At 49.0% G+C, this 57,671-nt stretch carries 54 protein-coding genes, 1 tRNA gene and 1 pseudogene (2 of these 56 running past the window's edge); 26 read left to right on the forward strand and 30 right to left on the reverse strand.

Annotated elements, in window-relative coordinates:
* A protein-coding gene (locus L3556_RS06655) for a serine protease (protein ID WP_277866521.1) crosses the window boundary here: on the forward strand, nucleotides 1-1,127 show its 3' portion. The gene continues 496 nt to the left of window position 1, outside the view; 1,127 of the gene's 1,623 nt are visible here — the last part of the coding sequence; its start codon lies beyond the left edge, outside the window; it ends in the stop codon at nucleotides 1,125-1,127.
* Nucleotides 1,128-1,152: 25 nt separating this feature from the next.
* Nucleotides 1,153-1,710, forward strand: a complete 558-nt coding sequence (locus tag L3556_RS06660; protein WP_277866522.1) for a Uma2 family endonuclease — start codon at nucleotides 1,153-1,155, stop codon at nucleotides 1,708-1,710.
* Nucleotides 1,711-1,732: 22 nt separating this feature from the next.
* On the opposite strand, the gene L3556_RS06665 is transcribed toward L3556_RS06660, so the two are convergent.
* The 8 genes from L3556_RS06665 to L3556_RS06700 all read right to left on the reverse strand — a co-directional run bounded on the left by L3556_RS06665 (nucleotide 1,733) and on the right by L3556_RS06700 (nucleotide 12,924).
* Entirely contained in the window at nucleotides 1,733-3,040 is a 1,308-nt protein-coding gene (locus L3556_RS06665) for an efflux RND transporter periplasmic adaptor subunit (RefSeq protein ID WP_277866523.1), read from the reverse strand.
* A gap of 86 nt (nucleotides 3,041-3,126) precedes the next feature.
* On the reverse strand, nucleotides 3,127-4,332 hold the full coding sequence (locus L3556_RS06670; protein WP_277866524.1) for a DNA double-strand break repair nuclease NurA: 1,206 nt from the start codon (nucleotides 4,330-4,332) through the stop codon (nucleotides 3,127-3,129).
* 3 nt (nucleotides 4,333-4,335) lie between these two features.
* Nucleotides 4,336-5,808, reverse strand: coding sequence for a phosphoglucomutase/phosphomannomutase family protein (locus tag L3556_RS06675; protein ID WP_277866525.1), 1,473 nt, complete (start codon nucleotides 5,806-5,808; stop codon nucleotides 4,336-4,338).
* A 104-nt stretch (nucleotides 5,809-5,912) separates the two neighbouring features.
* Nucleotides 5,913-6,731, reverse strand: a complete 819-nt coding sequence (locus tag L3556_RS06680; RefSeq protein ID WP_338405730.1) for an ABC transporter permease — start codon at nucleotides 6,729-6,731, stop codon at nucleotides 5,913-5,915.
* A 66-nt stretch (nucleotides 6,732-6,797) separates the two neighbouring features.
* Nucleotides 6,798-7,289 carry a hypothetical protein gene (locus tag L3556_RS06685; protein WP_277866527.1) on the reverse strand — a complete coding sequence of 164 codons (492 nt, stop codon included), beginning with the start codon at nucleotides 7,287-7,289 and terminating at the stop codon, nucleotides 6,798-6,800.
* A gap of 6 nt (nucleotides 7,290-7,295) precedes the next feature.
* Complete coding sequence (locus tag L3556_RS06690; protein WP_277866528.1) at nucleotides 7,296-8,183, reverse strand: alpha/beta fold hydrolase; 888 nt, start codon at nucleotides 8,181-8,183, stop codon at nucleotides 7,296-7,298.
* Between the two features lie 108 nt (nucleotides 8,184-8,291).
* Entirely contained in the window at nucleotides 8,292-10,355 is a 2,064-nt protein-coding gene (locus tag L3556_RS06695; RefSeq protein WP_277866529.1) for a cation:proton antiporter domain-containing protein, read from the reverse strand.
* Between the two features lie 178 nt (nucleotides 10,356-10,533).
* On the reverse strand, nucleotides 10,534-12,924 hold the full coding sequence (locus L3556_RS06700) for a heavy metal translocating P-type ATPase (RefSeq protein WP_277866530.1): 2,391 nt from the start codon (nucleotides 12,922-12,924) through the stop codon (nucleotides 10,534-10,536).
* Between the two features lie 166 nt (nucleotides 12,925-13,090).
* Between L3556_RS06700 and L3556_RS06705 the strand changes: the two genes are divergently transcribed.
* Together L3556_RS06705 and ispE are read left to right on the forward strand one after the other, a co-directional pair.
* Nucleotides 13,091-13,351, forward strand: coding sequence for a hypothetical protein (locus L3556_RS06705; RefSeq protein ID WP_277866531.1), 261 nt, complete (start codon nucleotides 13,091-13,093; stop codon nucleotides 13,349-13,351).
* Nucleotides 13,352-13,472: 121 nt separating this feature from the next.
* The gene (ispE, locus tag L3556_RS06710; protein ID WP_277866532.1) at nucleotides 13,473-14,423 is read left to right on the forward strand and encodes a 4-(cytidine 5'-diphospho)-2-C-methyl-D-erythritol kinase; all 951 of its coding nucleotides are present in this window, start codon (nucleotides 13,473-13,475) and stop codon (nucleotides 14,421-14,423) included.
* Between the two features lie 4 nt (nucleotides 14,424-14,427).
* On the opposite strand, the gene ytaF (L3556_RS06715) is transcribed toward ispE, so the two are convergent.
* Nucleotides 14,428-15,114 carry a sporulation membrane protein YtaF gene (gene ytaF / locus L3556_RS06715; protein ID WP_277866533.1) on the reverse strand — a complete coding sequence of 229 codons (687 nt, stop codon included), beginning with the start codon at nucleotides 15,112-15,114 and terminating at the stop codon, nucleotides 14,428-14,430.
* Between the two features lie 274 nt (nucleotides 15,115-15,388).
* On the opposite strand from ytaF (L3556_RS06715), the gene L3556_RS06720 reads away from it, so the two are divergent.
* From L3556_RS06720 to L3556_RS06740, 5 genes are all read left to right on the forward strand, one after another.
* Nucleotides 15,389-15,901, forward strand: coding sequence for a pentapeptide repeat-containing protein (locus L3556_RS06720; RefSeq protein WP_277866534.1), 513 nt, complete (start codon nucleotides 15,389-15,391; stop codon nucleotides 15,899-15,901).
* A gap of 78 nt (nucleotides 15,902-15,979) precedes the next feature.
* Nucleotides 15,980-16,402, forward strand: coding sequence for a hypothetical protein (locus L3556_RS06725; protein WP_277866535.1), 423 nt, complete (start codon nucleotides 15,980-15,982; stop codon nucleotides 16,400-16,402).
* A gap of 298 nt (nucleotides 16,403-16,700) precedes the next feature.
* Nucleotides 16,701-17,537 (forward strand): acyl-CoA desaturase, encoded by an 837-nt coding sequence (locus tag L3556_RS06730; RefSeq protein ID WP_277866536.1) that lies wholly within the window; start codon nucleotides 16,701-16,703, stop codon nucleotides 17,535-17,537.
* 34 nt (nucleotides 17,538-17,571) lie between these two features.
* Nucleotides 17,572-18,471 (forward strand): SDR family oxidoreductase, encoded by a 900-nt coding sequence (locus tag L3556_RS06735; protein WP_277866537.1) that lies wholly within the window; start codon nucleotides 17,572-17,574, stop codon nucleotides 18,469-18,471.
* Complete coding sequence (locus tag L3556_RS06740) at nucleotides 18,468-19,214, forward strand: C40 family peptidase (protein ID WP_277866538.1); 747 nt, start codon at nucleotides 18,468-18,470, stop codon at nucleotides 19,212-19,214. Before L3556_RS06735 ends, L3556_RS06740 begins: the two co-directional genes overlap by 4 nt.
* 35 nt (nucleotides 19,215-19,249) lie before the next feature.
* On the opposite strand, the gene L3556_RS06745 is transcribed toward L3556_RS06740, so the two are convergent.
* A complete protein-coding gene (locus tag L3556_RS06745; RefSeq protein ID WP_277866539.1) occupies nucleotides 19,250-19,915 on the reverse strand; it encodes a riboflavin synthase in 666 nt (221 codons plus the stop codon).
* Between the two features lie 1,128 nt (nucleotides 19,916-21,043).
* On the opposite strand from L3556_RS06745, the gene L3556_RS06750 reads away from it, so the two are divergent.
* Both L3556_RS06750 and L3556_RS06755 read left to right on the forward strand, forming a co-directional pair.
* A complete protein-coding gene (locus L3556_RS06750) occupies nucleotides 21,044-22,522 on the forward strand; it encodes a serine/threonine-protein kinase (RefSeq protein WP_277866540.1) in 1,479 nt (492 codons plus the stop codon).
* Between the two features lie 113 nt (nucleotides 22,523-22,635).
* Complete coding sequence (locus tag L3556_RS06755; protein ID WP_277866541.1) at nucleotides 22,636-23,541, forward strand: polysaccharide deacetylase family protein; 906 nt, start codon at nucleotides 22,636-22,638, stop codon at nucleotides 23,539-23,541.
* Nucleotides 23,542-23,590: 49 nt separating this feature from the next.
* Here L3556_RS06755 and L3556_RS06760 read toward each other — a convergent pair.
* Nucleotides 23,591-23,663, reverse strand: a tRNA-Arg gene (locus L3556_RS06760).
* A gap of 59 nt (nucleotides 23,664-23,722) precedes the next feature.
* Here L3556_RS06760 and L3556_RS06765 point away from each other — a divergent pair.
* The gene (locus L3556_RS06765) at nucleotides 23,723-24,238 is read left to right on the forward strand and encodes a Csu type fimbrial protein (RefSeq protein WP_277866542.1); all 516 of its coding nucleotides are present in this window, start codon (nucleotides 23,723-23,725) and stop codon (nucleotides 24,236-24,238) included.
* Nucleotides 24,239-24,254: 16 nt separating this feature from the next.
* On the opposite strand, the gene L3556_RS06770 is transcribed toward L3556_RS06765, so the two are convergent.
* The 6 genes from L3556_RS06770 to L3556_RS06795 all read right to left on the reverse strand — a co-directional run bounded on the left by L3556_RS06770 (nucleotide 24,255) and on the right by L3556_RS06795 (nucleotide 28,497).
* On the reverse strand, nucleotides 24,255-25,229 hold the full coding sequence (locus tag L3556_RS06770; protein WP_277866543.1) for a trypsin-like serine protease: 975 nt from the start codon (nucleotides 25,227-25,229) through the stop codon (nucleotides 24,255-24,257).
* A gap of 36 nt (nucleotides 25,230-25,265) precedes the next feature.
* Nucleotides 25,266-26,129, reverse strand: a complete 864-nt coding sequence (locus tag L3556_RS06775) for an aminotransferase class IV (RefSeq protein WP_277866544.1) — start codon at nucleotides 26,127-26,129, stop codon at nucleotides 25,266-25,268.
* A 9-nt stretch (nucleotides 26,130-26,138) separates the two neighbouring features.
* A complete protein-coding gene (locus L3556_RS06780) occupies nucleotides 26,139-26,462 on the reverse strand; it encodes a DUF1825 family protein (RefSeq protein ID WP_277866545.1) in 324 nt (107 codons plus the stop codon).
* A 92-nt stretch (nucleotides 26,463-26,554) separates the two neighbouring features.
* Nucleotides 26,555-27,715, reverse strand: coding sequence for a cyclophane-forming radical SAM/SPASM peptide maturase GrrM/OscB (gene grrM / locus L3556_RS06785; protein WP_277866546.1), 1,161 nt, complete (start codon nucleotides 27,713-27,715; stop codon nucleotides 26,555-26,557).
* Between the two features lie 126 nt (nucleotides 27,716-27,841).
* Nucleotides 27,842-28,165: a hypothetical protein gene (locus L3556_RS06790; RefSeq protein ID WP_277866547.1), complete on the reverse strand. Its 324-nt coding sequence runs from the start codon at nucleotides 28,163-28,165 to the stop codon at nucleotides 27,842-27,844.
* Between the two features lie 212 nt (nucleotides 28,166-28,377).
* Nucleotides 28,378-28,497, reverse strand: a complete 120-nt coding sequence (locus L3556_RS06795; protein ID WP_277866548.1) for a nicotinate phosphoribosyltransferase — start codon at nucleotides 28,495-28,497, stop codon at nucleotides 28,378-28,380.
* Nucleotides 28,498-28,669: 172 nt separating this feature from the next.
* Between L3556_RS06795 and L3556_RS06800 the strand changes: the two genes are divergently transcribed.
* From L3556_RS06800 to L3556_RS06810, 3 genes are all read left to right on the forward strand, one after another.
* Complete coding sequence (locus tag L3556_RS06800; protein WP_277866549.1) at nucleotides 28,670-29,584, forward strand: bile acid:sodium symporter family protein; 915 nt, start codon at nucleotides 28,670-28,672, stop codon at nucleotides 29,582-29,584.
* A gap of 67 nt (nucleotides 29,585-29,651) precedes the next feature.
* A complete protein-coding gene (locus L3556_RS06805) occupies nucleotides 29,652-30,362 on the forward strand; it encodes a Coq4 family protein (RefSeq protein ID WP_277866550.1) in 711 nt (236 codons plus the stop codon).
* Between the two features lie 227 nt (nucleotides 30,363-30,589).
* On the forward strand, nucleotides 30,590-31,843 hold the full coding sequence (locus L3556_RS06810) for a hypothetical protein (RefSeq protein ID WP_277866551.1): 1,254 nt from the start codon (nucleotides 30,590-30,592) through the stop codon (nucleotides 31,841-31,843).
* 35 nt (nucleotides 31,844-31,878) lie between these two features.
* Here L3556_RS06810 and bchD read toward each other — a convergent pair whose 3' ends face one another.
* Nucleotides 31,879-33,885, reverse strand: a complete 2,007-nt coding sequence (gene bchD, locus L3556_RS06815; RefSeq protein WP_277866552.1) for a magnesium chelatase ATPase subunit D — start codon at nucleotides 33,883-33,885, stop codon at nucleotides 31,879-31,881.
* Between the two features lie 231 nt (nucleotides 33,886-34,116).
* On the opposite strand from bchD, the gene ytaF (L3556_RS06820) reads away from it, so the two are divergent.
* Nucleotides 34,117-34,776, forward strand: coding sequence for a sporulation membrane protein YtaF (gene ytaF / locus L3556_RS06820; protein ID WP_277866553.1), 660 nt, complete (start codon nucleotides 34,117-34,119; stop codon nucleotides 34,774-34,776).
* On the opposite strand, the gene fni is transcribed toward ytaF (L3556_RS06820), so the two are convergent.
* On the reverse strand, nucleotides 34,773-35,816 hold the full coding sequence (gene fni, locus L3556_RS06825) for a type 2 isopentenyl-diphosphate Delta-isomerase (protein WP_277866554.1): 1,044 nt from the start codon (nucleotides 35,814-35,816) through the stop codon (nucleotides 34,773-34,775). The genes ytaF (L3556_RS06820) and fni overlap by 4 nt on opposite strands.
* 7 nt (nucleotides 35,817-35,823) lie before the next feature.
* Nucleotides 35,824-36,504 carry a response regulator transcription factor gene (locus tag L3556_RS06830; RefSeq protein WP_277866555.1) on the reverse strand — a complete coding sequence of 227 codons (681 nt, stop codon included), beginning with the start codon at nucleotides 36,502-36,504 and terminating at the stop codon, nucleotides 35,824-35,826.
* Nucleotides 36,505-36,625: 121 nt separating this feature from the next.
* Between L3556_RS06830 and larE the strand changes: the two genes are divergently transcribed.
* Both larE and L3556_RS06840 read left to right on the forward strand, forming a co-directional pair.
* On the forward strand, nucleotides 36,626-37,486 hold the full coding sequence (larE, locus tag L3556_RS06835; RefSeq protein ID WP_277866556.1) for an ATP-dependent sacrificial sulfur transferase LarE: 861 nt from the start codon (nucleotides 36,626-36,628) through the stop codon (nucleotides 37,484-37,486).
* Between the two features lie 111 nt (nucleotides 37,487-37,597).
* A pseudogene (locus L3556_RS06840) lies at nucleotides 37,598-37,672 on the forward strand (hypothetical protein); the annotation flags it as partial.
* A gap of 443 nt (nucleotides 37,673-38,115) precedes the next feature.
* Here L3556_RS06840 and L3556_RS06845 read toward each other — a convergent pair.
* Nucleotides 38,116-38,742 carry a Uma2 family endonuclease gene (locus L3556_RS06845; protein ID WP_277866557.1) on the reverse strand — a complete coding sequence of 209 codons (627 nt, stop codon included), beginning with the start codon at nucleotides 38,740-38,742 and terminating at the stop codon, nucleotides 38,116-38,118.
* Between the two features lie 412 nt (nucleotides 38,743-39,154).
* Here L3556_RS06845 and L3556_RS06850 point away from each other — a divergent pair, with 412 nt between their 5' ends.
* Nucleotides 39,155-39,412: a type II toxin-antitoxin system RelB/DinJ family antitoxin gene (locus tag L3556_RS06850; RefSeq protein WP_277866558.1), complete on the forward strand. Its 258-nt coding sequence runs from the start codon at nucleotides 39,155-39,157 to the stop codon at nucleotides 39,410-39,412.
* Nucleotides 39,413-39,432: 20 nt separating this feature from the next.
* The gene (locus tag L3556_RS06855) at nucleotides 39,433-39,726 is read left to right on the forward strand and encodes a type II toxin-antitoxin system RelE/ParE family toxin (RefSeq protein ID WP_277866559.1); all 294 of its coding nucleotides are present in this window, start codon (nucleotides 39,433-39,435) and stop codon (nucleotides 39,724-39,726) included.
* 524 nt (nucleotides 39,727-40,250) lie between these two features.
* On the opposite strand, the gene L3556_RS06860 is transcribed toward L3556_RS06855, so the two are convergent.
* From L3556_RS06860 to L3556_RS06870, 3 genes are read right to left on the reverse strand one after another with little or no spacing between them, the layout of a single operon-like run.
* Nucleotides 40,251-44,513, reverse strand: a complete 4,263-nt coding sequence (locus L3556_RS06860; RefSeq protein ID WP_277866560.1) for an NACHT domain-containing protein — start codon at nucleotides 44,511-44,513, stop codon at nucleotides 40,251-40,253.
* A gap of 17 nt (nucleotides 44,514-44,530) precedes the next feature.
* Entirely contained in the window at nucleotides 44,531-44,926 is a 396-nt protein-coding gene (locus L3556_RS06865) for a DUF6375 family protein (RefSeq protein ID WP_277866561.1), read from the reverse strand.
* A complete protein-coding gene (locus L3556_RS06870; RefSeq protein WP_277866562.1) occupies nucleotides 44,923-45,873 on the reverse strand; it encodes a radical SAM protein in 951 nt (316 codons plus the stop codon). The genes L3556_RS06865 and L3556_RS06870 overlap by 4 nt, the downstream gene beginning before the upstream one ends.
* A 643-nt stretch (nucleotides 45,874-46,516) precedes the next feature.
* Between L3556_RS06870 and recJ the strand changes: the two genes are divergently transcribed.
* Complete coding sequence (recJ, locus tag L3556_RS06875) at nucleotides 46,517-48,862, forward strand: single-stranded-DNA-specific exonuclease RecJ (protein WP_277866563.1); 2,346 nt, start codon at nucleotides 46,517-46,519, stop codon at nucleotides 48,860-48,862.
* 16 nt (nucleotides 48,863-48,878) lie between these two features.
* Here recJ and L3556_RS06880 read toward each other — a convergent pair whose 3' ends face one another.
* Together L3556_RS06880 and L3556_RS06885 are read right to left on the reverse strand one after the other, a co-directional pair.
* Nucleotides 48,879-49,199: a DUF5615 family PIN-like protein gene (locus L3556_RS06880; protein ID WP_277866564.1), complete on the reverse strand. Its 321-nt coding sequence runs from the start codon at nucleotides 49,197-49,199 to the stop codon at nucleotides 48,879-48,881.
* A 1-nt stretch (nucleotide 49,200) separates the two neighbouring features.
* Nucleotides 49,201-49,419: a DUF433 domain-containing protein gene (locus tag L3556_RS06885; RefSeq protein WP_277866565.1), complete on the reverse strand. Its 219-nt coding sequence runs from the start codon at nucleotides 49,417-49,419 to the stop codon at nucleotides 49,201-49,203.
* 191 nt (nucleotides 49,420-49,610) lie between these two features.
* Between L3556_RS06885 and L3556_RS06890 the strand changes: the two genes are divergently transcribed.
* Nucleotides 49,611-49,772 (forward strand): hypothetical protein, encoded by a 162-nt coding sequence (locus L3556_RS06890; RefSeq protein WP_277866566.1) that lies wholly within the window; start codon nucleotides 49,611-49,613, stop codon nucleotides 49,770-49,772.
* A gap of 130 nt (nucleotides 49,773-49,902) precedes the next feature.
* Here L3556_RS06890 and L3556_RS06895 read toward each other — a convergent pair whose 3' ends face one another.
* The 3 genes from L3556_RS06895 to L3556_RS06905 all read right to left on the reverse strand — a co-directional run bounded on the left by L3556_RS06895 (nucleotide 49,903) and on the right by L3556_RS06905 (nucleotide 51,757).
* A complete protein-coding gene (locus L3556_RS06895; RefSeq protein WP_277866567.1) occupies nucleotides 49,903-50,259 on the reverse strand; it encodes an ArsR/SmtB family transcription factor in 357 nt (118 codons plus the stop codon).
* A gap of 87 nt (nucleotides 50,260-50,346) precedes the next feature.
* On the reverse strand, nucleotides 50,347-51,480 hold the full coding sequence (locus L3556_RS06900; protein ID WP_277866568.1) for a LamG domain-containing protein: 1,134 nt from the start codon (nucleotides 51,478-51,480) through the stop codon (nucleotides 50,347-50,349).
* 91 nt (nucleotides 51,481-51,571) lie between these two features.
* Nucleotides 51,572-51,757: a CbtB domain-containing protein gene (locus L3556_RS06905; protein WP_277866569.1), complete on the reverse strand. Its 186-nt coding sequence runs from the start codon at nucleotides 51,755-51,757 to the stop codon at nucleotides 51,572-51,574.
* 264 nt (nucleotides 51,758-52,021) lie between these two features.
* On the opposite strand from L3556_RS06905, the gene fabG reads away from it, so the two are divergent.
* A complete protein-coding gene (gene fabG, locus L3556_RS06910) occupies nucleotides 52,022-52,756 on the forward strand; it encodes a 3-oxoacyl-[acyl-carrier-protein] reductase (protein WP_277866570.1) in 735 nt (244 codons plus the stop codon).
* Here the strand turns inward: fabG and L3556_RS06915 are convergent.
* Nucleotides 52,753-53,730, reverse strand: coding sequence for an SWIM zinc finger family protein (locus tag L3556_RS06915; RefSeq protein ID WP_277866571.1), 978 nt, complete (start codon nucleotides 53,728-53,730; stop codon nucleotides 52,753-52,755). The genes fabG and L3556_RS06915 overlap by 4 nt on opposite strands.
* 101 nt (nucleotides 53,731-53,831) lie before the next feature.
* Here L3556_RS06915 and L3556_RS06920 point away from each other — a divergent pair, with 101 nt between their 5' ends.
* From L3556_RS06920 to psbD, 3 genes are all read left to right on the forward strand, one after another.
* Entirely contained in the window at nucleotides 53,832-54,530 is a 699-nt protein-coding gene (locus tag L3556_RS06920; protein ID WP_277866572.1) for a class I SAM-dependent methyltransferase, read from the forward strand.
* Between the two features lie 134 nt (nucleotides 54,531-54,664).
* Nucleotides 54,665-56,818, forward strand: a complete 2,154-nt coding sequence (locus L3556_RS06925) for a lytic transglycosylase domain-containing protein (protein ID WP_277866573.1) — start codon at nucleotides 54,665-54,667, stop codon at nucleotides 56,816-56,818.
* A 216-nt stretch (nucleotides 56,819-57,034) separates the two neighbouring features.
* Nucleotides 57,035-57,671, forward strand: partial view of a photosystem II D2 protein (photosystem q(a) protein) gene (gene psbD / locus L3556_RS06930; RefSeq protein ID WP_277866574.1) — the 5' portion only. The gene runs 422 nt beyond the window's last position; the window shows 637 of its 1,059 coding nt (coding positions 1-637); its start codon is at nucleotides 57,035-57,037; its stop codon lies beyond the right edge, outside the window.

A 57,671-nucleotide genomic window follows, 5' to 3' on the forward strand; every position in this document is an offset into this window, starting at 1 on the left:
ACGCCTCCCGCCCCATAGAAGATGGCTATGCTCTGGTTTATACCAATGCCACGTTGCCCGGAATGAGTGGGGGCCCGGTGCTGGATGAAAAGGGTCAGTTGGTGGGGGTGCATGGCAGCGCGGATGTGGCCTCTACCCTGATGCAGGAGGGGAGTAGCTCCAGTAATGTCTTTGTGAAGCGGGGCTTTAATTTAGGCATTCCCATCAATACCTACCTAAGTTTAGCTCCCCAAGACCCAGGGTTGCCCGTTGTTCACCAACTCCGTATTGACCCTGCTGATGCACCCATCACCCTCAAGCCTGCGGACTACTTCCTCGAGGCGGAAGGTAAATTTCAGAAACAGGACTACGCCGGGGCGATCTCCGCCTACGGTAAAGCCATTGAACTCAATCCCAACTATTCTGAGGCCTATCTGGGCCGGGCCGTTGCCCAACTTTTCCAACTGGTACCCGATGAAAACTTTTCCGCCCTAGGGGAAGAATTAGGGGTCAAACATCTACACCGTCTCACCCAGGGGAATCCACTCCTCAAGGATGCCTTTCCCGCCAATCCCCCCTCCCCCTTACTCAATCATTTCCTGACTGCCTTCCGTGCCAATCCAGGAACCTTGCAAAGTGATCTAGCCCAGGCGATCGCCCTGAATCCAAGCTATGCAGAAGCCTACGGCGTGAGTAGTTTCTTTAACTTAATTTTGGGGAACTTTGGCTCAGCGGTGAGTGATATTGATTCCGGGTTAGCCCTGGATCCAAATAATATGGATTTGCACGTCATTCGGGGTTTGGCTCTATTTTTGGGGGGTGAGTTCCGCCAGAGTCTTTCGGCCTTTGATCGCTTAAGCCAAGATGATCCCAATAATACCGATTACCACTTGCTGCGGGGACTAGCGGCCTTTTTAATTGCCGATTATGATGCCAGCCGCAGCAGTTGGGGAGAATTAATTCGGATTAATCCCCAAGAGGCCCTGCCCTATTCCGTTCGGGCGATTACCTATATTTTGGAAGAGAATTTTAATGCGGCCATTCCCGATCTGCAAACCGCCGCCCAAATTTTCCGCAGTGAAGGGGATATAGCATCCTATCAAGATATTGCCGATATTCTCAGGGAACTAGGAGTCAACACTCCCTAGAGCAGCTTCCCTTCAAGGAAACGCCATGATTGCCATCCCCCATTACATCAGCCCCCAAGATTACCTTGCGATCGAACGCAATAACCCCATTCGCCACGAATATCGCCGGGGTCTGGTCTACGCCATGGCATACGATACCGACAATCATAATCGCATCGCATTAAATCTGCTGAAATTGATTGATGATCACTTTGGTGATCCGTCAACCTGTCGCTTCTACTCCGGGAACGTCAAAATCAACTACCAAGATGAGTTTTATTACTACCCCGATGCCTTTGTCACCTGTGACCCCCGCGATCGCCATGACCGCTACATCAAGCGATATCCCAAGCTCATTGTAGAGGTACTCTCAACCAGTACCCAAGTCTTTGATTCAGGGGAAAAATTTACAGATTACCAACAACTCACTTCCCTAGAGGAATATGTTCTCATCTCCCAGGATCGTCAGTGGGTGGAATGTCGCCGCCGCAGTGCTCCAGATACCTGGGAGATAACCGTCTATAACATGGGCGATCGAGTCACACTCCACAACATTGACCTGGAATTTGCCATAAGTGAACTCTATCGCGGTCTTGACGGCTGAGGCCGATGCTCTTTAGAGTAGATTAACTTTCCGAGAGAATACTGGGGCGAATGGTATCACCGTCTTTTAGGGGGCGACTGGTGCGTACCACATACCGCTCTCCTGGATTCAAACCAGAAATAATTTCAATGCGACCACTGCGGCGATCGCCCAATTCCACGGCCCGCTCTTCCACCTGATCACCTGAGACAACAAAGACGGTACCTTGGCGGGTAGACAGACGACCTTCATCCTCTCCCCCTAGGGCAGATTGGGGAATAACCAAGCGATCGCTGGCGGGACGCTGAAATTTTACCCGGGCCAGCAACCCACTCCCCAACTGACCATTGGGATTGGCCATGACCAGTTCCACCGGGACGAGGCGGGCATCGGCGGCGGCGGGAGAAATGCGGCTCACTTGGGCGGTTAAGCTACGGCCAGGACTGGCATCGAACTGGATACTGGCGGTCTGTCCGGGTTCAATACCCCCTAAGTCTTTTTCCGATAGTTCAACGATGATTTTGAGTTGGCTTAAATCCCCGAGGCGCAACACATCATCACCGGTTTGGACTAAATTGCCGGTTTCCGTGAATCGCTCTAGTACCACGCCCGTTAGGGGGGCACGAATCACCGCATACTCTAGGCGGGCCCGAGCCTGCTGAACCAAGGCAGCTTGGGCTTGAACTCGACCTTGGGCCACGGCAACCCCCTGCTGGGCCGTACTCACTTGGGCCTGGGTGGACTGGAGAACTTGGCGAGCGGTGCGGGCTGCGGTGCGGGCCTGTTCTGCTGCTTGGGCCGCGATCGCCCCATCGGCAAGCAAGGATTCTAGGCGTTGGGCATCACTTTCCGCCTGCTGAAGATTCAAACGAGCTTCTTCCACGGCAGTACGGGCCGTATTTACTTGGCTTTGGGCCTGGACGACTTCACTGCGGCGGGCGGCCAATTCGGATTCCGCTTGGATTAGATCTGTTCGCAATACCACGGGATCCACCTGGCCCAAAATTTGCCCTTGGGCGATCTCATCTCCTACATCTACCCCAAGGCTGAGGATCTGCCCCTCTACTTGGGAACGGATCACCACATCCCGTCCGGGCCGAGTCGTGCCGGTATAGGTGGTCGCCGTATCCAATGGACTTAGTTCAGCGATGGCCACATCCACGGCAACGCCCTCTGTCCCACGGGCAACAGCCATGGTATTGGGATTCATCGAATTATTGGAGGATTGGCAACTACTGATCAGGGTTGATGTCCCTAAGAGCAGAGCTAAAACCAGAAAACTGCCGCCGGAGCGAACCCTGTTTTGTCTTGAATTTTGTAGACTTAAGTTTCTCTGTATCAAATGGAGCATATCTCCCCCTAAATTGCGTCATCGTCAAACCAAATCTTCAGAGGTTTCCTCTCTATTACTCCCCTTGTATCATTTCCTTCTCTCCCTTAGCGGCGGCGTTGCTTACTCACCCATTTGCGGCTAAAGTTCACCTGGAGTTGGTTTTGTCCGGCCCAATCCTGAAAGAGTTTGAGGAAGGCCTGGCGATCGCCCCCTTGGAGAACGGCGGTTTGATCGGCGGCCTCAATGGCATAGGGATAGCCCTGGCCGATCATAATCTCTGCCCGAATCCAATCAATCACCCGCTCCAACCAACCCATTTCGTAGATCCACACGGGAATTTCGAGGCGGACAGGGTAGCCTTGATGGGCCTTCAGGTAACAAAATCCAATCTGCCGGCCCCAATCGCCGTAGTCGGCCAAGATGCCTGGAGAACCCTCCTTGCCGCCGCGATCGCAGTAGAACAGGGGGGTGCGATCGCCCCATTCTTTTAATCCTGCCAATAGGTGAATATCAAAAATTTGGTTGGTGGCGGGAAGCTCCCCTAGGTGATGTAAAAGGGTAACTAAATCCCGAGCTTGGGACTGATCAATGTAGGACACCAAGGGAACCTGGCTTTGGCGGCTGGTGGTGAGGGTATGGCACAGGGCATGAATATACTGACTCTGAAAGGGGCGATCGTAGGATTCGGCAAAGGTGGCCACTAAGGAGCCATCAAAAAATACACAGCAATCAGAGCAATGGTGATACTGCTGCAAATGGTCGCGAATACAACTGAGTTCCAGTTGAAACCGGCGCAGGTGAATCCATCGTTCCTTAAAGCGGGCGGGCTGATCTTTACCGTACTGTTGGCGGGCTGCCTGGAGTTCGGCGGGGGTAATCAGTTCCAGCTTTACATCTTTAACGTAGGGCCGCTCAGGATTGTGGGGATTGGTAAACCAGCCCACCTGCACCACACCCACGGGAATTGAAATATCATCGGAGGGAACAATTTGAGAACCGTCCACGGCAATGGTGGTCACATTAGCGAGGCGATCTCGGCTCCAGGTCTTACTCGCTTCTCGATTCTGCCACTGCTGGCTAAAGGGGATAGTCCAGCCCTGACTGGGTTGCCATGGTTCTAGAGGTCGCGCTCCTAGCCATGCCGGGCCGGAGGGTAAGCGTTCTGTTAGCTCCGCCGGACTTAAACTGGATTGGCTCTCTAAGGCGTGAAGATAACCTTGGCGAAGCCGAAAAACTGCCTGATCGTACTGGCGAAAATCATCTCGCTTCGCCTGCAATTGCTCCATGACCTGTTGGGGCTTAAAGGGCATGTCTTAAATTGCCTCGGCCCAATTTTTCCCCCAGGTGAGGGTTTGGTCAACCAGTTCCGCAGTGGGGGCTTCACAGTATATCCGCAATAACGGCTCGGTGCCACTAAAGCGAATGAGTAACCAGCCGCGATCGCCGAGGTAAAATTTATACCCGTCAAAGGTCTGACAATCCTGGACAGTCGTGCCGAGAATAGCGTCCGGGGGTTCCGTTGCTAGCGATCGCTCTAACCGGCCCTTCACCTCTAGGCTGGCCAGGGGCAAATCCACCCGGCCATAATGGGCCGTAAACTTAGTTTTTTCCTGGATCATTTGATAATACTCAGACAAACTATGGCCAGATTTAACTAGGGCCTCTAAAAGGTATAGACCGGATAGAAGAGCATCCCGTTCCGGAATATGATTGCCGTAGCCAATGCCACCAGATTCCTCGCCCCCCAATAAGACCGGATCCCCCACCATCATGCGATCGCCAATGTGCTTAAAGCCAATGGGGGTTTCAATGACCGGTAAGTGGTGTAGGGCCGCGATTTTGCCAATCAAACTGGAGGCACTCAGGGATTTAATCACCATGCCCCGTTGATTGTGTTCCTGGACTAAATGATCAATGAGGATTGGAATCAATTCCTGGGCCGTAAATAGCTGCCCCTGGCCGTCAATGGCAGAAATGCGATCGCCATCCCCATCAAAAACCAGGCAAATGGTCTGGCCCGCAAAGCCCTGGCCCGCCGTCCGCAGAATGTCTTGGCTTTTAGCTAAATAGCGGCCAATGGGTTCGGGCGCACCCCCAGCAAATAGGGGATCCCGGTTGGCATTCAATTCCTGGATGGGACAGTCTAATAATCGCCCTAAGCCACTCTGGGCAGCCCCATGCATTACGTCTGCGTAAACCTGTAACTGGCCGCTGGCGATCGCCCCTTGAATTGCTCCTAAATCCACCTTTTGCTTGAGGGCCTTGCAGTAGCCGCGCCAGGGATCAAAGGTTTCACAGAAACCAGAGGTTTGTCTGGATGTGCCCCGTTCCAGTTGCTCTAAGGGGCCATTGGCTAGGGCCTCAATGTCTTGAGTCACGGCCGCGCCAACGGACCCACCAAAGGCTCCCTTCACCTTCAAGCCAGAATAGATACCGGGGTTATGACTGGCGGTGATCACGAGGGATCCTAGGGCCTGGTATTCCGTTGCTGCCCAACTCAGGGCAGGGGTGGGGGCCGGCCCTTGGGCTAAAAAAACATCAAACCCTTGGGCCTCCAACGTATGGGCGACGGCCTGGGCAAATTCTTCGGCTAAAAACCGGAGATCGAAGCCCACCATGATCCGGCGTGGCTGACCCGGTATCCCATAGGTGGCCTCAAGAACCTGGGCCGCCGCTTGGGCCCCACGAATCAATCTTGGAAAGGTAAACTCGGCCCCAATCACGCCCCGCCAGCCATCGGTGCCAAAGCGAATGGGGCTGTTTTCATGAATTCCCTGCCAGAACATTTACTGCCTCCTGACGGCCCATAGCTCTCCCCGATCAGCGTATCAGAAAACTATGGAACTGCTTTGATGATCAACCGCCTTAATAACATGGTGACTAACTTTACTCAGTCTTGCCCCGGATTAAACCATTCCCCCAAGCCTTCACCTAGGAGAGACAGACCCACCACCAGTAAGGTCATGGCCAGACCCGGAAAAAGGGTCGTCCACCAAATACCCACGGAGAGACCATCGAGGGCTTGGCGCAAATCATAGCCCCATTCCGGCACCTCCGGCGGCAGGCCCAAACCCAGGAAGCCTAACCCTGCTAGGGTCAAAATGGCATCGGCGGCATTGAGGGTAAAGAGAACCGGAATACTGGGCAGCACATTCACAAATAAATACCGACTGAGAATTCGCGGAGTCGAGGCCCCCATTGCCCGGGCCGCTTCAATAAACACCTCGGTTTTAAGGCTAACGGTATGGTTCCGCACCACCCGATAGTATTGGGGAATGTAGGCCACACTCAGGGCGATCGCCGCATTCACAACGCCCTTCCCCACCACAAAGGCCACCGTCACCGCCAACAGCAATCCAGGCAGGGTATAGATGGTATCCATTAAAAATAGCAGGGACTTATCGGTACGCCCCCCTAAATAACCACTTATTAATCCCAAGGGAACCCCGATCACCAAGCTAAACAGGGTGGCCAAAATAACCACTTGCAGAGCCACCTGACTACCAAACAAGGTACGGGAGAAGACATCATAGCCCTGGCGATTGGTACCAAACCAGTGTTGGGGGGAGGGAGGGGCATGAATGGGAAAATCAAGAAATTCTTCAGGATTGGCAACCCAGCCCCAGGCCTGGAACAGAGGGGCAAAAAGGGCCACCAATATATAGACGAGTGTAATTCCCACGCCAATGAACAGGAGTATTTCATTCATACTCAGGGGGCGGCGATCGCCCGTTTTCCCTAGCCTCAAGGGGGCCATCAGACTAAACCCACCAGATCAACCATCCGATCTAGGCTCCATTGATGGGGGTAAGTCCGCAAATAGATCCTTGACAATCCGTTCCGTTTTCCCATCCAAACGATTCCAATCCACCTCACCACTGGTATCAAATAAACTGGCATCCACTTCCACCTCCCCCACCTGAAAATCACGAATATCGGCTCGCTGCCAATCCGGCTCGTAATCCCTAAAGCAAATTTGATAGCACAGTTCCCACAGGTTAATTTTAAGTTCATCGGGCGATCGCTTCAGATGTAACCAATAGAGAATTTGGGGTTGTTCCCCAGAATCTGTGCTAGATATATCCGTACCATGACCATCCCCATTTTCTGGCCAAACTTCAACGGTTTCATAGCTGCCTTGCCAGGGGGAGGACTCTAGGGCCTTACGCAGCTGATCCAGTAGACGAATTAATGCCGGTTGCATCAGTTGGGCCGCTTGATACCAAGGGTTTTGGGTTTCAGGGTGGGGGACGGGCTGATCACTCACGCCGACTTAATGCTCCAGGATTCGGCCCAGCCAGTCTATCACGATAGGATTCACCTGATCAGGGCGATCGTCGTGGGGACAGTGGCCCGTATTTGCCAGCGGAACAAATTCAATGGGCATGGATTGGCGGTAATCCTCAAATACCTTGGCTCCGGCGACGGGAGTCCAGGGGTCTGCCTCTCCCCAAAGCACGAGAATGGGGGTATTTACCCTCGGCATTAAATCCGCAATTCTCGGCCCCGGCGGTGCTGTTACCACCCGCGCAAAGACCTGTTGTGCGCCGCGATCGCAGGCAGGACGATAAAGAAGTTCCACTAGTTCATCCGTAATGGCTTCCGGGTTGGCATAGACTTGGGTCAAGGTTTTGCGGATGCGGGCCGGCTGACGAATTTGATTAAAAATTAAAGCACCAATGACAGGACTGGTCAGCAAGGCCGTAAAACTTTTCATTAAAAGCCTTTGGGGCCAGCCTAATTCCTGGGGACGGTGGCTTAGCCCCCCGGCGCAATTGAGAACCACAAGGCCGGCACAGGTATGACTATAGTTGGCGGCCATACTGACACAGAGCAGACCACCAATGGAGTTGCCAATCCAAACCGCCGGTTGCCCCACCTGGGACTGCCAAAAGTCCGCCAGCATTTCTGCCCATAATTCCATGCTGTAGACTAGATTCGGCTTGGCAGAAGCACCAAACCCCAATAGATCCACTGCATAAACTTGATAATGACGGGCCCACTCTGGAATATTTTTGCGCCAATGGCCAATGGATGCGCCAAATCCATGGACAAGCACCAAGGGTTGGCCACTGCCACTAACGCTATAGCAAATGTTATGGCCACGCCACTGCCAATACTGCTGGGGAGACTGGGCAGAAGCGGATAGGGTGGTGGTCATAGAACGTTAAGCTACCAAAATCAAAATACACATCAAAAATTCACACAAAGCCGATGGAAAAACTCTATTCACCATCCTAAACAGATCCAGAGGCATCAGGGCCAGGGCCTAATGGTGCGGTTCCCCGAATAAAATCACCGAGGATTTTAAGTGTTGGACAACATGGGTGGTAATATCACTCACCGCCAGACCCCCCGATGTTCGCCGCCGGATCGATCGCATGAGTACCAGATCTGTGGCCTCAGCTTCGCGGAGAATCGTTTGGGCGATATTATGACTTTTAACGGTTTTAATATCCACCGTGATCGTGGGTTCAGGATGCTCAGAGCAAAAAATGACCTGATTTAGGTTTTCTTCAAAGCGATGAATTTGCCCATGGGGTGTTTCCGGCAGGGAAATGTGGAGGAGAATCACCTTTGCTTGACTGACGGCGGCCAAGGACTGGGCAAAGCCAACAATTCGCAGAGTTGTGCTGGAGAGATCCCGGATCGGTACCAAAATTGACTTAATGCGTTGAGGCTCCTCTAGCAAGCGGGTAATCACCACAGGGCAATGGGCTGACCAGAGAACGCTATCAATAATCGTGCCAAATAGACGCGCCCGAATGCTGGTATTTTCTGACCAACCCAGAACAATCAAATTGGCATTATGCTCTCGACTTAAACGAGTAATCCCTAAGGCAATGTCATTATCAATGCGTACCGCCGGTTCAATCGTGACCTCATAGTCTTGACCAATTTCCAGGGCCCGTTTCACCAGTTTTCGACTTCGCTCTAGGGATTTCTCCAGCCGAGGATCATCCATGTGGGTGTGACCACGGGTAATGGCAATGGGAATCACCCGACCCCGCTCATAACGAGCCAAAAGGGCCGCCAACTCAATGAGTAATCGCTGGGTTTGGGGATTATAAACCGGCACAACCACGGTAAAGGGAGAGGTATCCTCCAGTTCTGGCCCATCATTACCGGAAGCATCCCACCACAGGGCGGGTTCTTCAGCTTCGGCCTCTGGCTCAGGGACAGGTAAGCGGCTAGCTACTCGCGAGGTGATCAAGGGGCCCAAAATGGACGTCACCAACATCAGCACAATCACGCTGTTAAATACATCTGAGGTGAGAATGCGCTGCTGAAACCCCACCAAAGTTGCTGCCAATGTTGCCGCCACCTGGGGCAAGGATAGGGACCACATACTCAGCATTTCAGTCCGGCTATAGCGATACCAAAGGGATGCTAACCAGGCGGCAATGAACTTGCTACCCACTAAGCCAAGGACAATCGCAACGGTAATACCGACAGACCCCAGGGTACGGGCAAAGGCAGGAATATCAATGAGAAGCCCCATATCCACAAAAAAGAAGGGAATGAAGAGAACCCCACCGACAAATTCCACCTTTTCTTTGACCGGGCTATCACCCAAAACATCATTGACCGCCAAACCAGCCAAAAATGCCCCGACAATTTGCTCCACCCCAATCACCTGGGCACCAATGGAGGAGATAAATAGGGCCAGCAGCACAAACAGAAATTGACTGCCTTCATCATCCTTAGAGCGACGGAAATATTCTTTACCCGCCCAATCAAACCCCCAAAGAACTGCTACGGAATACACCGCCAAGGATGACAGAATCCAAATCAGACTGACTGGGGTAAATTCCCCTTTGTTAATGGCCACACAAATAGCCAGAACCAGCAGGGCGGCGGTATCCGTAAAAATTGTCGCCCCAATGGTGACTGTAATCGCCTCATTACGAACGACCCCCAACCGGCTTACAATCGGGTAGGCCAAAAGGGTATGGGAAGCCAAAAGAGAACCAATCAGCAGAGACGCATTCCAGCCAAACCCAAACCAGCGGCCAATCACAATACCGGTAATGATCGGCATGATAAATGTGAGGAAACCAAAGCCCATGGAGCGATTGCGGGTGCGACGAAACTGGGTCAGATCAATTTCTAGGCCCGCCACAAACATCAGGTAGACTTTACCGATGTTGGAGAGCAACTCCATGGTTTCCATGTCATGGTTAAGGAAATCGAAACCATTGGGCCCAAGGATGACACCGGCCAAGAGAAGTCCAACTAAGCCAGGTAAGCTTAGGCGTTCAAAAATGGGGGGAATAGCTAAGATCACTGCCAGTAGGACAGTAAAGATAAAAATTGGACTGTCAATCATCATGGCTTGCCGCTCCCCAATCAGGCCCGAAGGTCAGCATAACGAATTTTCCGTGGTTGCGTCTTGAACAATTCTCAAGACAACGCCAGCGAACAGAAAAAATCCCCTCCAAAAATGGAGAGGATCGTGAAGCTATTGCAACTTATGAACGATTAGCGGGATTAAGGGAATACCTAGTTGGCTAACTCTGAGAAGCCCCTACCGGATGGAAGGGTTCCCCTGCTGGAGCGATCGCCCCCGATTCCCGTTCCCATTCATGTTCCCCATGGGTTGGTGGCACATGCTGCACCGGATTGCTGGGGTGGGTAGATTCCCAGTCCGCTAGAAAATCCTGGGTATCTTTTACCGGCGGTAAGGGCAAGGGACCACCGGGGCCCACTAAGGGGCGTAAACCATTGAGTTCCGCCAGAATGGCTGTACCGTTGTTGATCACCACCGCCAAGATTGGGTCTAGGGCAAAGAAGATACCGGACAATAGGGCACCCACATTGGGCAGGGCCACGATCGCCGTATTTTGCCAGACAATTTCCATGGCTTGTTTTGCAATGCGAATAGCAAGGGTCAGTCCGCGCAGATCATCCTCCATCAGCACCACATCGGCGGTTTCCCGGGCAATATCCGTCGCCCCGGCAAAGGAAATGGAGACATCCGCATAGGCCAGAGCCGCAGAGTCATTGATGCCATCGCCACAGAAGGCCACGACCTTGCCGCTATCGTGGAGGGATTTCACCACTTCTACTTTCCGCTCAGGGAAGGCTTCAGCGTAGATATTTTTAGGAGCAATGCCGAGGTCTTTGGCAACGGCCCGGGCAACCCGGCCCACATCCCCAGTGAGCATATGGGGGGTAATGCCGGCCCCTGTCAATTCACTGATGACATCGCGGCTTTCATCCCGAATCGGATCGCTGTAGAGAAGAACACCAATTAAACGGCCATCGCCACCAATATAAACCACGGAACAGCTACCGGAATTTAGATCGGGGAAGCGTTGATTGAGGTCTTCAAGACAGATATTTTCCGTATCCATCAACCGACGGCTGCCCACTCGCAGATCCACGCCACAGACCTTGGTTGCCACCCCTAAACCGACACGATACTCCCAGTCTTCACAGTCATGGAGGGGCATATTCAATTCCCGGGCATGGCGCACGATCGCTTCTGCTACTGGGTGGGTCAATCCCTGCTCGGCACTGGCGGCCATACTGAGAATCTCATCGGCGGTAAACCGTTCGTCCATCACCTTGATGTCCGTGAGACCGGCATGGCCTTTCGTGAGGGTTCCGGTTTTATCAAAGACGATGGTATCTAGACGGGCAAGGTATTCAATGGCGCGTCCACTACGAATTAATACCCCATGCTGGGCGGCATAGGTGAGGGCAGACAGAATTGTCGTTGGCACTGAAACCCGAATCCCCGTTCCCAGGTCTAGGGTCAACAGGGCGATCGCCCGGCCAATGTCCCCACTCATTAAACCCACCCCAGCGGCAATCCCCAGGGTAGGAACCACCATCTGGTTAGCCACCGTACCAGCGTAGTTTTCAATGCGGGTATCGTGCACAGGGGCCGCCTGCATCAGGCCGACAATCACCCCAGCCCGAGTATTATTACCGACCCGTTCCGTGAGGATCACCAACTGACCATCCACCAGCAGCGTAGAGGCAAACACTTCCATGCCCTCGCTACGCTCGACGGGAACGGATTCGCCGGTGAGCTTACATTGATCCACTAGGCCCGTTCCCCGCAGGACAATGCCATCTACGGGTACCTGATCCCCAGGGTAAAGAACGACGCGATCGCCCTCGACAATATCTTTAACAGGAACTTCAACCTCAATGCCATCCCGCTCAATGAAGGCGGTTTTCCCTAGGCAATCCAGCAAGTCTAAGGAGGCCCGCTCCGAACCACGGGCGGTCATGTCCCGAATGACTTCTCCCCCTTCAATGAGTCCCAACATGAAAGCTGGGGCAAAATAGTTGCCGTGACCCGCATGGAGGGCGATCGCCAGACCATCTAGGAAATCAATAGTTAACTGACGTTCTTCGACAATGGAGTCCCAGGCCCGCTTGAACACCGGCAGCGCACCGGCAATCACCACGCTGGCCAAGACATAGCCAGGAATGGGCACACCCATCAAGGCCCCTAGGCTCAAGCCCAAACCCACGGCAGGCATTCCCAGACGTTCCCAGAGACTAATGCTGTGCTCGTTTGCCCCATCTTCGCTGGACTCATCTTTTTCCGCTTCCAGGAGAGGAACTTCAGGTAGGGTAGCCGCACTCTGAATGGATTGGAAAATCTCTGCCTGCACCACGGCAAGGGTGTTGCCAAATAGCTTGGGATTATACTCCACCACCAAGGAGCGGGCGGGGGGATTAATCCGGGTCGTCGTCACTGCCGTAATTTTACTGACAACGTATAATAACTTGGCAGCGTATTCAGCATCATAGCCAAGGCGGGGAATCCGAATCCGAAAACGGCCAGTAATCCAGTGAACTACTTGATAATGGACATCTTCAGGGGAAACCACACTGACTGCCTCTTGGGCAACGGGGTTACTCCTGGTCAATACAGTCATGAATTTCTCCTGGGGTGGAACAGCGATGGGGGATAGATTGAGGTGGAACATCCTCTAGTTGTCACTATAGGCCGATGACTATGTACACCATTTGGCACAATTGTGACGAAGAGATGTCAATATTTGATTCAGATTAAACCAGTATCCCATTCATAAATCAATTACTATGGCACGATTTACCCCCTTTAGTTTGCAAATGCAAATTAGCCAAATGTTTCAGCAAGGCCAATCTTTTTTCGCTGTCAACAAAGTTCAGGATTGGTTACGAGAGCGACAGCAAAACCCAGGAGACTATGAAATTTCCTTTGAGCAACAACCCGCACCTCCAGGCTCCGGTTTGGTCTATGCCATCACGATCCAGTTACGGCGCAAAGATGGCCAGCCCGTTGATTCTTGGTTATTGGAGCAACTGGCATCCCAGGAATAACAGCCATAAAAATATCAATAAAAATATCAATGAATGATCAATAAATAATGTTTTCTGAGGACGACCGTAAGGGAGAGTGATTCCAGCATGGGAAAATAAATAAACTCACCCATGGGAGACATTGACCGTGTATCGTCTGGCGGCTCCAGCTAAAATTAACTTGTTTTTACAAATCATTGGCGATCGCCTTGAGGGCAATGGTTTTCATGAATTAGTCATGGTGATGCAAGCCGTTACCCTAGCGGATCATATTGAACTGGTGCCCCGCCTCGATGATGACATCTATATTGACTGTGCCCACCCCCTCGTTCCCTGCGATCCCAGCAATTTAGCCTATCGGGCAGCAAAACTCCTCCAAAAACAGGTGGGCGATCGCGGCGGTGTTGATATTTATATTGAGAAGCGAATTCCTGTGGGAGCCGGATTGGCGGGGGGATCCACCAATGCGGCGGCGGTACTGGTGGGTCTGGATCTGCTCTGGGATTTGGGATTGACCCAGGCAGAACTGCAATCCCTGGCCGCCCAATTGGGTTCCGATGTACCTTTTTGCCTCAGTGGGGGCACGGCCCTAGCCTTGGGCCGGGGGGATGAACTCACTCCCCTCATAAGCCTAGAGGGCATCAGTGTGGTTTTAGCAAAATATCGATCCCTGGCCGTTTCCACTCCTTGGGCCTACCAAACCTATCGTCAACAGTTCCAAGCCAACTATGCCCAGACCCCTGGGGAGCAAGAACAAAAACGGCTTCAAGGGGGATCGCCAGAACTCTTGCGGACGATCGCCCAACATGATGTTAAAAACCTAAGTCAATACCTAAAAAATGATTTGGAAAACGTTGTTTTACGCGCCTACCCCCAGGTCCAAAACCTACGGCAGACCTTTACAGAGCTTGGGGCCCTAGGAACAATGATGTCCGGGTCTGGGCCCACCGTATTTGCCTTGGTGGAAAATGACCTAAAGGCGGAAGAACTCTGCCAGGCAATGGCTGAGAAATTCCAGGATACTGACTTGGAACTATGGCCCTGCAAATTTTGTAGTCAGGGAATCCATCTGGTTGATTTTCCCTCAAGATAAAAATCTAGAACAGTTTATGGAGACCAATGACAATCAGCATGGTGCTAGGAAAATAGGGCAGTTGCCGAAACCAGCGATGACCGGCAATTAAAATGCCCGTTTGAATGCCCAGGAAAAGAAAAATACTACTCATCATGGCAATGGTTAAAATAATCAACCAGGGGGAATAGCCCAAGAGGCGAATACTAATGCCGGCCACAAAGGAATCCATGGAGAGGGCCAACCCTAAAAAAACTGCCTCGCTCAGGGAGATGGAATTAGAATGGTCAAAGTCCGCCGCCATGGGATCATTTAGAATTTCTGGAATCACACTCAGGGATTCATGTTCAGATTCAGATTCAGGGCTATCGCCGGCGGTATCAGACTTGACACTTTCCTCTAGCATCTCCAAGTCAAAGGATCGCGATCGGGATGAGCGATTCAGTTGGGACTTGACATGGTTGAGAACCGCAAAGACCCCAATGCCAATGAGCATAATGCCCCCGATCACTTCCGTCAGGCGGGGAGACAGGAGGGCCACAATGATCTCCCCCACCCAAACCGAAAAAATCAATGTCGTTCCCGTGCATAGGGTAATTATGGCTAAGGAACTGAGGGGAACCCGTAAACGACGAGCGCCATAGGTAACACCGACACCAAAACTATCAAGACTCACAGCAATGGCAATGGGTAGCAAGGTCAGGAAATTCATAGATCAATCAGAGAATTCGGTACTATATGCTTGATGTTTGCAAGTATTTCCGCAAATATGCCGAGTAACAAGTAACGAGGGTAGATTTAGTAATATTTACTTTTATTGAAAAAAGTCGCAAACGACCTCATGCTACACCACTCTCGCAAATAATGAAAGTAATTTAATGAACATTGGGTTCATGTTATAAACGTAGTAATGGATACAGACAAATACTTAAAATTCATACTGTTTTTAGGGACTACGGCATAGATTAGAATGGGAGTACAGAAACGTGAGTATTGCCTTGAAAACGCTTCTCAAAAATCTAAAGTACCTGCTGGCCCTTGTCCTTGCGATCTCCTTGGTGCTATGGGCTGCTGCCCCCGCTTGGGCAGAGAACTATACCAAAGAAGCCCTTGTGAATATGGACTTTTCGGGTCGGGACCTACGGGATTCCCAATTTACCAAAGCCAATCTCCTCCACAGCGATCTCAGCCATACGGATCTGCGGGGGGTGAGTTTTTTTGGGGCCAATCTGGAAACCGCTAATCTGGAAGGGGCTGATCTACGCCTAGCCACCTTGGATACAGCCCGCTTTACGAAGGCTAATTTAACCAATGCCAACTTAGAGGGGGCCTTTGCCTTTAATACCAAGTTTAACCAGGCAACCATTGATGGCGCAGATTTTACCGATGTGGATCTGCGGGAAGATGCCCAATTTGACCTGTGTCAGGTGGCCAAGGGCGTGAATCCAGTCACGGGCCGGAAAACCTGGGATACCCTCAATTGCGCTGACTTTCAGTAAATTCGATAGAATAAATATAAGGATATTGCTAGCTTTATCTACCCTATATACCTAGCCAATATTGGCAAAGGAGGGGGTATGAAGCCCTTACAATTTATTGGCAAAAGCCTTGTTGGTGGTTTACTTTTAGCCACAACATTTTCCCTTCCAGCAATGGCTCAAACCTTGGTTTCCGATAGTGGACTCACTCGCATTCATGATTATCCATTTCCTGAGAGACTACTAAATCAGGGAGATCAGTTGAGCTATACCACTCAAGTGGGCGGACGCACCTATCGGGGTGTCATCACCGTGACCCACATTGGTCGAGGTGGAGTTTTGGGTTGGTTTTCCGATCGCAGTACAGACTATGCCTATGGTTGTAGCGGCGATGTAACCATCATTATGCTGGGGAACAATCGCTATCGGGCCACCTGGAAAGTGGGGGGCAGTTATTCGCCCCGTGTGACGTGTCTGGATACCGGGCAAACCTTTGAATTTAATTTGCGAAGAGCACCTTAACCTATAGCAACCCCAAACCTGATGGCTTCCATGCAAAGCCATTTTTCCCCATGGTGCGATCGCCCGGAACCTAGGGGCATTGTTTTCAACGATACAGGGGACGTGGAGCACAATTTAATACCCCAAAAGCATTAGGCTTTCTTGACTTAAGGGTTCCACTTCGTTAATGATTAGGAGCAGTGGCTAATTTTGAGTATTCATACCTATTCGTTCATAGCATCAACGTCTGCTTGCAGGCGATATATAAGGTAAAGAATACTAGGTTCACTGGCTACAGATGTTGTGACGAGAGTTTTTCATGACCCAAGCGACTTATACCAAACCGCCAATTTCTTGGCATACGGTTTTTTTTATTGCCCTAGTCCATGTGGGCGCCCTATTTGCCTTCCTCCCAGAAATGTTTAGTTGGTCAGCGGTGCTGCTGGCCTTTGTACTCCATTGGGTTACTGCGGGTTTAGGCATTACCCTGGGTTGGCATCGCTTAGTCACCCACCGCAGTTTTCAAGTCCCCAAGTGGTTAGAGTATATTTTGGTTTTCTTTGGAACCTTAACCATGCAAGGGGGCCCGATTTGGTGGGTGGGCCTCCATCGTCACCACCATCTCTACTCAGACCAGTCGGTGGATCACCATGATTCTCGCAAAGGGTTTATGTGGAGCCACTTGGAATGGATGCTTCGGGATGTACCGGCTACCAAGGAAATTCCTCGCTTCACCAAGGATATTGGGGATGATCCGGTCTATAAATTTCTAGATGAAAATTTTGTCTGGATTCAACTTGCCTTTGGCGTTGTCCTTTACCTGTGGGGCGGTTGGCCCTTTGTGGTTTGGGGTATCTTTGTTCGTTTGGTAACGGTCTATCACACCACTTGGCTTGTTAATAGTGCTACCCATATGTTTGGCTATCGCACCTTTGAAACGGAAGATTACTCTACGAACTGCTGGTGGGTTGCCCTAGTCACCTTTGGGGAAGGCTGGCACAACAATCACCATGCCCATCAATTCTCGGCCCGTCATGGCCTGAAGTGGTGGGAAATTGACCTCACCTGGATGACGATTCGTTTTTTACAGATATTGGGTTTAGCTACTAAGGTACGCTTAGCGGAACTTCCGGTTTCCCCTTCTCCCTCGGAATAGACACCCTAAAGTAAATATCCAGTAAACCCTTGGTATGCGAGTTCTCATTTTAGGCTGCGGCTATACGGGCACTCGCTTGGCCCTTCGCCTCCATTCCCAAGGAATTGGGGTGGTGATTACCACTCGGTCAGGGAACTGCCCAGAGGTCTTAAGGGATTTGCAGCCAGCGATCGCCCCGGTTCCATTTCTTTGGCAAAGCAGCCCAGCCCGTTCCTTGCCCCCGACCGAGACCTGGCAGGGGGTAACCCATGTTCTATCCAGTATTCCCCCCGATCCTGTGGGAATGGATGGTGTTGTTGCATGTTTGATGGATCAATTGATGGCCCTAGATTTACAGTGGTTTGGCTATCTGTCTACCACTGGGGTCTATGGCGATCGCCAGGGTGGGTGGGTGGATGAAACAACACCGGTTCACCCCCAAAATTCTCGTTCCCAGGCTCGGGTCAATGCCGAAAATCAGTTTTTGGCCAGTGGCTTGCCAGCCCATATTTTTAGATTGCCAGGAATCTACGGCCCCGGATCTGGGCGCAATATTTTTAGTCGGATTCAAACCGGCAAGGCCCAGCATATTCATCGACCGGGCCATTATTTTTGCCGTATTCATGTGGATGATATTGTCCAAACCCTTTTCAAGTCCCTGGCACAACCTACCCCTGGGGAAATTTACAATATTAGTGATGATCAACCCTCGGAATCCAGCCATGTGCTTTTAGAGGCCTATCGCCTCATGGGACAAACCGCCCCCCCACCCCTGGCCCTAGAAGAGTTAGATCTCAGCCCCATGGCAGCCTCCTTTTGGCAAGAATCCCGCCGAGTTCGCAACGATAGGATCAAGTCGGTTCTAGGGGTTAACCTAAAGTATCCAACCTATCGGGAAGGATTAGCGTCTATTTGGAATCAGATGGCCGGGGATGTGCCAGGGGCCAAACTGTGATTGAGAATCAAAATCATAGGCTTTATGATATACAGGCAAAAGTGGATCTCTACGATTCTCCAGATTGCCAACGATTGGCGACCCAGGCAGCCATGGGGCGAAAACTCTGGCTGAGTTCTGGGGTGTCCTTGCCGAGTCCTGACCCGGTTCCCGTTCAACTGGCAGAGGATGGTTATCCCGCCTGGTTAGCTAAGGCAGATACGGGTTACCTCACGCCCGCGATCGCCCCCTATATTCCCCAACCCTGCGATCGCCCCGCCATTGAGGCGGCATTGCCCAAAATCATTCAATTCTTGCAACAGGCCCAAAACCATCCCAACCAGTATCTTTGGGGGGGTAATCTAGGCCCCAACTATGACTGCTCCGGCTTAATTCAAGCCAGTTTTGCCCACCATGGCATTTGGCTGCCCCGGGATGCCTACCAGCAGGAGGCCTTTACCAGACCCTTAGTTTTAGACCCAGTTGTCGCTCCAGCCAGCGATCGCCCTGAAGATTTCATTCCACTTTTAACACCCGGAGACCTAGTATTTTTCGGTACATCTCTGAAAGCAACCCACGTGGGGTTTTATCTGCAAGAGGGGGCCTATATCCATAGTTCCGGTCAGGATCAGGGCCGCAATGGCATTGGCATTGACTATCTATATCCCAGGGAAGATAACGTGACCATGGCCTATTACCAACAATTTCGAGGGGCCGGCCGCATCGAAAAAAGCTACCAACCCCAAGGCATTATTACCATCTAGTGAAAAAATTAAAAATCGCCCCCTAACTAAAACCCCTAACTAAAGCCATGCTCTTGGAGAAATTCTAGGGACAGTTCTGGGGAATGGCTCGGAGGATGGTCTAGGGACTGATAGGGGGTTAAAAACTGTCGGGCATATTTGCCCAATAAATCCGCCTCCAAATTAACCTGATCCCCAACCCCTAAAACCGATAGGGTCGTTTGCTGGTAAGTGTGGGGAATCACGGCCACTGAGAACCATTCACCCTGGGGGTGACAACTGGCCACCGTCAAGCTAATACCATTCACCGCAATACTCCCCTTTGCCACAATATAGGGGCAAACCGACACCGGGGCCCTAAAGATTATCTCCCAGCTATCCCCCAACAGGGTACTTTGATCCAAGGTTCCCACACCATCCACATGACCCGTAACGAAATGCCCCCCCAGCTTATCCCCCAAACGTAAGGAGGGTTCTAAATTCACCGGCTCTCCCCGATGGGCCCGTTCCCCTAGGGTGGTGCGCTTTAAGGTTTCCGGCGAAACAGTTACCGTAAATCCCTGGGTATCAAACTCTTCCACCGTTAGACAAGCCCCATCAACGGCAACGCTATCTCCGATCGCCACCATGGTCAAAAAGTTTACCCCTGGACAGAAAATACGCAAACGGGAAGGGGAAAGGAATTGGAGTTGGCCGAGTCCCTGAATTAAGCCAGTAAACATATAAACCTCCCATTGTTAGCCCATAGGTTGAATTTTGACGATGATCCTTTATGGCCCTAGGGTACGGCGATCGCGAGCCGTTTGGCTGAAATGGGCCCAGGGATCCATATTTTTGTTCCCGTACATTAACTGAGAGCCAGTCGGCAATGGTATAGTGGTCTTTACTTAAGGGGGCGTGGCGGAATGGTAGACGCTGCGGACTTAAGAAATTGAGCCTTAATGGAGGAATCTGTTAAGTGAATGCTCTCAAATTCAGGGAAACCTAAGTTTGCATCGTCAAATAAGGCAATCCTGAGCCAAGCCGGGGATCCGTTTGTTGGTTTTCGGAAGGTGCAGAGACTCGACGGGAGCTACCCTACCGTAGATTAACTTACGCGGGTAAAGGGAGAGTCCAATTCTCAACACATCTGTGGGCGACCCAGATTGTGGTCGCGAAAGCGGCAGGAGGATGAAAATCCGTTGACCTTAAAAGTCGTGAGGGTTCAAGTCCCTCCGCCCCCATTCAGGAAGAATCTAATATAGTCTAAAAACGTCTTCAAAGCCTTACTGTGAAAGCATCATAGCGGTTTTATTAGTCTCAATCAGTCTTGATGAGGCTAGGGTAAGCTAGGGGTGGATGGTGGTATCAATCAGGGTACTTCCACTAAACCCCTAACCCCTTATGCTCACAAAACTGGCTGTCAATCGATCTGAGACAACTGACAGAGTATAAAAGCTTTTTGACGGCGGCGGTTTATATCTGGAGATACCCGTCAATGGTGATGATCAATCCCGCACTGATTGCGGCATTAGAACGACACATCTGGCAGAACAATGCAAAATGATGCAAAGGTTGACCGATATCATGCTTGGGTTGGCAGGGTATTTGGGGCAAGTTTGGTACCTGAGGCCTGGGATAAACGGGTTCAATCGCTGGGCGTGAGGTTGTCGGATGGGATTCCCTGTACCACAACCACCCCTCACATCACTGTTCTCGTATTCTAGAAGCGGAGTTGGTAGAGAGTAATACAATACTGATACAGCCCTTGCAGGAAATTCCGGTTTCATTTACGGTTATGGCTAGGGTTAAGTTCAGAAAAGTATGATAGATAAAATTTTATCTATATTGTCGTCTGGTGGATTGCCCTGATGCTGGTTCATTGTACTCACCCTACCTGTGATCAACCCCGAAATGCATTGCCGGAGTTAGATGATCCTGAGGAGCGGCGGAGCATCTCCCAGCGGTTTTGTACCACCTGTGGAATGCCTTTAATTTTGAAGGGACATTATGTGGCAGAAAAGCTGATCGGGCAAGGAAGCTTTGGGGCAGCCTACTTGGCTAGGGATTTAGATACGCCAAGTTTACGAAAGTGTGTGCTAAAGCAATTACGACCCAACTTTACAGACCCAGGGGATATAGCAACGGCTCAAATACTTTTTGAACGGGAAGGAGCCATTTTAGGAAGATTGGGAGAGCATCCCCAAATTCCCTCGTTATTTGCATTTTTTGATTTGGATGTTGAGACTAGTTCTCCCCATCTGGGCGATCGCTTCTTTTATTTAGTACAAGAATATATTGATGGCAAAAACCTAGAGGATGAATTAGAGCAGCAGGGTCGCTTTCGAGAGGAGGAAATTCTCCAATTCTTGAAGGAGCTTTTACCTGTACTGCAATTTATTCATGATTGTGGATCGATCCACCGAGATATTAAGCCTTCAAATATTATGCTGGCTAATCAAGGGAGGATTTCAGGGCAATCGCAGCTTTATTTGATTGATTTTGGTGCGGTGAAACAGCTTGCTGGAACATACTTGACAAAAAAAAGTGGACATACTGGCATTTATACGCCCTATTTTGCCCCACCGGAACAAATGCGGGGAGAACAAGTGTATCCTAGTTCTGATTTGTATGCCCTTGCTGTGACAGCGATTGTTTTGCTAACAGGTAAGGATGCTGGCGAGTTATTAGACACCTATAATGATTACTGGAATTGGTCATCCTATGTCAATGTAAGTGATCGTCTAGCAAAGATATTAAACCGTATGTTGGAGTCTATTCCCAATCGTCGATATCCTTCGGCACAGGATGTGCTTGAAGCATTATCAACACCACCTCCTCCTCCACCTCTACCACCACCTCCTCCAACAAAGTTGCTGTGGCCGATCGCCATTTTCCTAGGTATCTTCTGTAGTATTTTTGCCTTAGGGATGGTTGCTATTTTTATTCCCCAAATCCAGCAACCAACTGTCCCAATAACAACGACTCAGGGTGATTCTAATGAGATAGAAGCCTTGGATAAAGCTATTGAGCAGGAGTCATCCATCCCTATTGCAACACCATCACCGACTCCCACACCGACCCCTACGCCATCTCCATCGCCTAGCTTATCTTTGAAACCAACCTGTGGTTCGCAGCGAACTGGGCCAAGTCATTGGTGGGGAGTACGGGGGCCAGGTGCTGCATTAAGTACGGTTCAAAATAACTACTGCCGTGATGCTCTGATTATTGCGGGACAAACCCAAGCGGCTAGTTTTACTTCTAAATCTGCGGCCCAGGATTTTGCTGAAAAACTCTCCCGCGCTTCGGGATATGGTTTCTACGTGACTGATTCATATTGGGTGGATTAACGGTTTTTTTTTTTGATTATCTATTGGAGTTAAAATAACTAAAATTATGACCAAGGAAAATAAACCATCAAATAAAGAGTCAAAGAAATCTCTATTGCCATCACAAAAAAAAAATGAATCCAATTAGACATTATTCACTACTAGTTTTGGTTTTAATTTGCCTGATTATTGGTAGCAACAAGGATTTATCGGACTCGTCCAGGATGTTCTCAGGATCAAAACATTACAGTCAAGATTCTCAAATAAATATTAGTTTGGATGAGGATGGTAGTAACATTAATCAATCTAAAAGTTCTTCTCCAAAACCTACAGGTAATCCTGGCGCAACTCAAACCAAGGAATTTCTGAATCTTGACTATGAAACAATCCATGGGCATCTAAATGGGTTAAAACCAGGTACAATTCTGCTCACCTTTGATGATGGACCATCGCCGGTTTATACACTCCAAATCCTGCAAAAACTGAAGGCCGCCAACATGAAGGCAACGTTCTTTGTGATTGGTCAGCGGGTAAGGGAAAACTGCAATATTTTGCGTCAGGTCTATAATGGTGGTCACGAAATTGCAAATCACTCCTATCGCCATCCCCGCCTGACAACGGTATCACCCGAACAACAACGTAATGAATTGTTGCAAACTCAAGCAGCAATTGCTACCTGTTTAGGCATTGATTATAAAATTCGTTGGTTCCGCGCACCCTATGGCGATCAGAATCAAGATTTACTAAGAATTGTGAATAAGTTGAACTTAAATTCCGCACTTTGGTCAGTGGATACCCAGGATTGGCACGTAGAGACGACTGCCCAGGATATTGCTAATGAGGTCATACGAGGGGGCGATCGCCAGATTGTGCTTATGCATGATGGTACTGAAATAAACCCAGAAATGCTGCTTCCCCATGTGAGTGAAAGCCGCCAAGAGACCGTTGATTCTCTAGATATTATTTTGCCCTATCTAAAAGAGCAAGAGATTGAGACGATCACCCTATCCGAAGCTTTCCATAATTTGATCATAGACTAGGATTTTACTAGAACCCTGAACTGCTTGCTGTGAATAGGTTTTCACCCTACGAACATGGAGGGATTCGAACCCCCGACCCTCAGAACCGGAATCTGATGCTCTATCCACTGAGCTACATGTCCACAGATTGTAGTATATCATTCCTATTTTCAGATTTTCAGATATATCTTAAAGTAAAAGCATGAAGCCCTTATCCTTCAACCTCTATTCTGGACTCTCTGGCTTTGGTCTAGGGATCGTCTTGGGGTTCGTCACTAGTTTGCCCAGTGCGGCCCAGGGGGCAAGTGGCTGCGGCTTTACCCAAGTGGTGGGTCTCAATTTTGGTAATTATGATGTCATGGCCCCAACTCCGACGGATGCGGTGGGGAGTTTTAGTTTCACCTGTCGGGGTGGGGGTGGGGGAGGCGGAAGCTTTAATAATATTCCCGTCACCATTAGTTTAAGTCGGGGCAACAGTGATAGCTACACCCCGCGACGGATGATTTTTGAATCCAGTACCCTGGAATATAATTTGTATCTAGATGCTGCTCGTAGTCGCGTTTGGGGCGATGGCACCAGCGGTACAAACCAGAACGGCCCCTTTGTTCCAGGCAATAATGTGGGCAATACTATTGAGATTTTTGGTCGGATTCCACCGGATCAGTGGGTCACACCAGGGCAGTATAGTGATCAGATTGTGATTACAATTCAATTTTAGTTTTTTTGAAAAACATTTAATCTAAGGTCAGGGTTGGTGCGCTTTTAGCATCCCTTGGATCAATGTTGCGGCGGTGGTTCATCACCATATCAATCCAGGGTGCATAGAACGAGACTCGAGTATCACTGAAAAATTCACCGAAGGAACCATTACTGATTTCATCATCAATATCTACGCTGTCAGTAATCATAAAAAAGCCGCGATCGCTAAAACCCCAAGAAGTTACAGCGGCAACTTTGCCATCGATAAAGCAGGGGCCACCGGAATCCCCTGCCCCTGAGCCTGCTTCATTTTTACCCAGACCCAAATCTGCCAACCGAGGAAAATATCGACCAAAGGCATCCCGCGTAGGAGTCCCGTCATCAAAGTCATACATTAATTGGCTGCGGGGTACCACTGTGGATAAATCACCGTCAGTCACGGGTATAAAAATATCCAGGAGGGCTTCATAGCGATTTTGACCCCAGTGGCGATTCAAGTCACTATTAGAGGTTCGATCTTCTCCGGTGCTGCCTAGCCCAATGTAGCCATAGCCCACCTTCGTAAATACTTTACCGATTTCATCCTGATCTCGATAAATATCATAGGCTTCAATGAAATCTGGCACAACTGCATCCAGTTCTAGCAAGGCAAGGTCATAGCCCTCCACGGCAAGTTTCCCTTTCCAACTGGGATGAATAAAATAACGGGCAACCCGGGCCTTCAAGTTCCGTGGTTCCCGCCGAAACACCACCGTGATCTCTTTGTCGGGGATGGGGTCGCCTTTATTGAGGCAATGGGCCGCAGTGAGGACAAATTGTTTACCCTTCAAAAGGGTACCGCTACAGTGAACTGGCTCTAGCAGTACCACTCCCGTATATTGATCCAGGGGCAAGGGTTGGGTGGTCGGACTATGGGCAAAGGCACTGACAATGGTGTGGCCGGGATGTTGCCCAAATAAAATACACCCTAGGGCGATCGCCGCCACGAAGAATAACTTCACCCACTTCATAGAAATATACTTAAGACCTTCCCTCAGGAAAATGAATTAAGGAAGAGAATCACGATCCTGATGAGCCATGACCCTCAGGAGTTCCTGCCACAGTTGGCGCGTCACGGGGCCAGGGCATTCCGGTAAACCATAGGTTCCCAATTCACGAATGGGCATGAGCAGTCGCACTGAGGAACTGAGAAAGGCTTCTGTGGCGGTCTCCAAATCTTCCGGTTTCAGGACTACTTGGCGATGGGGCAGGCCAAGACGCTCCAGAATGGTGAGTAACACCGATCGGGTAATGCCATGGAGAATCCCCACATCCGTTACCGGAGTTTCAATTACACCCTGGCGGACAATCCATAGATTACTGGTGGTGGCTTCCGTAATCTGGCCGAAACTATTTAATAGTAGGGCATCATCCTTACCGTTGCGTTGCGCCTCCAGTAAGGCCAAGATATTGTTGAGATAATTGCCGGTTTTGGCGGCGGGGTCTAGGGCATTGCGGCTCACCCGTTCCCGCTGGGAAATCTCTAGGGACAGACCTGTTTCTGATAGTTGAGGGTTGGAATCAACAGGTAAGAGAATAATTAATAGGCGAGGCCGGGTCTGGGGGTCGGGCAATAGACTAATGCGCTGATCTGCCCCACGACTCACAACGATGCGAATATAGTAATCTCCCTTTCCTGCGGCGGCGATCGTTCTCTTAACTTCGGTGCAAATATGATGATCGAACCAGGGAATCTCTAGGTACAAATACTCTGCCGATCGCCGCAAACGATCAATATGTTCCTGGAGGGCAAAGGGTCGGCCCTGGTACGTTCGGACTACTTCATAAACACTATCACCATACAAAAAACCGCGATCTAGGACAGACAGAGAGGCGGTGGGGGCAATGTGACCATCTAGATTAATCAGCATGCCCATGGACTAAGGCTGTTGATCCAGTTCAGCTTTCATCCGCTCCAAGGTCGTATGCATTTGATCAAACATTCCCTGGGGCGTTGTGCCAAATTGATTGAGTTGGGTGTTTAACTGCTGAATTGTCATTTGGGCCATGAAGTCATCGGACAATTCAAATCGCTTCATGAAAATTCGATAGCGATCCATCATCTCTTCCATTTTTTCGATGTAGAGTTTTTTACCGGCCCGATCAAACTTGCCGTAGTCAGACCCCAAGGCCATAAGAGACTGATAATCCATAAAAAGCTGTTGAGCTTCCTGCTGGACGATTTCTGAATCGAAAAATCCCATAGTGGTTATTTTAACGTTGCTAGGGGGACTGTTACCTTACTGGCAATCTTTTTACATTCTATCCCTTCTTAACATTCTCATTCTACCGCGGTTCAAGCTAAACCCAGGCATTGCTCTACATCGGTCAAAATCAGATCTGTGAGAATTTTCTGGGTATATAGACAATGGAGGGTTTCGGTGGAGGCAAAGCTACCATTTTCCCAATATTTATTGCTGGGGGCACCCCCACCACAAACAGGAAAATAATCACAGGTTTGGCGACAGGCTGTTACCCCCGCTTGAATATCCTGATAGATTCGTTGAAAGGTTTCGGTTTGGCAGACGGCTTCAAAGGAATCAGTGCAAACATTTCCAAGGATAAAGCGGCCGTAGTCGGAACTGGTCATACCCAGAAGCTCCGGGGAATAGGTGGCAAAATTTCCATTCACGTCCACGTTCACCATGGCAAAGGGGGTACATAGTTGATTACGGCCCATAGCTTTATCGGTGTAGAGGTGTTCACTCACCCGATCAAATTCCCGAACTTTGAAGGTTCCTTTCGTGGCTTTGGTGAGTTGCCAGAACCGTGCCATGAAGCCTCGATACTGCGATCGCGTGTCATTTTGACTGAGGGAAGATTCCTGATTTGACCCTTCAATTTCCTCAATATTAAAACCAACATTATGAATCCCTTCTTGCTGGAAGAACTCAAAAATTTCATCAGGGTAGGCCAGGGCATCCTTTGTCAGTACGGCAATAATATGAAAGTTGATCTGGTTATTTTGTAGGTGCTTGATCCCCCGCAGGGTTGCCTGGTGGGTTCCTAGTCCGGTGCGGGTTTTCCGGTGGGCATCGTGGAGAAAGGCCGGCCCATCTAAGCTTACGCCAACGGAAATTTGCTCGGACTTGAAAAAATCACACCAGTCCGGGGTGATCAATGTGCCATTGGTCTGAATCGCATGGGTGACATAGCATTGACGGCTATTGTGCTGCTGCTCTAGGGCGTTAATCTGGGCAAAGGCCTTTTGATAAAACTCAAGGGGTAGGGTGAGGGGTTCACCGGCATGCCAACAGACCGTGAAATGCTTTCCCAGGAAGCGACTGCTAAACAGATTTTTGAAGAGTGGCTCTAGGAGAGCTAGATCCATGCTCTGCCGTTGCGATCGCCCCGGCAGATAGCAATAGTCGCAGTCAATATTACAAAAGGGCGTAGGTTGAATGACCACCAGCCGAAAGGGGCCAAACCGAGCGAGTTCTGCGTCACTAATCATCATGGCAGTTAGGGCAGGGCTTCAATTTGCCGCAATGCCGCAACCAACGGCAGGAATAGGTTTGCTTAGTGATTCCATAACCGTCAGATAGATCTAATTACTAAATTACTTTTAATTATTACTTTACTCTTAATTACTAAAGTCTGACCAAATATCTTCCCAGTAGGCCCCATCATTAAAATTAATCCAGGTGTCTTCCCAATAGGCCAACTGCTGATTTTCTGAGACGGGAGTGAGTCCCATGGACTGAATTTGATCTTTGCCTTGCTGAAGGCGATCGCGCACCGTGGAAAGACGCTGGGCTAGGGAGAGGCTAGGGTCTCCATTGCCAAGGGTGGTATCGGGTACATCAGGGTTAGAAGCTGCTTCCCCTACCCCTCCTGTGGTGACAAGGGTTAATAAAAACAGTAGGCTGGCAGTGCCGTGGCTTACAATACCGTTGTTATTCGGCATAATCCGATGCAGAAGTCCTTCACGTCTAGGGTCACTCATCTCACTTATAGCAGATTTAGTGATTAGGCGGAACGTCCTACCGCAAATTAACCTACACCACTGAACAGGGAAGAAGTAGAGAGCTATAGGTTTTGGGCGTTAGACTTAGGAGACCACCAGCCAAAATCATCATCAACAATGATCAATGATCATTAATCAATCCGATCAATAGCCTAGGCTGCGTTATGTTTTGTCGGGCGATCGCCGGAAAAGGGCTGAACTCCCGTGGCAGGATAATGATCATTTCGGGGGGTAAAAATACGTGTAAAGGCTTCAAAAAGAAACCGCATCATGTTCCTCAAGGTTCGTAGCATAAGACTTCTCCCTGTTGAGACTACCTTGCTATCTCAACTATAGAAAATCCATCTTGGTTCATGAGAAAGGTTGATACAATTATTTAGAAAAGCAGGGGATTTTGTAACATTTTATGATCATTTTATGATCATTTTTAACGTTGAGTTTTAAGTGTCCTTACGATTTATTGGTATTGTTGATTTTTGTATTTTATACCGTACCAACATGATGCTGGCAACCTTACCCATTCCGCTCAAAATCATCGTTTTTTTGTTTCTTTTTACATTTTTATTTTCTGTTGCCCTGGGGAAATCAACGGTTGAGATCATTACCTTGATGAAATCTAACGTATTGGGGCGATCTCTATTGGTGAATTTTATTTTACTGCCAGTTTTGGGGATAATACTCGTTAAGTTATTTCAGCTACCGTCGGAAACGTCCCTAGGGTTTTTAATGATAGCGGTAACTCCAGGGGGCTTACTGGCCTTACACTTTGCCCGAGTTTCTAAAGGTAGTCTCATCTATGCCGTGGGGCTAGTGATTCTACTATCCTTTCTATCGATTGTCCTTACTCCCTTGCTCATTTATGTTCTTTTTCCCGGTTTCCAGGCCACGAGCATACCGATTTTGTCGCTGATTGGCCACCTTTTAATTCTGATTATCCCTCCCCTCTTTGCTGGACAGGTGATACAACGGTGGTTCCCCAGGATTACCCCAAAGCTACAAAAATTAGCAACGGCTTTATCTGTTGTCTTATTCATGGCATTAACGATCTATACCTCAACCCTCAAAGCCTTAGATCCCAGATCGCTGGGATGGAATAGCTGGGGAGCGATGGCCACATTTGTGATCATGGCATGGATCATGGGTTGGCTGTTTGGTGGCCCTCATTTGGTAAATCGTAAAGTCCTAGCCATCAGTACCAGTATGCGAAATGTTGCCATTTGTCTATTAATTGGCAGTAGTAGTGGATTTAGCCAAGGGAGTGAACTAGCCATTATTGGCTTTAGTGAGTTGCTAGTTCCCATGAATTTAGTGTTTGCGATCGCCCTACGTCGCCTCAAAACCGCGACTCTTATGCCTTAGATGGGATAATCGTATTCATTAACATGAACGTTAATCGATAAGAAAAACTGGGAACTCGGAGTAATAGATGCTGAAACAATTTGAAGAACTCACCCGCACCGTTCGGAACTTACAGGCCGTTACAGATCTGCTCAAATCCATGGGGGAAAAAACCGACAATGTATTTGATATTGAAGATAACTTTCGCGGCAGTCATCAGATGCAAGTCTGTGTTGATCGGGTTAAAGCCATTCCCGATGCCCGGGCCATGATGGAATCTCGCTATCTTGGCCCCGATATTGATCTAGACGCATTAGTACAACTACCACAGGGTAGCCTGGGTCATACCTATGCCACCGTCATGAAAACCCTCGGCTATGACCCTAATTTTTTCCGTCGTCGTAACATTGAAACCGATGACGACTGGGTGACCATGCGCCTCCGCAAAACCCATGATATTATTCATGTCATCACTGGCTTTGGCCCCACGGGTGGCGAATTGGGGGTACTTTCTGTTAATGCGGTTCAGATTAGCTATCCCATGTCTGTTGTCCTTCAGGTGGCCAGTATGGGGTTAGCCCTAAAACGTCAACCGGACAAGCTCCAGTACATAACCCAGCAGGCAGCACGAGGTATGGGCATGGCCCTTCAGATCAAACCCCTCATTGCCCAGCGTTGGGAAGACGGTTGGCATAAGCCTCTGCGGCAATGGCGTGAGGAATTAAACATCACCGATCCTGTCATTGATGAACCTTATAGTCTCAAAAAGCGTCTACCGGAGCTAGATTTGGATTGGTGATTGGGCAATGTAATTGCTACATTATAGGAACGGTAGTCAGGGTGTTTGGGGGATTGATGTGATCGGTGTCACCGATTTAAGTTGCGGTGGATCACCACTGGCTAGAAACAAATCTCCTATGATGACACTCATGACAGCAGAAAGGATCTAAGGAGTATTATCCTTTGTGCCTGTGTTCCTGCACCTAAAACCGACGTTATATTTTTCAAATAGGAGCAGTGGCGATCGTGAACACGTGGATTCAGCGAAGTGACTACCAACTCATTTATGATCATTTGCTTGACTGTGTGCAAAACGAAACGCCACAGCAGGTGATGGAGCGGTTTCGAGCATTGTTCATCATGGGGTACACCTACCCGGATCGTTCTGTGCAAGGGGCACTGGATCAGATCGTGGGCGATCGCAATGCCGAGCATAATTTCAAGCTTTTTATTAATCGCTGTTGCCACATTCTGGTTAATCGTTGGCAGAAGCGGCCCTTGCTCCATGGGGCAATCCCAGAATTTTTAGCTCTCCTGGAAACACCCATTGCCATGCCCGCCGGTGGACTGAGCCGGGCCACCATTGTCCGCAGACTACGACTTCTATTTAAGGGCTATCTAGAGAGCGAATACTACCAAAAGCTGCAACGGGTGGCCCAGTTCGTGGGTGAGGATCACCGGGATCTGTCCTCCATTCGTCGCAATACCGATCGCCCTCTGAGTTCTCTCATTCGTCGTTATCCTTACCTTTACGATCATTGCCTCATTGGGGACGAGACGACTGCTGAAGAAAAAAGCTTTATTATGAGATCCCAATCTAAAATTCAGCAACAGTTTGAGTTAGATCTTTCCAACTACCTGACGACGGAGTTTCGGATTGGTAACGGCAATACAGTCATTGCCCCAGTCAAAAATCCGACCCTCCTCAGCGATACGGAATTGAAAACCTCCCTGAAGCACTTTGTTGGCAAAGTAGACGGCCGCCAGACCTATCGGGATATGGCCCAGCAGTTTAACCAGCAAACCGCCAAGAATAAATCCACGGAAGCCTTTAAGCGCGAGTTTTACCACTATCTCACGGATACCAGTGGGGTTAGCTTTGGCAATGGTCGGTTTCGGCAGCGATTCGAGCAATACATCAAGACGTTGCCCGCCCTCCAGCAGACCCACCAATTGAATGATTTTGCATTAGTGCGTACCTGTAGCCAAACCCTCAATTACCTGGTGGTGGATAGTGCCCAAAATCCAAATCACCTTGTCTTTGTGGATCTGCTCAACAATATTGGTACCCCTGCGACCATTGGTCTGCTTCTAAAGATTGTCCTCGTATCTAAAAAAGTGAAGCCTTACCTAGAGAAGCGGTTTGCAATTCTGTTTAACCATTACCAGTCGTTTAATCGCGGCAAGGTCAAATGGTTGGTGAACTGCCTAGAGAACTTCAATATTGCCACGGCCACCCATTTTGGTCGCCAAGACTTTTCCTTTTTCTCTAAACTCTAGTAAGTTATAGAAATTATAGATTTCTCTCAAATTCCTTAAAAGTTCAGGGCATTTTGAGTCACGGTGGCGATCGCCTGATCCGTAGCCTTGGGTAGGTGATAGTATTTGCCCCCGGCTTGGGTTGCCAGATCCTTTGCCATCCCCGTCGATACAAAGCGATTTTCCGTATCAATTACCAAGAGTTTCAGACCGAGGCCCTGGATTTTAGCGGCAATATCTAATAACTCTCCCTTAATATCCGGCTTTTCCCCCTCTGGTAGCGGATCCCCTAGGGAACGCGCTAGGGGGATATTACCACGCCCATCGGTAATGGCCACAATCATCACCTGGCCAATATCGCCAGACTGACGGGCATTCATGCCGACGCGAACCGCTTGGGTGAGTCCATGGGCCAGGGGAGAGCCGCCACCACAGGGCAAGGTTTCCAGACGACGGCGGGCCGCTTCAATGGATCGGGTGGGGGGGAGGAGAACCTCTGCCTGTTCACCCCGGAAGGGAATCAGGGCAATCATGTCGCGGTTTTGGTAGGCCTGGGTGAGTAATCGCAGGACGGCGCCCTTGGCAGAATTCATCCGATTGAGGGCCATGGAACCCGAGGCATCCACAACAAATATAATTAAGGCTCCGGCTTTGCGGGCTAGGCGTTTAATCCGTAGATCATTGGATTCAACAATGACCTTCCGGTGGGGCTGGCGCAGTCGTCGCGATTGTTGATAGGGTGCTGCCGTTCGCAGGGTTGCATCTACGGCAATGCGTCCGCCTCGACCCCTGGGTAAAATGGGCCGGACATAGCGACCCCGATCCTGGGAATAGACTAAACTGCGACTGCCCGATTTCCCTTGGCGTTGGGATAGTTGGGCAAAGTAGAGGACGGAATCATCTAAAACCGTACCATCCGCATCAAAAACAAATTCCTCAGGAACCGGTGGCATTTCCTCGGGATCTGATTCTGGGGGGTCGCTCTCGTCCTCGTCTGGCTCATCCGGATCTTGCTGATCCTCCATTTGGTTATTGGGGGGAGGAGGTGGTGGGGGTGGTGAGGGCGTTTCCACTTGCGTCGCCCGGGGAACAATGACTAACTCGACGGCGCGGCGCAGATCTTCAGCAGTGACATCAGCGCGACCATTCAGGGCCGCATGGGCCCGGGCAACCCCCACGGCAAAGAGTTCGGCTCGGTGGCCCTGCACCCCTGCCCGGAGGGCCTCGGTCACTAAGTAGGCAATTTGTTGGCGTTGAATGCGGACATCTTTTAGCCATTCCCGTGCCAGAATAATTTGGGTTTTGAGATCATCCAGTTCGGGGGTGTATTCAGCTAAGAAGGCTTCTGGAGAATGGGCAAAGGCAGTAACTTGATCTACGGCAGCTACCCGTTCATCTAATCCGAGGACAGTATCCGCAGACAGGGCGATGGCAATGCGATCCAGTAAATGGGGCCGTAGTTCCCCTTCCTCGGGGTTGTAGGTGGCAATAAGTAGGGGGCGACAGGCGTGTTGAATACTAATGCCTTCCCGCTCAATTTGATTTCGCCCTTGGGTCAACGTGGTAAGTAATAAATTTGCAATTTGCTCATCCAGAAGATTAATTTCATCCACGTACAGGACTCCCCGATGGGCGGCGGCTAGGAGTCCCGGCTGGAAGACCGCTTCCCCACGCTGGACGGATTGACTCACATCCACGGAACCCAGTAACCGATCTTCAGTAATGCCCAGGGGAATTTGAATAAATGGTGCGGGAATCACTTCCCTCTCTAGGGTTTTGCCATGACTCCAGGCCAGGAGGGTGATGTCCCAATCCTGGGGGCGATCGGGATCAGGGTTGGCAAAGATGCGGGGAGCATCACTGGCGATCGCCGGCTGAATGACCTCAATGGGCGGCAAAAGGTGATGAATGGCCCGGGCCAGGACAGATTTAGCGGTTCCTCGCCGGCCAGCAATGACGACTCCCCCTAAGCCTGGGTCGATCGCCGCTAAAAGTAGGGCTAGTTTAATGGCTTCTTGGCCAATAACGGCGGTCAGGGGAAAATCGACGGTTTTCAGGGCCATAGACGGAATATATACAGGATTGACATCTACAGCTATCTTACGCAATTTTTTGTTTAATTTTTGGCTTTCAGAGTTTCAGGGGTCTTGGGATTGTCATCGGGTTGTGGTTCACCTGTCACACCGCTGAAATATACCTTTCCTAGATTGGTTACTGTCCACCTTGGTAAAGTTTTTCTGGGCTGTCCCTAAACGGATCATCCAGGAGGGCTTGCTAGGTTACATCGCTGAGCCATGAATTTCCTATCTTTGTTGCCGATCGCCATTGCCCTGAGTCTGGATAGTTTTGGAGTAGGTGTCACCTATGGGGCCCGCCGTCTCCGAGTCCCCCTGGGATCTCTGGGCATTATTACCCTTTGCACGGGTCTGAGTTTAGTCATTGCTGTTCTGATTGGGGATTTGCTCGTTGCCCTACTGTCTAAGGAATTAACCGAGTCCATTGGTGGATTCCTATTGGTGGCGATCGGGCTGTATGCGGTGATTAATCATTTCAAATCCCAATTACAGCGATCCTCAAAACCCCTGGATTACCACGCCAACCCGACGGATCGGCCCGGGTATCACCCCCCGGAACACGAAAATTTAGGGGTCATTCCAGAGATTCTCCAGGATCCCATGGCCGCCGACTTCGACCACTCCAACTCCATTTCCTTGCAGGAGGCCTTCTTTTTGGGGCTGGCCCTCTCCATTGATTCCTTTGTGGCGGGGGTGAGTATTCGCCTGTTGGGATATTCTCCCTGGCTGATTATTTTTACCATTGCCATGATGAGTAGTATCTTTCTCTACATTGGCATTCAAACTGGAATCATGATTGCTGGCCACCGTTGGCTGAAACAACTCCCCTATTTTCCCAGCACGATGTTGATTGTGATTGGACTCCATAAAATCTTTTAGGGATTTCTGAGTAATGAACTTCCCTGATGGAGTTGGCTAAGGTTCTTACAACCAGTACAAAATAAAACGGTTTTTAGTTCCCCTAGGGTGATCTCAATATGTTCAAATAAGGCTTCTTCGGAAATATGGGCCGCTTGCAGAAACGGTCGGGCCAGCCCCCCCAGATCAGCTCCCAGGGCGATCGCCTTGGCCACGTCTAACCCATTCTTGAGACCGCCAGAGGCAATCAAAGGATAGTCCGGGTGGTTTTCACGAATATCCTGAAGACAGTCCGCCGTAGGAATCCCCCAGTCCGCAAAGGTTTGCCCCAAGGCGCGTTGGCGAGGATCCGTGGCCCGCGCTGCTTCCACCTTGGCCCAGGAGGTTCCTCCCGCACCGGCGACATCAATGGCCGCTACCCCAGCCTGGATCAGCTGATCGGCGATCGCCCCGGAAATACCATTCCCCACCTCTTTGACAATGACGGGTACCTCTAATTGCTGGCACAGATCCCTGATTTTGGGCAGGAGTCCCTTAAAGTTGCGATCGCCTCGGGTTTGCACCGCCTCCTGAAGCGGATTGAGATGGAGAATCAGGGCATTGGCATCTAAAATTTTAATAATTTTGCCACAGTCGTCCACCCCACAGCCATAGTTCAATTGCACCGCGCCAATATTTGCCAAGAGGGGAGTATCCGGGGCAACCTCTCGCACGGCAAAGGTTTCGGCGATTTGCGGTTGCTCCAATAACACTCGTTGGGAACCGACACCCATGGGAATCCGAAAATGTTGAGCGGCACGGGCTAACCGACGATTAATTTTTCCCGCTAGGGCCGTTCCCCCCGTCATGGATGAAATTAATAAAGGGGCCGCTAAGGGCCATCCCAAAAAGGTGGTCTGAATATCCAGATCATCAAAATCTAATTCAGGTAAACAGGTATGACGAAAGCGATAGCGTTCCAGCCCTGTGGAGACAAGGGGTGATTCCACATCCCCATGGATGCAAATATCTAGGTGCTCAGCCTTACGATGCTCAATGTCACTAGCACGGGGATTATTCATGGGAAGTCTAGGAGGCTAGATTATTTTCAAGGGCAAAGCGGACTAATTCGGTACGGCTACTTGTTCCCGTTTTTACAAAAAGACGACTCACATACTTTTCAATATTCCGCACACTGGTATTTAGCTGACTGGCAATTTCCTTATTCATGAGTCCTTGGACGACTAATTGTAAAACACTTTCTTCCCGAGGGGTTAAATCTAACTTGATTGGCTGTACCGTGGTTGATTTCCCCCCCTGCTTCACCAGCATGGTTCGTAGTTCCGCAATTTGTTGGGCAAGACTGGCTAAATTTGGCTCTGCTTCATCCCGAGCAGCGGCCTGCCGTCGGATCAGATTATTGACAATGGCGACTAATTCATCGGGGTCAAAGGGTTTAGAGAGATAGGCATCACAACCAGCATCATAGCCCTGGATGCGATCGCGCTTCATGCCCCGTGCCGTCAGAAAAATCACCGGAATATGGCTTAAATGGCTTTCACTGCGTAGAGACTCTAGAAATTCGTAACCATCCACCTGGGGCATCATAATATCGCTGATCACCAAATCTGGAATCTCCGATTGTAAATAGTCCAAAGCTGCCTGGGCACTGGATACCGCCGTTACCGTAAAGCCACTGTCTTCCAGGTAGGCCTGTACGGCTTCCCGTAGGCCCGGTTCATCGTCCACTAATAAAAGATGGCCACTCATCGTTCGTTTCCTCCCTAGGCTTAGTGTAGCTAGTTAAACCCATCTCCTCGAAAAATATATTGGGGTATGATGAAAACTCCCCTCCATAACCGTCAAGGGTTTCTCCCACTCTAACCATGCCATGATCCACCATCAACTCCAGCGTCTGCGATCCCTGATTAATGAAATGGATACGGCTCTGATTGCCTATTCCGGTGGCATTGATAGTACCTTAGTCGCAAAAGTTGCCTACGATGTTCTCGGCGATGGGGCGGTGGCTGTGACGGCAGTATCTCCTTCCCTACTGATGGCGGATTTAGAAGATGCCCGAATTCAAGCGGCGGCTATTGGCATTCGCCATCAACTCATTGAAACCCAAGAACTCAGTAATCCAAACTATGCCAAGAATCCAGTTAATCGCTGCTATTTTTGTAAAAGTGAACTCCATGATTGCCTGCGGAGTTTAGCCCAGGGGTTGGGGTATCCCTACGTCATGGATGGGGTGAATGCCGATGACCTATCAGACTATCGGCCAGGCATTGCGGCAGCGCAGGAACGGGGGGTGCGATCGCCCCTAGCGGAAGTGGGCATGACCAAGTTAGATGTGCGACAAATGGCGAAGCATCTGGGGTTGCCCTGGTGGAATAAGCCCGCCCAACCCTGTTTAAGCTCTCGTTTTCCCTATGGCGAAGAAATTACCGTTGAAAAACTACAGCGGGTGGGCCACGCGGAGCATTATCTGCGGAAATTAGGCTGGACAGAACTGCGGGTGCGAAGTCAAGGGGATACGGCCCGGATTGAACTGCCCCCCAGTCAAATTCAAGACTTTGTGATGGGTACGAACCTAGTAACCCTCGTGGCGGACTTGCAAGGGTTTGGTTTTCGCTATATCACACTAGATTTAGAAGGGTTTCGCAGCGGTAAACTCAATCAAGGCCTGGCCCAAGCTTCCGTAGGTTCTATCGATCTCGAGATTACTTCCCCCTCCACGTCTATCCCCTAACCCCTATTTCCCCATGAGTACCCTCACCCCTGCCAAAATCTATATTGCAGATGAGTATCTGACTCCACTGAAAAGTACGATCGCGGCAACAAGTTCACGGCCTATCGCACAATTCCGGCGTTTAAGGAGTATCTGCTGATCTCTCAGGAGAAGCCCCAGGTTGAGCAATACATCAAACAAGCCGAAAACCAGTGGTTATTCAGCGAATACCATGATCTCAGCGAATCTTTTTTACTTCAGTCCGTCGGGGTCACGATCTCCCTCACTGACCTCTACGAGGCCGTTTTTACTGACATCCTCCCGATGCTGTAGCTTACTTCCCACTGAATAGAGCATGTTCCTTAAACCCATTTCTAGGGCAACTTGACTGATAGGCTTGCCTGACTACTTCACAATTGCCACAGCTACTGACCGATGGTCAGGAAAATTCTCTTTTTCTTCAGTAGTAAACGTTCGTCTTGGTTTTTGGCTCATTTGGACATTCTCCTTCATTGGCGACTCTTGGAGTTTGTCCACTTTTTTTAGTCAGGGTCAGGCATAATGTTCGCGCTCACCAGACGCAGATAAAATCGCAACTCCACAAGCAATCCTGATCTGTCCGCTGTACCAGGATTGCTATGCCGCGATCGCTACCTACCGGCCCTCAACACTTGTTCAGCCGTCAGTTTCAAACCTGAGAAAGTTGAAGAAACAATCGTCTGACTGCCTCGAAATTGCTGAATTTCATACTCTCCATCTACTAGCGTACAGATAGAGAGGGTGGGTTGTTTGGGCTTCCCAATATGTCGAGTACCCCCTAATCCTGCGTAGTCTGCAATCCAATATTCAGGGATGCCTAACGCTGCGTAGTCTTCAAGCTTACGAGCATAATCATTTTGCCAGTTGCTACTTACAACTTCCGCTACAAATTTAATCGAAGTGCCTAGAGTCAAGATCGACTGGTCATACCAAAGCGGCTCTTGGGTCAGTTCACCTTGATCGACAACTGCGATATCAGGACGAAATGTCGTCATACCAGTTTTAGAAGGGCGCAACAGCCCCCGCTGGAGGACAAACCAAGGTAAACCTAATCCGTCGATCTGAACACATATCTTCGTCGTTATGAAGGCTGCAACCTCCTCATGCAAGCCTGTTGGTTCCAAGTCGAACACCTCTCCGTCGATTAGTTCGTAGCGGTTATCATCACGGTAATGAGCGAGAAACTCGTCAACGCTAAGTAGCTTCTGTTGAATTGCGTGATCGACTGTAATAGCCATAAGTCAACTTAGCCTAATCAGTGCCTCAAGTCTACCAAATTGAGTATGTAAAACGCATGACCAATCGAGCCTCTGACTGCTTTGCCTTGAAGTACTAGTAGGCAGTCTTGCGACTAAACCCAATCTAAGGATCAAGCGGCATAACCGCCTTCGCTTCACCGGCGCAAAAGAGATTTTAGACAATCCCACAGCCATTGCATAGACCTGAGCGTTCGAGTGCAAGCAACTGTTAATTTGTAGGAATGAGGATATGTTAATTGCCCCCACAAACCTTACCAAAGGCAAGAGGCGATCGCGCTTGCGCCTTCGTACCATTTTGTGATACAAATCGAATACAAACTACAGCATATTAATCTTTTTCTTCAGCACATCTGAGCTAAAGGTACGAGGTTTCTAGCGAGAAGGTTTACCCATGAAAACTCAGACAACAAAAGTTCAAGCAAGGATGAGCCCAAACCTAAAAGCAAGGGCAGAGGAGATTTTTGCTGAGTTGGGGATTACGTCAACCGAGGCGATCCGTATGTTGTATCAACAGGTGATACTCCGTCGAGGTTTGCCTTTTGCAGTAGAAATTCCAAATGAGATTACGTTGGCTGCGATCGCAGAAGCAGAAGATCCTGAGCGATTGGAGACTGTTGACGATATTGACGTTTTTCTGGCAAGCCTTTAGTGTTTACCAAAGACTAATTAGTGCGTGAGGAAAAAATTACCAGTCAATTCAAGAAAGATGCAAGGGCTGCTAAAGCTCGCGGTAAAGACATGGCTAAGCTGGCATCTGTCATCAAAAAACTTCAAGCAGATGAACCACTGGACTCCCGTTATAAGGATCATGTTCTTCTTGGGGGTTGGAAGCCAAAAAGGGAATGTCATATCGAACCAGACTGGCTCTTGATTTATGACACCTCGCAGCCAGGGTTACTGATCTTAGTCAGAACAGGCAGCCACTCTGATCTATTTGAAAAGACTAAGCGGAAGAAAAAATAGCCCTCTTGCAATCACCCACTGAAACCTAACGGTATAGTTCAGCGGTGGTGAGGGACGATCGCCTCGTGACATAGCTCTATGGATCCCGTCCGTTGCAACGCCATATTAGGCTGAGGCGCGGATTAGAGGGCCGCTCAACCTAATTTTTCAGTATAGACATAAATCTTGCAACTGGGGCGAGATCGAGATCGCTCTTCACGACAGGTGCGCTGACAAGACCAATGCTCTCCCAGTAACCAGAAGTGAACAAGGCGAAGAGGTTCCCAGCGCAGTAGCATAACGTTCCTGCTGAGCGGCTGCATGTAGCCTTTGCAACACAACCAAAATCTCCCAACAGTCCGCTCCAGCAGGTTTGTTAGCTTCTAATCTAATTCCCCTATATCCAGTTGCAGACTGAGAAAGTTATTAGAACTCTGATATGGCAATTAGTTTAGATTATTTGTAGCTAAGAAGCTTGATTGACTAACTAATCTATTTCCCTTCGCCAACTTGAACCTTATTAATTCGGATAGGAGGTGATTTAGTCATTCATAGCGCTTGATAAAAATGTACACGACATAAGCTGGATCTGGGCGATTGGAACTATTAAAGAATTTGTTAGCTAGGTTCGATGAATATTGACGTTCGCCCCAGACAGCCCAAACAAGAGCAAGATTATTTTCCTTAAGGAAGTCTCTCAATAATTCCTCCCGTATGTAGAACATTGACTGGCTATTGTTGAAATCATCGCTACGATCAGAAAATTCATATGTTGCTCTCACCCCTTTAGTTGTAACCAGATCGAAAGTTTGTGATTGACCGATTAGTTTCAAATCTGAGGCAATCTCTTTTGCTAATGTAGTGGCATGGCTAACATTATTGGCAATGCTACGACTACTTTCCCAACGAAAGTCGCAGACCGGAATGAGTGCATGATATGTGATTATATCTTGCTGTACTTCCTTAACCTCCACAAGTATTTCACGGACTTCAATACGTTCAAGTTCTTCTTCGCTGAGTTTTTGATCGTCCTCATCGTATGCGTTAACACCTAATAAGCGAAGTCTAACTATATCGACATGACTCAAATCTAGCTGTTTACCATCTAAAAAGAATCTTGGTTCCATCCGCTCAACTTGAACAGTCTCCTCCTTCACAACGAACGAGAACTCACAAGCGCTATTTTCAGGAAACGTTTCACACCACGGAATCTCGCCTGAAAACGTATAGCCAACCGATGGCTTTTCAGGCAACCATCTTCCACCTAAGTTTTGATTGGATAGATGCTCTAAAAAAGAATCAGCCTCGCTAGACAAGACGAGAAAACTTCGGATGAAGCAAAAAATATTTCGACCAAGAGTTTCGTTTTCCTGTGCTATATAGCCATCTAACATAACCCAAGGCCCAGCTTCGTTTTGAATCTCCGCTATTTGAAGATAGGGGTTTACATCAGGTAGTGCTCCATTGGTGATCCATTCCTTCATCTCCATGTCAGGATCGCCAAGGAAGTCTGCGTGTATAAGGTGAACCTTTGGTGACTGCTCTGGAAAACTTGGGTCAATATCTAGATCCCAGTTCCAATCACGCTCACTGGATCTCTCAATTTTTCCTAAATCATGTAACAGACCAGTCATCTCATAGAAGGCAATCCATGAATACTTCTTCCCATAGCGCTCTATCTTCTTAGTATCACTTCCTGTTCTATTCCAGCGGTGCTCGTTTTCTATTGAGCTTTCAATATCCTTAAACTTTTCACTTGACCATCCAAGCTGCTCGATTCGCCAAAGAATTTGTGATCTGACTTTGCTATACTCAGCGTTTTGGAAATCATAGTTGCTGCGACCTGGCACCAAACTTCCGATAGTATAGTTTTCAAAATCCATTCCTAATGGTGAATCTGCACCATAACGCCTTTCTCTAGATTCTTCACTTTCGCCCCAATCGCGAAGTCCCCCTTCAAATGGAGCTTTACTTCTTTGAATCTCCTCAGAAGTGAAAAGCTCAGGATGATGTATAGAAACCATTTCTATAATTCGGCTTCCGTACTCTCTCATGAGGGAATGTGTAGTGCTAAATGGTGCGCTTTCTGCAAACATTGAGTCATAGATACTCCGCACATAGGTCGGTAAGGTTTCAGTCACAAACGTTTGGTCGCCTAAATCCACATGCCGTGCCATTGCAACTCCATAGCTTGCAGCAAGCATTCGCTCTGGGACATAAGGATCATTAATTGCAAGTGCCGTTAAGCTCTCTTCAAATAGTGCTGCGGGGTTTCTCCGTCCAAACCAGTACAATGCACGGGTTGCTACATCACGAAGTTCTCGGTCTGTAGAGGTCAAAAGCCACATGACCCACTTTGCACGCAGTCGATCAGAATCAGTCCGAAAGTCCTGCTGTTGTTTCCACCTACCCTCTATTGCTAGTAGATCGTTCAATCTCTCGGATCGTGTTTCTCGAATCCACTCAGTCCAGATAAGATCTCGCCCAGAAACTGACATTGCTCGGAGTGTTTCATCAAGAAAAGCAGCATTAAGTGGGTGGAGCGCTACTGCACGGGCTACTTGAAATCGAACGAATAGACGACTTCTAAATCTTGAGGATTCATGTGAAAGGCTCAATAAAGCGCTTACTGTCTCTTGGTCTAAATACTCTGCATCTATTTCAGCCGCCAATGCAATAGCGTTTTTCTTTAACGGCTCTGATACATGCCGCCAAATTTGTTTCCCTTGCATTCGGCGTGGAGTCAGTGTGACCAGAGATCCAAGTATGTCAAATGCCAATTCGTGGCTAGTATTACCAGTAAATAGTGCAACAATCTCAGGGTTATTCAGCCAAGCAAAGGAAGTATCCCGCGCGTATTTAGTGAGAAGAGCATTAGCGACAATATACCCTCCCAATGCATCATAAGTTGGCGTGACTACATACTCATACGGTTCAAAACCTGGGTTCTTGAAGAGAATCCCTTCCTGTGCCAGAAGATTAACGATACTGCTATTCCATGAACGAGAAGCATCAGATGCTGCATCACGAAAGCTTGCCTCGCTAACCTCTCGCTTCCCACACTTCCATAATTCAATTCCAAGTACGTAAACTGCTCTATCCACTTCATTTGCAGCGTAACTATGGCTGAGGTTAGTCATCTGTGAAATGCGCTCAGCAGCATTAGCAACATATTTTTCAAATAGTGGTGCAAGCGAAGTAGGAAAATAATCAATCTTGACTTCAGATTCTTTTTTCGGGTTGGTGACCTCGCAGAATATTCTCAACGTTAGTGGGTGTTGTAAAAACTCCGCAGGAATCTCTGAATCGCCGGGGTCTATTTTGAAGTGGCTAAAATACTTTTCGATCGCCTCATCAACATCACCTCCAAACCCCTCACTTTCTATTGTCTTTATGCCATCAGGAAGAGCCATGACTGCAAATGATTCTCTAGTCTCAGTTTGTGACTCTCGATACTGATGCCAATCTTCCTTCTTCCGTTCTCCAGTTCTTAATGTGCAGACTACTAGAACGTTAGGAAATTTCTTCATAATCTCGCTAAGTGAAGCTAATTCAGGCTTCCAATCTTTGGGATTCTCAGCTTCGTTAAGTCCATCAATTAAGATTGGTAATCGACAACAAGAACGTTTACCAGCCGCATCTACTGCTGCCATTAACATCTCTATGCTCGGCATAGGAATGCCATTAATTGAGATGCTTTTTGCAAGATCGTCAAGAGACTGCCCTCTGTGAAGATTACGACCTTGGAGAAAAACGCCAGCAGGTCTCTTCTCCTGGGGAGCAGTTAATTGAGCAGCCATCTGCGTTTTACCACTACCTGCATCTGCTAAAACCCCAACCAGACCAACTCCGAGAAATTCTTCAGCTTCGTCGAGGAGTTCTTGCGCTGTGTACATATCGTCTAGCGCGTTAGTGGCATGTAGTGCTGCTGGATGGTTTGCAGACCGTAAGTGTCTAGGAGTCGAGCGAACGTCTATATTGATTAATATTTTGCGTTCCTTTAGTTTTTGCTGGATAACATCAAGGTCTCCATCTGCAAGGATTTGATGAAAATTGATCAGAGTATCAGCAAACGCTGAGCAAGCATCAATAAAAGAGGTTATGTAGGGTTTTAATCTGGGTACAGCGCCGTCTAACTCACACGATAGTAAGTCAGATATGTTCTTCAAATGCTCCCCGACTTCAATCAATTGTCCCCATGAGTCAACCTCTCCCAGCATTCGCCGAATCATCCGCTCGGCATCAACGGCTTGGTGGACTGGTACTAGCCAGCGCTCTTGAATTGGCTGAATTGCTATCCTGTGTCGTTCTGCGAGATTACTTGGAGTTAAAACCTGCTCACCAAAGTAGGTGCTTCTGAGTATTAGGGCATCGCCACTTAGGTAAGTATCAACTTCTTCCTCAGCCCATAAGTGCAAATTGTATTGTGTCGAAAGACTGTGATACCAAGCCTGGTCTTTCTTACTGAGAGTATAGGGTGTCCAAAGAACCCAATCTGTGAGGTCTGGTAATACTCTTTCAGTAGTTGCAAGTGAATGTTCAATATCTTGACGACTTGCTGCATTTAGTGTTCCATCTTTATTCCGCTGGTATAGTTTACATTGCCATCCAAACCAACGAGATGCATTGCCAAGCTGACATGGTTCAGTCAGTTTTATGTGAAATTCAACCCCAGGTTGATTAGCCAAAGCTTTGAAATCTCCAAATCGTCCATATTGCAGTCTTACGAGACCACGACATAGATTTTCAAAGTTACGGGTCTTGTCACCTGGAAGTGAATCAAATTTTGTCCAGTCTAGAGAAGGCATTGCAGTATCTTAAAAGTCTATTTACCCCGACCATAATCAGTATCTGGGTAATCATGAGCTGAAAAAATCTCAATTTTTGCTCCTCTATCAATCATAAGCTTGATAAAAGCAGAAACGTCCGATTCATCAGTAGTTAGAATCAATTTGTCTTCTTCTATTCGAGTGCTTATGTCATACAAAAATTGCTCAAGTTCCAGAGGCCCAAGAGTATAGATATTTGCATCCTTTAAAAGAGCAAAAACTTCATCCTCAAATCGGTTTCGAGTTCTGCCAACTTCTATTTTGTCAGTAAACTTTTCAGTAAGCTGGTCAATTGTTTGTTTGGTTTTTCTCGCGTCATCAACGCTCTTAAACTGCCCAATCATCACTAGATTCATTGAGTGCTCAGATCCATAGCCACGCCAAACTTTCATGAAGTCACCTCCTGGTTGCTTGTAGCTAACTTATAAAGTGCTGGCATCACTCTATCTTCAGTAATCCGAACACCGTCGGTACTATATGAGGTTCGTTTCAAAATTCCTGAAGCATCTATGTGGGCAAAAGCCTCTAATCCTGTTTCCGCAATAAGGGGATTACAGGTCGGAAGTCCATCAGCACCACTCTCGCTGACTGCAAGGGGAATAAATCCACGGTAGTTAGCCACCCATTCTTGCAATATCCTACGAGTATCGCTATCAATCCCGCTAGTTCTTAGAGTGGCTTCTTCAGGCAAGAGTAAGAATTCAGAGCAGCCAAATTCCTCCGCGAGATCAATAGCTTTATCAAGATCATCAATAGTTTTCGAGTTAACCACAAAGTTGATGCCAAATGGAAAACTTTTACTAAGTGCCCTGATACGTTGAATCAAGGTAGCAAAAAGTCTTCCTCGGAGAGATTCATAGGTGGCTTCAACCCCATCCATACTCACTCTGATGAAATTCACATTCCCTGCAAGATCTTTAAGAAGTCGATCGCTGAGATGATGGGCATGAGTGGTCATGGTAACAGCCAAACCCGTTTTTTCGGCTGTGTACGAGCAGAGTTCTGCGAGCCGAGGATACAGAGTTGGTTCCCCACCCCCGAAGCCCACACCAATGCAACCATTAGCATCTAAATCAGTTAGCCAATTCGTTAACCGCTCAAAATTCAACACGGCAGGATTTTTCGGTGCGTAGCAGTGAGGGCATGCAAGATCGCAAGCATTTGTCAATGCAATTGACACCTGGCGTGGAGCATTCGACCACATACTTGGAGGTAAACTGATTTCATTTACTAAGAGATTCAAGCCAGTGTTTCGATTGAATAAATGTAAACCTGCGGCTCCGAAACGAATCTTTAAGTGGGAAGTAGTATTGATAGAGAGTTTATTGACTGTAAACATATTAGAAACTTAGAGCCAATCCTTACAACCGTTAGTCCAGTTAAAAACGTACAAAGCTATTAAATGGTGAGTAAAATCCCAGTGGACTAGGCTCACAAAACATAGAGGTTTACGAAAATAGTATAGATAACTTTTGACTCGTCACCAAGAAAAATATTCTCTAAGTACTTTTTATCGCGATAATGTGTGCAGCTAACGGCATAGTTCAGCGGCGGTGAAGGACGATCGCCCCGTGACATAGCTCTATGGATACCGTCCGTTGCAACGCGGTGTTAGGCTGAGGTGCGGATTAGAGGGTCGCTCAACCTAGTATTCCAGTATAGACATAAATCTTGCAACTGGGGCGAGATCGAGATTGCTCTTCACGACAGGTGCGCTGACAAGACCCATGGTCTCCAAGTGATCAGTAATGAGAGCGCAGCAGCATAACTACGTATTAGACCGCAAGCGCAAGATAACTCCTTCTGAGAGGTTTCAGTTCTAAATGCGAAGGTCAAGAATTTATTTCTACTATTTTTATATATCCTTTACAATAATGTACTGCTAGATGCGGGGAACCGAGCACTCACCTAACCAGCACTTGCACAGAGCCATCGGTACATACTGATGCTGAATTATACTTTATCTGTTGCCTGTGAAATGCGTGCCGATCTACAACTACCTAGGAGCGATCGCCATGGTGATGTGGCAACGGGTTAGCGATGACTTAGCCCCTGCGGATTTTGTAACAGCCGTTCAAGCCATGGACCCCGAGGCAGGGAACTATACGGCCCAGCTTCTTTGGCAACGGGGCTATCGTGATATTCGTGAACTCAGTGGCTTTTTTGATCCTGGGAACTATACCCCTACCTCAGCCTTGGCTTTTCCAGAGATGGCGGCGGCCCTCGCCCGGCTTCAGCAGGCCCAAGAACGTCAGGAAAAAGTTGTCATTTGGGGAGACTTTGATGCCGATGGTGTAACGGCAACGGCGGTGCTATGGCAGGGGTTAGGTCAATTTTTTACTCCCCATACCCACCTAACGTACTACATTCCCAACCGACTCAAGGAATCCCATGGTCTCTCAAAAGCAGGATTAGAGAGCCTGGCCCAGGCCAGTTGTCAGTTAATTATTACCTGTGACACGGGCAGCAGTGATGCCACGGAAATTGCCTATGCCCAGACCTTAGGCATGGATGTCATTGTCACCGATCACCACACCATGCCCACTGACCCCCTAGGGGCGATCGCCCTGATTAATTCCCGCCAGTTTCCCCAAGATCATCCCCTCCGCCATCTATCGGGCGTGGCCGTAGCCTATAAACTCATAGAGGCCCTGTACCACGTCTGGCCCGAACAGGTACAGGAACCCCTAGACCATCTGTTAGATTTGGTGGCCATTGGCCTGATTGCGGATCTAGTTGAACTGCGGGGAGATTGCCGTTACCTTGCCCAGCGGGGCATTGCCCAACTCCAAAAAAGTCAACGGCCGGGGATCCGGCTGCTCCTGGATCGGTGTAAAGCCAAGGGCGATCGGGCCACTGATATTGGTTTTGGTCTGGGACCGCGGATTAATGCCGTTAGTCGCATCTATGGGGATGCGGGGCTAGTGGTGGATCTGCTGACCAGCAAGGATGAGAAATACTGCCGTAATTTAGTCAATCAAGTGGAATTGGCTAACGATCGCCGTAAGGCTCTCCAAAAGGATGTGTTCCAAGATGCCTGCACCCAGGTGGAACGGTTGGATCTGTCCACAACTCGGGTGATTATTTTAATGGATGATCAATGGCCCGCTGGCGTGTTGGGATTAGTCGCCGGGCAACTCACCCAGGAGTATGGTCGTCCCGTGATTTTACTCAATGGGAATGGAGAGAACCCGGAAACAGCTATGGCCGCAGGTTCAGCCCGATCCTATGGCGGCATTGATCTCTATGAATTGTTTCACAGCCATGGCCATCTCCTGGATCGCTATGGTGGCCATCCCTTTGCTGCTGGTTTACGTTTGCCGGTGCGGAATATTTCCCTATTGCAGGCTGCCTTGAATCAATCCCTAGGGGAAACCTTGGATATTCCTAACTTTGGCGAGAAGGTGATTACCATTGATCTGGAAGTGAAGGTTCATGAGTTAGGCCAGGCCCTTTTTCGAGAACTCTATTTGCTAGAACCCTACGGTATGGGCAATCCTGTACCCAAATTACTCCTAAAAAATGTCACCCTCACGAAAATCCAACAACTAACCACTAAAGATAGTCGGGGTAAGAGACAAAATTATAGTTTCACCACCTTTGAGTTTGATCGCCGTGCCGCTAACTTACCCAACTTCGATGGCATTGCCTGGAATTATAAAGCAGTGGATTTTCCCAAGGGGCCCTGCGATCTGGTGATTGAATTAGGGATTGACGCAAAAAGGAAAGTTTATCAGGCTCGAGTGATTGATATTCATCCCAGCCAAACCCTGGAAGTAACGACGGCCACGGATACCCTAGATTGGCTATGGGATTACCGGCAAAAGCCCTTCCCCAAACTAAAAACCCCCGTGCTGATGATGCGCCAATGCCCCCAAAGCTGGCAGGACTGGCGGGACTGGTTCCAACGGGCCCAAGCGGAAAATCTGCCCCTGATGTTGGCCTATCCGCTCCCCCAATTGTCTCCGCCGGAGCATACCTGGAGAATATTCGTTGGCACGATCAAATACCTAAGCCATCACCGCGAACCTGTCAGTCGTTCTGAGTTAAAACTGCGCCTGAATCTGGGCGATCGCTCCCTAGACCTGGGGTTACGGGTCTTACTAGTCCTAGGGATTCACATTGAAACGGATCGGGATCCTGGACATCGGGATGATCTGGACATAATCTATCGATTTACCTGGCCCCAAGCTCCCAGCTATAACATGCCATCTAGTGGGACGGCCCTTGAGCAGTTTTTCGAGGCCCTCAGGGAAGAGCAGTTTCGTTACCGCTATTTTGGGTCAATTCCCCTTAATACCTTGAAAAAAGTATTATCAACGGGTTAGACCTCCAATCTCAACGTTAAATGCTGACCACGGTAGCTTGTCCTTTAGCCACGATCCCTAAAATAGCTAAAACTTGATGTGCTAGAGGTTTGAGATCAGCTAAACGATTGGATGGTGCTTGCAAAACAATTACCGCAATATCAAACTGCGGTAAATTTTGTTGGAATGACAGATTCCGATCAACGGTAATGAAAATATCAAACTCTGCTTCTGCAAGGGCAAGAAGTTTTCCATTCTTGACCCCTGACCATCCCATTTGCGGAACTGTTTTTACTTCGTAGCCAGGAAATTCTCTTGAAAGCCTGCGATCAATACACTCATCCAACAGGAGCTTCATGCTATGCCGCCGTACCAATAACCTGTTTCCCAGCCTCTTCAAGTAGGGCGATGACCTGCTCTCTGGTCACAGTTGGAAATCCATCTAAGAAATCATCTATGGATTCTCCTGCCTTAAGATAGTCCAGTAGCGTTTGAGCAGGAACCCTAGTGCCAGTAAATACTGGAGTGCCGCCCATAATCTCAGGGGATGCACTAATGATTGGGGAGTTCTTAAGCATAGAACTGTGACCTCTGGTTTCCATATCGATATTTTATCAATTCTTTCTGTCCAAAGTAGCTCTAAGTCAGGTAAACGGCGCAGTTTAACAAAGCCCATGTACACCGACCGCTGAAAGTTGTTCTGTTATGATGTAGAGGTTGTCTGCGACGGGTAATGAGCAACGTTAGGTACGATTCAAGGACTTGATGTATGGACGCAGATTTAACGAAGATTTTTGCCAAAAATGGGTTAGTGGATAAGAAAGGGAAGACTATTGATCTACCGGATGATGATGCCGATGGCTGGCGGATGTCGGATATTGGGGTAATCAATTTTGCCTGTGAGTGTAGTCACTGGTGCAAACGGGAGTAGGGATACGAGTTACTACCTGAAGTCCCTGAGCCAACAATCTATGCGGCAATGACTCACCTGACAATAGGCTAACTTGCCCCTGCTTAATCTTTTATTTTAAGCAGCCGCTCACTTTCAATACTTCTGGATATTAGCTAAAATCATCGGATATAAAATTATCAGATAACTGTCCTAAGTACTGAGACTGTTGCCTTAACCGATATTCCAAACTTCGGCAGGCAAGTTCACATAGCTCAAAAATTATGGGATCGGCAATTTCGTAATATACAGTCACTCCCTGGGGATGACGCTTGACTAAGGCTGCCTGCGCTAGGATTTTCAAGTGTTTCGAGACATTTGCCTGTCCCAATCCCGTTGCGGCCATAATTTCCGTGACGTTTTTTGAGCCATCCTTCAGCACACACAACACTTGCAGGCGACTCGGTTCCGATAGCACCTTAAAGTAATCGGCAATATGACGAAGGGCAGCATTGGATAGGCGCAGCATTGAGAATTCGCGAGATTAGTGCTTCTGGATGCCTTGACAGTCTTGGCACTAAAGCAAGGTAGATTTTCAGTGTAGCCTACAGCAGGATTAGCTTCCTAGGGATAGTCTTAAAAACCGACGATGTATGGCCAAACCCACTAGGGTACTCACAAGAAAAATGCCCGTCAAATAGGCCAAGCTAATCAAGCGCACCGATAGGGGCGGGGCGATCGCCTCAACATCAATATCCTGACCCACTTGTAGAGTTGACCCATTCCCATTCATTTCTGCTATGACCCGATGGGGTGCGCCATCAAAAAACTGCTGGCCCCACGTCACATCCCCTTGGCGATCGCTCAGTCCTGTAAAGCTAAAGGTTTCCCGGCCATGATCCAGATCAATGGTTTTCACCTGCACGGGCATATTGGCTTCTGGATTCCCCGTTGTCAGATTTTGAATGTGAATCCGTTGCTGGGCCAGTTGTCCCACCTGGGTAAGTTGATCTCCAGTAATTTGCAATTCGAGGTTATTGGATTGCTCCACTGGGGCGGCATTGATCAACTCTTCATCAAAACTGTGATCATGATGGGGATGGGCTGAGGCAACTTCCGCACTAATATTGACATACAGCAACGTGGCGATCGCCACCACAATCACCCCACTTAGAAGCAACTGTACCCGTTGGGGCACAACCTCCCCCGATTCCAGGGTTTGATCACCACCAATCAACCATCCTCCCCCTAGACCGGCAAGGATCAAAATAGCAATTAAAATCCCACCGTTTCGATACTTGACTGGGTTTTCGGGTACGGCTAATTCGAGGGACTGCTGAAAGGGTTGCCATGCCCCTGGTTGAGTCGGGATGAGGGCCACATTCAAACGATAATTCCCCCGAATCGGCATCACTTGGGCAAACGTAACAATTCCCGTTGGGGCTTGGGTCGTCAGTTCTAGGAGGGTTGTTCCCTCAACAATCGGAAAATCAGAGGATAACCATGGGGTTTTAGGGGGGGTGAGTAATTGGATATTAAATTCAGCGTCATTTAAGGGATGCCCGGTAGCATCCTTGGCCTGTAGGCTAATCTGTACCGGCTCGCCATTGGGAGTAATTTGGTTCAAACTCGGCGTGGTGTGAAACTCTACCCTAGATTGATTCCCCAGGGACGGTGGGATAGCTAAACTCAAGCCAACCCAGAGGATGCTTGCAACCAGAGCCAACCCCAAATAGCGAAATTTTTGCATATCCTACCCTAGTATTTATCCAATCCTAAAATTTAGCCATATTAAGCCGTCCTAGATGGAGCCAGAAGGCAGTTACCTAACGCATTTTACCCTAGTGGCAGGAAACTCCCATGGTATTGTGGCGGGTTGTGTGCAGGGCATCATGAACCGGGGGATAGGTACTGAAGAAAAGTGTCCAGAGAATGAGGGAAGACAGGCTCGTAAGGAGGGTAATCTGGACAGGAACGGAGAGGGTGATCTGTTTTGTCCGTTGCCAAAGAGAAGTTGAAGCTGCCATCTTATGTCTTTTCCTCGTCAGAGCCGATGAGTTTGATTGATTATACCAAGCAGCTCGAGGTTTTCATTCATTTATGGGAAGCCGGTCTGGGGATCAGTCTCAAAACCTATCGCCCTCAAACCGATCAGAACCTTGTCATCAAAACCTTGTTTTGTGATCCCCTTCTCTGGGAGGATCTGGACAATTCATTGAATGATCCAATCCTTCAATGATCGAAGGTGTATCGAATATTTAAGTTTAGTAAGTTAGTGGGAGTCTCATAACGTGAGTGAACAGGTTGCCATTGTTACAGGAGCTTCTCGGGGTATTGGGCGGGCGATCGCCCTGGATTTAGCCAGTACCGGAGCCAAGGTTGTTGTTAATTATGCCCGTTCCCAGGAGGCAGCAGGCCAAGTTGTTGCCGAGATTCAACAGCAGGGAGGCACGGCGATCGCCCTTGGTGCGGATGTTTCCAATGCTGAACAGGTGGAATCCTTGGTGACAACCGTCATGGAACAATGGGGGCAAGTGGATATTTTGGTGAATAATGCCGGCATTACCAAAGATACGCTGCTATTGCGAATGAGCCTTGAGGATTGGCAGGCCGTCATTGACTTAAACCTAACCGGGGTGTTTCTCTGTACCCGTCAAGTGAGTAAACTTATGCTTAAACAACGCCGGGGGCGGATTATTAATATTGCTTCCGTCGCAGGTCAAATGGGAAACCCGGGCCAGGCAAACTACAGTGCGGCCAAGGCAGGGGTGATTGGCTTCACTAAAACCGTCGCCAAGGAACTGGCCAGTCGGGGGATTACCGTCAACGCCGTGGCTCCCGGATTCATTGCCACAGAAATGACCGCCAACCTCAAGGCCGATGAGATTCTCAAATTCATTCCCCTGGGACGCTATGGCCAAGCGGAGGAAGTGGCGGGCATGGTGAAATTCCTAGGAACCGATCCTGCCGCCGCCTATATCACCGGGCAAGTCTTTAATGTGGATGGGGGGATGGTCATGGCCTAGGAATTAGGAGACCCTTGATTCGTCATGGCCATCATCAGGGCAGATTGGCTGGCAATTTGATAAATTTCCTTGAGGTGAGCCATGACTAAGGCCTGTTCCTGGGGTTCTGGATGGGGAATATCATCCAAGAGGGTTAAAACCGTTTCACTCGTAGCAGCGGGGGCAATCACCACTAAGTCTGTGGGTAAGTCTTCGGAGTAGTTCCAGAAGCGATCGCCCAGATGGGGAGGATGGTAGTCCGTGGACTCTACGTCTAGGGGTTCCGATTCAACGGTGCTGCCAGTACGCAGTTGCCGCAGGCGGGTCATAATCTCGGCCTTTGTCTGTCCCCGCAGTTGAAATAAGATAAAGGGATCTTGGTTAAAATAGCGGCCCAGCAAATAATATACCGCCCCAATATGCTTACAGGGGTTCACCGGATCCGGACAATCACAATTACTGTGAATATCAAACTTACTAAAGGGAAATAGACTCAGCCCAGCATTGGTAAATACTGTCTCAATGGCCATGGGCATTTCACCCGCCAATAACTTCGCACTGTAGAACGCCTGTCCCGCTAAGGCTTCAACCACAAATTGCCATTCCTCATCACTGAAGGCATCCAAATAGAGTTCTACGTTATAGGGGTCAGGGGCCGTTCCCTGAACCGTTGCTTGAACCTTTTCCCCCTGAAACTCTAAGCTTAAAACCCGCCCTTCCCGCACATAGATTCGCGCCCGCTCCATCCGCCGCCGCCAACCAAAGGATTCTAAAACATCAATCCAGCGTTGGCTCCACCATTGATTGTTGGAGTGATTGTTAGATACATTCGTTGGTTCAGATGCCGATGATGGGGAGGCAACCCCGAGGGAATCAGGCGAACGGGTCTCTGCTGAACTATTTTGGGCTGCGGTGTTTTGGCTGTCCTGAACGGTTCTTTTTTCCTTTAGACTGGCAGCTTTGCGAGTGATTTTAAGAATTTGAGGTTGTTTCATAAAAATCGATTTAACATTCAATTAAGACTGACTATGGTACGATGGTGAGTCAAATGTCACATTAGTCCTTCAGTACTACATTAAACTACCTAAATCAAACAATGACTGAAATTCACCAAAAAGAGACTAATCCTAGTTATGGTAGAATTGACCATTATGTAAGCGACAAGGGTCAAGCTTACTTTCAATGGCAAGCTGAGGATGGGCTGACCCAGGCAAATTATAACAAGCATATTTGGCAAAACTATGTCTTAGAAACAGATGATGTTTTAGATTTTGGCTGTGGAGGTGGTTTTTTACTCAATGCCCTCCAAGCCCATAAAAAAGTAGGTGTGGAAATCAATCCCCATGCCCGCAAAAATGCCGCAGAACTGGGTATCGATGTTTACGCAACGATTGAGGAGGTCTCTGGAGCCTTTGATAAGGTGATTAGTAGTCATGCCCTTGAGCATGTCCCCCATCCCCGTCAAGCGATCCTGGCCCTTAAGGAAAAGTTAAAAGACCAACAAAGCCGCATGATTCTTCTTTTGCCCTTGGATGATTGGCGTTCAAGCTACAACCGAGAATATAAAGCCAATGATGTGAATATGCATTTATATACTTGGACACCGCAATTATTGGGTAACTTGCTCAGTTCCTGTGATATGCGGATTGAAATGATCAAGGTGATTAATCATGCCTGGCCACCGAAAAAAGAACTCCTGTGGCAACTTTCTCCCCAACTGTTTCATTTAGCTGCCACAGCCTGGTCTGTGATCAGCAAGCAAAGGCAATTGTTGGCAATAGCAACGTTAGCTTAAGCCGCAGAAGCCCCATTGTCGGGCATGGTCAAGGGCTAGGATAAACGTTAAGTGAGTTGACTGACGATTCTATGGCTAGCAACCGGCCTGCTCGATAAGGCGATCGCCCTTTCTCTCCTCTCTCAAAAAAATTTATGAAGAAGCCGACAACGCCCCTCAAGTCTCGTTTAGAGTCTCTTGTTGCCCAGAATTCCCCCTTTGCCCATTTACGTCGTTGGTCGGTGGGGGTGGGGATTGTATTGGTGGCGATCGCCGGTGGTGGGGCCTGGTATTTATGGCAACAGTCGCCAATGTCTGCCCCCAGTTCCTTCTACCATTTAGCGATTCAGTCTCCAGAACAACGCCAGGATCAACTCTTGCAAATCGCCCAGGGGGAGCCTGGCCGGGAGCGAGATCGGGCCCACTATTTATTGGCGGTAGATGCCCTCGACAAGGATCAACCCGAGGATGCAATTCGCTGGCTCAAGGCCCTGGAAATGTCCTATCCGCCGATGACGGCCCCCATTTTAGTCTTGCGGGCAGAGGCCTATCGTCGCTTAGATGATTTTAATCAGGCGCGATCTATCTGGGAAGACCTGTTGCGCCGATACCCCGATCAACCGGAGGCGGCGGTGGCCCTTTTGGCCTTGAACAATCCCGATGCAGCGATCGCCCGATTTCCCCAACATCCCCTAGTGGTCGAGTTTGCCCGGCAACAACTGGCCGAAAATTCCGATCAATTACCCTTGTTGGTATTGATTGCCCGCCATGGGTTACATTTGCCCGATTATGGCAACTACCTGGAACTTCTCACAAAAAGCTATGCCGATGAACTTACTCCAGAGGATTGGGAAGCTATCGCCTTTGGGTATTGGGAAAAACTAAACTATAAAAGTGCCGGTCAGGCCTATAGCCAGGCTCCCCCCAGCCCCCTGAATCTCTATCGGGCTGGCCGTGGCTTGCAATTGGGCCAAGAGAAAGAGGCGGCGATCTCTGCCTACCAGAAATTAATCACGGCCCATCCCCAAAGTTCTGAGTCTGCCCTGGCCTGGCTGCGTTTAGCCCAAATCAATGAAAATCCCCAGGAAAAACTGCAACTTCTCGACCGGGCGATCGCCACGGCGGATACGGCCAACCGCCCTGATCTGACGGGAGATGCCCTCAAGGAAAGGTTTTTAGTTTATGAATCCCTGAAAGCGACCGCAGAAGCCACCCAGACCCAAAAGCAACTCCTGGATCGTTTTGGCCAGACCCCTGGGGCCGCAGAACTGCGCTGGATGCTGGCCGATCGCTACGGAAAGCAAGCCAACTGGGATCAGGCGCGCCATTGGGCCAAGGAACTGGTTAAACATAATCCCACCAGTGATCTTGCACCCCGGGCTGCCTTTTGGGATGGGTTATGGGCCCAAGCCGCAGGCAAGGGCAGTGAAATTAAACCCGCCTGGAATCACCTACGCCAAGCCTATCCCCATTCCTACTATGCCTGGCGGGCCGCCGGTTTGAGCCAAGAACCTGTGGGTCAATTTAGTACCATCAGTCAACTTCAGCCCAGGGTGGATCCCCAGCGATTTGAGCGACTCCCCCTAATGGCTGGCTCAGAAACTCTCCAAGAACTTTACCTCCTGGGTCAGTCCCAACCCGCCTGGGAACGATGGCAGTGGGAATTTCGCAATCGGGTTGAACCCTCCGGCCCTGAGCAACTCAGCGATGGTCTGATCCGCATGGGAGTGGGTGAGTATCTCGATGGCATTTTTATGCTGGAAAATCTTGGCCAGCGATCGCAACGGGAGCCAGACATCGCTCAATTCTTTGATTCCATTCGCACTGATCCCCGCTATTGGTACGCCCTCTATCCCCTACCCTACTGGGACACCGTAGAAAAATGGGCCACCTCCCGTAACCTGAACCCCCTACTGGTGATGGGTCTGATCCGCCAGGAATCTAGGTTTCAAAAAGATATTCAATCCATTGCCGGAGCTGCTGGCCTAATGCAAGTGATGCCGGAAACCGCGGAGTGGATTGCCGATCGGGCCCAAATTGAGTCCTATGACCTGAATGATCCCGAGGACAGTATTCGCCTCGGCACCTGGTATTTAGATCACACCCTCAAACTCTATGACCAAGATGCCCTCTTAGCCTTGGCCGGATACAATGCGGGCCCCGGCCATGTGGATGATTGGTTAAAGCGGTTTGGCTACACCAGTGCCGATCGCTTTGTGGAATCCATTCCTTTTCCAGAGACCTATGGCTATGTCAAATCGGTATTGGAAAACTATTGGAACTACCTACGTCTCTACAACAATGGGTGACTTAATGGATGATTTAATACATGATTCCTGTCATGTTTTGACGGAAACGTAGTAAAAATGTAACGAAAATGTAATGTTCCCTTTGAAAACTTCAGGGTAGGTTTGCTAGATTAAGAATGTTATGAAGATTCGTAAACTTGCCCCCCTGTTTTTTTATTTTTCGGGGTGTCAGGTTTAGATCTGCTATTTTTCCTAGCACTTTTAGGAGCTTATTATATGACCATAGCGATCGGACGCGCACCAGCAGAGCGGGGGTGGTTTGACATCCTCGATGACTGGCTCAAGCGCGACAGATTTGTCTTCGTGGGTTGGTCGGGTATCCTACTATTTCCCTGCGCCTATTTGGCTCTGGGGGGATGGTTGACCGGCACCACCTTCGTCAGTTCTTGGTATACCCACGGACTGGCTTCCAGTTATCTCGAAGGCTGTAACTTCCTCACCGTTGCAGTCTCAACCCCAGCAAACAGTATGGGACATTCTTTGATCCTATTGTGGGGCCCCGAAGCCCAGGGGGACTTCACCCGTTGGTGTCAATTGGGTGGACTGTGGACTTTTTTGGCGCTCCATGGTGCCTTTGGGCTGATTGGTTTTATGCTACGGCAGTTTGAAATTGCCCGTTTGGTGGGCATTCGTCCCTACAACGCCATTGCCTTCAGCGCACCCATTGCCGTTTTCGTCAGTGTGTTTTTGATGTACCCCTTGGGGCAGTCCGGTTGGTTTTTTGCCCCTAGTTTTGGTGTCGCTGCCATTTTCCGGTTCCTGCTCTTTTTGCAAGGCTTCCACAACTGGACCTTGAATCCCTTCCACATGATGGGGGTTGCCGGGGTCTTGGGCGGTGCTTTGCTGTGTGCCA

It is taken from the genome of Candidatus Synechococcus calcipolaris G9 (assembly GCF_029582805.1).
GTDB lineage: Bacteria > Cyanobacteriota > Cyanobacteriia > Thermosynechococcales > Thermosynechococcaceae > Synechococcus_F > Synechococcus_F calcipolaris.

Excerpts from the sequence above, each read along its gene's own strand:
- L3556_RS06660 (WP_277866522.1), top strand. The coding sequence starts at position 1,153 with ATGATTGCCATCCCCCATTACATCAGCCCCCAAGATTACCTTGCGATC.
- L3556_RS06665 (WP_277866523.1), bottom strand. The coding sequence starts at position 3,040 with ATGCTCCATTTGATACAGAGAAACTTAAGTCTACAAAATTCAAGACAA.
- L3556_RS06670 (WP_277866524.1), bottom strand. The coding sequence starts at position 4,332 with ATGCCCTTTAAGCCCCAACAGGTCATGGAGCAATTGCAGGCGAAGCGA.
- L3556_RS06675 (WP_277866525.1), bottom strand. The coding sequence starts at position 5,808 with ATGTTCTGGCAGGGAATTCATGAAAACAGCCCCATTCGCTTTGGCACC.
- L3556_RS06680 (WP_338405730.1), bottom strand. The coding sequence starts at position 6,731 with ATGAATGAAATACTCCTGTTCATTGGCGTGGGAATTACACTCGTCTAT.
- L3556_RS06690 (WP_277866528.1), bottom strand. The coding sequence starts at position 8,183 with ATGACCACCACCCTATCCGCTTCTGCCCAGTCTCCCCAGCAGTATTGG.
- L3556_RS06695 (WP_277866529.1), bottom strand. The coding sequence starts at position 10,355 with ATGATGATTGACAGTCCAATTTTTATCTTTACTGTCCTACTGGCAGTG.
- L3556_RS06700 (WP_277866530.1), bottom strand. The coding sequence starts at position 12,924 with ATGACTGTATTGACCAGGAGTAACCCCGTTGCCCAAGAGGCAGTCAGT.
- L3556_RS06705 (WP_277866531.1), top strand. The coding sequence starts at position 13,091 with ATGGCACGATTTACCCCCTTTAGTTTGCAAATGCAAATTAGCCAAATG.
- ytaF (WP_277866533.1), bottom strand. The coding sequence starts at position 15,114 with ATGAATTTCCTGACCTTGCTACCCATTGCCATTGCTGTGAGTCTTGAT.
- L3556_RS06725 (WP_277866535.1), top strand. The coding sequence starts at position 15,980 with ATGAAGCCCTTACAATTTATTGGCAAAAGCCTTGTTGGTGGTTTACTT.
- L3556_RS06730 (WP_277866536.1), top strand. The coding sequence starts at position 16,701 with ATGACCCAAGCGACTTATACCAAACCGCCAATTTCTTGGCATACGGTT.
- L3556_RS06735 (WP_277866537.1), top strand. The coding sequence starts at position 17,572 with ATGCGAGTTCTCATTTTAGGCTGCGGCTATACGGGCACTCGCTTGGCC.
- L3556_RS06745 (WP_277866539.1), bottom strand. The coding sequence starts at position 19,915 with ATGTTTACTGGCTTAATTCAGGGACTCGGCCAACTCCAATTCCTTTCC.
- L3556_RS06750 (WP_277866540.1), top strand. The coding sequence starts at position 21,044 with ATGCTGGTTCATTGTACTCACCCTACCTGTGATCAACCCCGAAATGCA.
- L3556_RS06755 (WP_277866541.1), top strand. The coding sequence starts at position 22,636 with ATGAATCCAATTAGACATTATTCACTACTAGTTTTGGTTTTAATTTGC.
- L3556_RS06765 (WP_277866542.1), top strand. The coding sequence starts at position 23,723 with ATGAAGCCCTTATCCTTCAACCTCTATTCTGGACTCTCTGGCTTTGGT.
- L3556_RS06770 (WP_277866543.1), bottom strand. The coding sequence starts at position 25,229 with ATGAAGTGGGTGAAGTTATTCTTCGTGGCGGCGATCGCCCTAGGGTGT.
- L3556_RS06775 (WP_277866544.1), bottom strand. The coding sequence starts at position 26,129 with ATGCTGATTAATCTAGATGGTCACATTGCCCCCACCGCCTCTCTGTCT.
- L3556_RS06780 (WP_277866545.1), bottom strand. The coding sequence starts at position 26,462 with ATGGGATTTTTCGATTCAGAAATCGTCCAGCAGGAAGCTCAACAGCTT.
- grrM (WP_277866546.1), bottom strand. The coding sequence starts at position 27,715 with ATGATGATTAGTGACGCAGAACTCGCTCGGTTTGGCCCCTTTCGGCTG.
- L3556_RS06790 (WP_277866547.1), bottom strand. The coding sequence starts at position 28,165 with ATGCCGAATAACAACGGTATTGTAAGCCACGGCACTGCCAGCCTACTG.
- L3556_RS06795 (WP_277866548.1), bottom strand. The coding sequence starts at position 28,497 with ATGATGCGGTTTCTTTTTGAAGCCTTTACACGTATTTTTACCCCCCGA.
- L3556_RS06805 (WP_277866550.1), top strand. The coding sequence starts at position 29,652 with ATGCTGAAACAATTTGAAGAACTCACCCGCACCGTTCGGAACTTACAG.
- bchD (WP_277866552.1), bottom strand. The coding sequence starts at position 33,885 with ATGGCCCTGAAAACCGTCGATTTTCCCCTGACCGCCGTTATTGGCCAA.
- ytaF (WP_277866553.1), top strand. The coding sequence starts at position 34,117 with ATGAATTTCCTATCTTTGTTGCCGATCGCCATTGCCCTGAGTCTGGAT.
- fni (WP_277866554.1), bottom strand. The coding sequence starts at position 35,816 with ATGAATAATCCCCGTGCTAGTGACATTGAGCATCGTAAGGCTGAGCAC.
- L3556_RS06830 (WP_277866555.1), bottom strand. The coding sequence starts at position 36,504 with ATGAGTGGCCATCTTTTATTAGTGGACGATGAACCGGGCCTACGGGAA.
- larE (WP_277866556.1), top strand. The coding sequence starts at position 36,626 with ATGATCCACCATCAACTCCAGCGTCTGCGATCCCTGATTAATGAAATG.
- L3556_RS06845 (WP_277866557.1), bottom strand. The coding sequence starts at position 38,742 with ATGGCTATTACAGTCGATCACGCAATTCAACAGAAGCTACTTAGCGTT.
- L3556_RS06850 (WP_277866558.1), top strand. The coding sequence starts at position 39,155 with ATGAAAACTCAGACAACAAAAGTTCAAGCAAGGATGAGCCCAAACCTA.
- L3556_RS06860 (WP_277866560.1), bottom strand. The coding sequence starts at position 44,513 with ATGCCTTCTCTAGACTGGACAAAATTTGATTCACTTCCAGGTGACAAG.
- L3556_RS06865 (WP_277866561.1), bottom strand. The coding sequence starts at position 44,926 with ATGAAAGTTTGGCGTGGCTATGGATCTGAGCACTCAATGAATCTAGTG.
- L3556_RS06870 (WP_277866562.1), bottom strand. The coding sequence starts at position 45,873 with ATGTTTACAGTCAATAAACTCTCTATCAATACTACTTCCCACTTAAAG.
- L3556_RS06880 (WP_277866564.1), bottom strand. The coding sequence starts at position 49,199 with ATGAAGCTCCTGTTGGATGAGTGTATTGATCGCAGGCTTTCAAGAGAA.
- L3556_RS06885 (WP_277866565.1), bottom strand. The coding sequence starts at position 49,419 with ATGCTTAAGAACTCCCCAATCATTAGTGCATCCCCTGAGATTATGGGC.
- L3556_RS06890 (WP_277866566.1), top strand. The coding sequence starts at position 49,611 with ATGGACGCAGATTTAACGAAGATTTTTGCCAAAAATGGGTTAGTGGAT.
- L3556_RS06895 (WP_277866567.1), bottom strand. The coding sequence starts at position 50,259 with ATGCTGCGCCTATCCAATGCTGCCCTTCGTCATATTGCCGATTACTTT.
- L3556_RS06900 (WP_277866568.1), bottom strand. The coding sequence starts at position 51,480 with ATGCAAAAATTTCGCTATTTGGGGTTGGCTCTGGTTGCAAGCATCCTC.
- L3556_RS06905 (WP_277866569.1), bottom strand. The coding sequence starts at position 51,757 with ATGGCAGCTTCAACTTCTCTTTGGCAACGGACAAAACAGATCACCCTC.
- L3556_RS06915 (WP_277866571.1), bottom strand. The coding sequence starts at position 53,730 with ATGAAACAACCTCAAATTCTTAAAATCACTCGCAAAGCTGCCAGTCTA.
- L3556_RS06920 (WP_277866572.1), top strand. The coding sequence starts at position 53,832 with ATGACTGAAATTCACCAAAAAGAGACTAATCCTAGTTATGGTAGAATT.
- L3556_RS06925 (WP_277866573.1), top strand. The coding sequence starts at position 54,665 with ATGAAGAAGCCGACAACGCCCCTCAAGTCTCGTTTAGAGTCTCTTGTT.